Below are 57,671 nucleotides of genomic sequence, written 5' to 3' on the forward strand. Positions count from 1 at the left end.
ACGCTTATGTTCCCCGCAGTAACGTCCTTTGCTTATCTTGTTAGAGCAGCCATTGAAGTCACAGTACTTCATGATAGTAATGCAATGATGTCTTCTTTCTTTTTCCTAGCCGTTGGAATCCATACATTTCTCTTTTCTATTTTGTACTCACATTCTTTTCCTGCTGCAGTTTGTCTTGTTTCTATCATCATTTCCCCATCCCCTACAACATACGCACCCATTATAGATGCTGTTTCATTTTATATTTGTATTGGTATTAAAAACCAAATCATACTAACCACAGATGAACAGTGTACTCGTACCCCCCTAACAAACTTCATCTTTATAACGATACGGTCACTCTTCATCCTTGATTATTTACCTGTATGAAATAGCATCTTTCCCATTATCATGTGACGCTCCTCATGTTATGATGAAAACCAGTCAACATAATCCTTCCCCCTTAGAAGGGTATTATGTTTTTCACGATCTATTCACTCTCTACACAGCCAGGTTATGTATCCTACAATAATTCGGCTGTTCTTTTTCATGCAAATAAGAAAAACGTTCTATCACTTCTCATCCTTTGCACGTTTCTGGACCCACTCCGCTATTCCTCCTAACGACTTCATCTTTCCCCTCCATATCCATATACCCATCTTTCTTTTTAACCGGTTAAAAAAAGACGGACTACATTGTATGCACTTTTCTTTATCCCTTTTTAACAACTCTTCCATAGTTGAACGCATGACATATTCTTTTGAATAGGGCACAAAACATTGTCCATACATTTTATAATACGTAAAACGCTTTGTATAAAGCCCTAATTCCTCGTATGCCTTCAAATGCTCCTGATAAACACAATCATCCACAGGACATAGCTGTAACCTATCAATTTTCATTTGTAAATCTGTATTTGTGGTATCCATCTTTTCACGCCCTTTTCACTGTTTTCCACTAAAAGAACATCCTAGTAGATGTTTACCACATGTATATGCTCTCATTTGGTATATAAAACCATTTGTAATCATGTTGATAAAAAAGAAGAGAGCAACCAAAAGGAATGGCTGCTCTTACATCATTTATATAGAGAGGTAGGTCTTTGGAAAAAGCACCATCAATAGGTGTTGTCCCATGCTTCATTATATGCTTATCTCACCAAAAAAGTTCTAGACAATACATTATTTTGGTTTTAAAAACCATTTTTCCGCATATACTACAAATGGTTGGAAAACAAACCATCTAAACTGTTTTCCTCCAGCATTTCTTTCAGAAGGTTGAAGAATGCTCAGGATACCTTACACCTACTACGGCCTACCCACACTTATATATGCTGGCATTCTTCATTCCTTCCCCCTAAAAACATACGCCTCCATTATGTGTATAGCGCCTCTTTCAAACGCCAAGTATATATGTAACTTGCCCACATTACACATACCTATCTATCTCCATCTTGGCGCCTGAAAGAAGAGCAACCGCTCTCCCGTTACTACCATAATCATTCCATTAACAACTATGGTTGCTGGTTACGGCTCTTCCTGTTACAATGGTTGCCCGTGAAAGCCTGTAGACATATATAGTAAGAAACAGTTTCCGCTATTTCTTACTATTTCTTACCTTTTCTAAATTATCATATAGTCCCCTCATTAACCTACATTTTTTATCCTTTGACAAATATCATTTTTTGCATCCACTAAGATACCTAACATGTTATAATGCATGGATCCTAATTAAATTTCTGCGAAGGCATCACTTCCTTGTCTTCCAAACCATTCTTACAGCCATATGACTTTACATAAGTCATGTGGCTCTTTTTTATAGAACTTTTATGCACGATAGTCGCTCTTCAAAATCTTATCTTATTACTATAACTCATTTTTTCAATGGTTTCGATTCACTTTAAGAGTGAACCTAAATGATACCTTCTTGTTCTATGAATTTGATAAGCCGAACGATTTCTGCATGTTTCTTTTTTATATGACTTAGACTATACCTACTAGCTTCGGCTATTTCTTCCAATGTCATACCGTCCACATACTTCATTTTGAGTATTTGATTATCCAATCCTCTAAACTTATTCATTAACTTTATTAAGGTATACATTTCATTCATTTTATGAGCCAGTTCATATGTAATTACTTCCATACGTTCCTCTACCTTTGCACCTTCCGATGCTGCAGATAAGCGTATACTTTGTAAATCACCATAGATCCAACGTTTTAATTCTGCTTTGGTTTTATCTAGATTATATTCTAAATATACAATCTCCTCTTCTAATCTTTGATATTCTTTCAGCCAATTGAACAATGACGATACACCTACTCGTTACTGTTATTTTTACCTTACCACGTCTACACTGTTATAATTTTATGATGCTATAAACCACACCGGTTCCATGTTTACTTTAGCCCTCTTTTTTTAAGGTGATGAGACAAACTGTTCCGACTACACCCTAATTGCTGACAGATTGCTTGATAAGTAAGTCCTTTTTCACGTAACATGACAGCTTGTTTACATCGTTCATCCCATCTTTTATGAGCATTTTCTTGTATTTGTTTTCTGCTTGTTGACTGCCACAATCCCATTTTTTTGAGTTGCTTCTGCAACGTGTTCACTTCACAGTTTACTTCTATCGCAATTACATACATCGGTAGTTCTCTTTGTAACATTTCTAAAATTTTCGGCATCAATTCTTCCCAATTTTTCCGTTTCGGATTTTCTCTGACTTGTCCTACACAAGGAGCTAATTTTTTCCTAATCTATACAATTCTTCTCCGACCTTACAATTCTTCAAACAATACTTCGGAGACTGATTTGCCCGATATTCACACGTTGCGCAATGCTTGTCTTGCAAATCTAATATATACATTCTTATTTCTTTTGCATTCATGGTGTGGACTCCTCAAATTTCTCTATTTTTCATGATGGCAAGGTAGGTTACAGATAATCCCTTCAAAAACACACCTTGCATTCTCAAAACTCATTATACATACTTAACATCCATTTACAGATACTTTACCCTTCTAGATACCTATGGTATTCAGAAAGAATTCAACCCCCGATTTCCTAGGTTTCTGTCAGTCTTTTTTCTTCAAAACATACTTTTGTTTCACTTTATACTCGTATACATGATGTACCTAGCCTGCTATATTAAATTCCTCTTAACAACTGGGCAGTTAGCATTTGCTAGCTGCTTTGTTGTATATATTTTTATACTTTGGATATACTATTCATACGCCAATTTTTTGAATTTGCGATTCACCTAATTTCCTCTCAGGGCTCTTATATAAGAGTCCTCTTTTTTATCTCCTAAAAAGCCCCCAATTTAAAGTAATGTTTCGCTTGATAATAAAAATGATGATAAATCCAATTCCCACTGAATTTCTTATCCAAATACACGATTTCAAAACCGTATTTTGCTTTAAATGTATTTAGCCTTCCCAGTAACGCTAGTGGATTGTATTTGGAATGATACTTCCCTTGCAACATCTTCTCATATCCATGTAGGTCCTCCACAATTAAGGTGAAGGGAATCTCTTTTGATCGAATTAATTCATTCTCAAACGCTGTTTGCGTATTTTTTTGTAAATTCCCTGTGATTTCATCCATATGGGCTTTCCTTTCTACTCGGCTATCTAAATAGATATCACGCAATATGCCCAGCTCTTCATTTTTCGGAATCATACAACCGTAATCGCCAGTATCTAATTTTTGATTTTTTATCAATATTCCCTTTTGATGTAAATAATCTCGAATATGAGTATTATCTTTCTCTCTCGTATCCATCACGATGGTGAGTGTTTTAAGAATGTTATTTATTTCCGTATCGGTATAACGATAACTGATCATGCTCCTACTCCTTTCTTCGCATGTATAACTGCACGTTCATATATCTTCCTTGCCATCGCATTCGATTCATCATTTTCAAATGGTCGATAATCTTCATACACGTCTGCCCATCCATTCTTCGCAAGCGCAATCGTCCAGTCATAGAACATTTGTAATGAATCTGTATCAGCAAGCAACCAATCATGTAACTTTCGGTTATGTTTCCAACCAGAAAACTCATAAAAAATCTTCAAGATTGTAATCTTTTCGTTGTTTGCATCCTTCCAGGACTTAAACCAAGTATCAATACCATTGAAATTTTTCTCCGCAGCTTGCATTACTTCCACAGGAATTAAGTTCTGTCGTTTTATTCCGATTCGTCCATCACTTGGATCAAGATAGATATTTGCACCCGATTTCCAAATTAAACTTATAATTTCTAATACTTGCATGGAAGTAATCTCACTCCCCACCTAGCTGATTTACCTTTTGATTTATGCAATACTCCAATTCGATTTTTAGTAACTCTATAAGTAAATCCATTCCTACCAATAGGTTTCAATTTATAAACTCTGCAATATATTAAGTAACGCTTATATAAGTTTTCTAATAGCTCAAAACTCTTACTATCTCGTTCAATATTTTCCTCAATAAATTTTTCAAACATTTTCATTCATCCATTCTTGTTATCAAAAGTTATTTAAAAGTGTTACTGAAAAACACCTGAAATCAGTATATGTTACTAAAAAATAACACACTTCACCCTTAGAACCACAAGGGATTGAAGTACTTTTGTTACCAATGTTACCGCGTGAGACCTTTAGCGCTCCTAATAAAGAATATATATATTTATTTTTTGTTTATGGTTGTACTTAGTAACAAAAATAACAAAAAGAGTATAAAAAACAACTTTACCCCTTGATACATAAGGTTTTTTACGAGATTTTAAATTTGTTACTTTTAGTAACATTCTTACTATTTTCTTCGTTTTCCAGTAACTTTGATTGCTTATCAGTATTATTTTGGTCTACTAAAGTAACACCTTTGATGTAATACTTATTTCTGTTGCCACGCTCTCTTTTAAAACCCTGCGTTTCCAAAATCCGATAAAATGCCCTATTTTTTAATTGATGCTCACCATTTCTAAAACACCAATTCGCATACGTTTCATATAATTGTTTTGCTTCCATTTGAACGTCATCTCTTTTAAAACAACACTCAAACATAAATGGACCAAGTATATCCATTTCTTCTTTGTAATCACCTGTGGCTTTCCTAACAATCGCCGGATCATTTAAACCTGACTGCTGCCACTTCAGACAACCTTCAATCGCCCAGTTCAGAATACCCGGCATTTCCAAGCTAAGTTTCTCTGGCAATTTCTTATCTCGTTTTTCCTTTGGTAACTGTAGATTGAATGGAATCAAACGAATACGTCTCCAAATTCCTTCATCTACACCTTTTATGACCGGCTTATGATTTGTTGTAAAAAACACTTTAAATTCGGGTATGAACTCAAAAAACTCTTGCCGTAAGAACCTTGCTAATATAGGCTCACCACCTGTTATTTGCTTGACAAAGGTCTCTGAGAGTTGCTCCCCATCTTCACTTTCGATGGCGGATACAAACCGGGCCCCAGCCAACCTAGCAATATCATTATTCGCTCCTGTTTCTTTCTTCTTGATAAAAGTATCGGACTTCGCTTGTCTTCCATAATCACCCATAAGGTCCTTAATGATATTGATAAAAGTTGATTTTCCGTTAGAACCTCCACCGATTAAGAAGACCATGATTTGCTCGGCAATTTCTCCAGTAAGAGAATAGCCAATCAATCGTTGCATATATTCCATCAACTCTTGATTCCCCTGAAAAATTTGTTCTAAAAACTTCATCCACTCTGGACATTTCGCTTGCCCATCAAATGTAACATTGGTGATTTTCGATAGATATACCTCCCGATCATGCGGACGAAGCTGCCCTGTCTGTAAATCTACTATTCCATTTTCGACATTTAATAAATAGGTATGCCTATCAAAATCTTCACGAGCCCCTGGAACCAATGGCATCAGGTCCTTGATACTATTCATGCGAACGTTTCTACGCTCACACATACGTGCCCATTTTATTTCTGATTCATCTTCTGATTGAAAAAGACCTCGGAGAACTTTTGCGGTGATTCTCTCGATTTCTTTCTTCGTATCCACTCTCCATCGTTTTCCATCCCATATATACCAACCGATATCATGAATGAATTTAATTACATGGCCGTATTCGTAAGCAATACGTTCCGCATTTCCAAGTTCCGTTAGTTTAAATTTCCTTTTTGGTTTGTCTTCCACAACTTCAGCTACATCTTCACTTATAAAATCAAATGAAAATTCATCGAATTGTGGCTTATAATCTAGAATTGTGGAAGAAGTAGATGCAATAGCCGTTGCTATCGTTCTTTCCCCATATGTTTCATTTGTATCTCTGAAATGGATAACGTCCCATTTATCACGTATTAAGCTCGTTTCACGAAACATGGAATCCATTCGTGTTGCTGATTTCCCTGTCCAAAATGCTAAATGGTTACATAGAGAAAGGTCACTTGCCGAATGATCTTCATTAATTAGGCTTCCATTGTATAATGAGCGAATTTCATCGCCATTTTTACTACGGAACATTTTCTCCCATAAAGCATCATTTGAAATTTTGATTTCATCTTTTTCAAATTCTGCTAAATTTATGCGACCTTGTATGTCACTATCATCGAAATACTGTTCAAACACTTCTGCTAATTCATCCGTACGATCATACACATCATTAGAATTTTCTCGATTTCCAGTGAATGTGAAGAATCGTCCGTATGAGTAAATTTCTAAACCATGCTTGGTATTCTTCCTTCCAGTACCTAAAACAAATTGTGGAAGGTTCCCTTTGATAATGATGTGGATACCTTTTCCTGATGGTGAAAACTCTGTATAACTGTCTAATGTATCGATAATTTCTGTTGCAAAAGTATTTGTTTTTCCGGCCACAACACACTTATCAATGTCTATTCCTATATAGTTATCCTGCCTGCTGAACACGAACCCTATTCCGTCATAATCGCCTTCTAAATAAAACTTGACCGCTGTTGCAAATGTCGACCATGTACGCCTATTATTTGCTTGCGCCATTTCGCCGTTGGCTTGATACGGTATCTTCGTCGGTTTTCCATTTCTCTCTTCTTTGCGCCAAAGCACCCACTGCGGTAAGTTTTTCAGCTCTGTTGGTATCTCATTAAAATTGTATGGATTCTGTTTCATTACAACCTCCGGTTAGCCTTTTAAGATATAAAAAAGAGAAGTGGGTACAAACCAACCTCTCTATGTAGTTATTTAAAACGGTAACATATCATCACCGACTGTTACTGCTGGACCACTTGTTATCGGATTTACGTCCGACACATCATAATATTTTGCCTTGGCTACCGTACGTTTTTGTTTTTGACCATCCACAATCTTATCGTACTCTTCATGTTTTACTGTGATTTGTAGATTCTTATTGAGAAGTTGTTTCCCCATATCTTCAGCAGATGCGAAAGCATGATGATGTCCAAAGCTACATGCTTTTAATAAAGAATTGACGATTCTAACCGAAACCTCATGTTCGAACGTAAACATGTTATAAAGCACTTTTGCTCCTTGATGATGTTGTGGTACATCACTTCGAATTTCAAAATCTATCGATAATTTATCTTTACCAGCTTGTGTTTTGCCAGCTTCCGCATTTACAATTACCGCTTCATATTTACCTTCAGCAACTAATTCAAAACCTGTATTTACGTTTGTTTCATCAAATTTAAAGAAACTCATTATTTATTTCCCCCTATATTTTAGTTTATGGATGGCACTAATAATTCTTCTTGTATGCAACCGAGACGCGTATCTAAATGGTTTTTAGCGAATATGGATTCATTTCCTTCTAAAATAAACCCACGTGAACCGTCTGCTTTTCTTACCAACCTACCGATCACATGAACAATACCCATTATATGGTTAACTATTTTGTCTCTTATATCTGGAATCATCTGTGTATATTGCTGCCCATCATCATGAATGATATTTCTTGTTGTTTCCCAAGCTGTAAAAATAACATTTGCATCTAATGAGTTAAACGTTTCTACTACCTTTAAAAGATGGTTATCTAGTAAAGCGTAATCCTTTAATTCCGGCATACCACTTTTCGTATTTTCACCTTTTTTAAGTAACCATAACTTTTGGTAATGCGTTAAATTATCAACAAAGATGTTATCGTATTTAGCGATATTTGCTTTTGCTAATGCATAAAATTGTAGGATGCTATCATGTGGATTTTCACCATCAATTTTAGCTACATCTACATTTTCATATCCTTCTAAAACTTGGCTTGTCCCATCAATATCCAAGACTAATGTTTTACCTGGTAACAATCCAGCAACCGTTGTTTTACCGTTACCTGGCTTTGAATAAATAATGATTTTTGCTTTTTTACTTTTGGTAATGGCAGCACCGTTTGTGATTTCCAATTGATTCACTCCTTCGCCATGCTTTTCAAAACAAAAATAGAAGCTTCCAAATCAAAAATTTTACTTTCTGTGTTCCAAATATTTTGTTCCACAATCGGTTTCTTTTCTATTAGCCTTTCTAACTCTCTTTTGTGTTCACTTAACCTTCGTTGTTCCACACTTAATGACTTTTCTAGTTCTTCAATTCCACCATTCAAAACGGTAGCACCTCTTTTTGTTTACTCATTTCATTTACTTCTATCAACGCCTGCAATCCATATTCATAGGCAATCACCATACAAATGGATTCCGAATCATCACAACGCTTGTATCGATCAATTAGACGCCTTAAAATGGTTATCTCACTTTCAATCTTTTGTTGTAAGTTCATTTCATTCACCTGCTATCTTTTGGGTAGAATGTACAACAACGTATTCCTTAACGCATTCTGTTGAATTGTGTATACAATCACCTTCAAAATCCAAGTACTCTTCACCGCAGTAGATTTCCTTATTGCAACTCGCACAATGCCCCATAACATTCGTTATCGCTGAATCATTTGGATTTCCTATAATCATTGGGTTTTCAATTATGATCGTTCACTCCTTTACATGCATTCATTTCATGCTATAATGACGTTGAAAATTGATTTTATCTGGATCACCTGTTGGCGCAGGTGATTTTTCTTTTTATCCAACTCGAAAACATGCAACGTTTTGTTGCTCAATTAAGTATTCTGTTACATTTTCTTTCAGTACAACATCCTGCCCAAACATAAAGTACTTATCATCTTGCTGAATTTCACAACCATAGAAATCTTCAATTGGATGATTAGGTTCTTTAATCGATTCCTTTTCAACAATGTCCTCCACAAATATTGCATCGATATTACTCACCCCGATGTGGAATGGTACCTTTCCAGTAGCACCTTCATATTCAATTCCTGATAAAAAACCAAAACTATTTTTAAATGTTTTAAATTGCTCTACTGTAAAACTTGTTTTAACTCCTGATTTAAAAACTAGTGTTACCTCCTTCAATTAATTCACCTCCCTTCGATTTGAAACCTTACGGTTCATTTCCCTTAGCTGACACTTTGCTTCTAATTCAGTAATAAGTAATAACGCTGGACTCTTTCTCATTTCTGCACATCTTTTTACAACATCCGATGCTTTCATTAATTTACTTGCAGATAATACTCCGTTCATAATTGGTCACCTTCCTTTTTTATTTCCTTTGTAAGTTAATATGGTACGTAATTGACCATCTTTCAGAACAACTTTTCTGTCATAATTCGACAAAATTTCAACATCATTTGATGATTCTACTTCTCCGCCATATACCCAGTATCCGGCTCGAAGTAGAAACTCAGAAAGACCTTCCGGTATTGGTAGTTCATAACCTTCTAAAGTAACTTTGGTTACTTCAATGCCTTCTCTAACTATCATTTTTTTCACCTTCTACATTTCAAGAGTGACTCCATCCCTAACTCTACTTAAAGTAGAATTTACATTAAAAAAAATTTGATCATAACTAATTTCTAGTAAGTCGCAAATCTTCTTCGCATTTCCTACAGTCACATCATCAGAGTGATTTTCCATGTTTCTGTAAGTTTGAACATGGACATTTAGCTGTTGCGCCATTTCGCTTTGAGTAAGCCCTTTTAATAATCGCGCTTGTTTAATAGTGAGAATCATCGTATTCACCTCTTTTCTATTCGCTTGTAAATTCATGATAATCTACTAAAAGTAGAATGTCAACACTAAAAACCTAGGTTAATCTACCTTTATATTAAAACATCAAATTTAAAGTAGAATTTTTTCGACATTACATTGAATAAATTCTACTTTTAGTTTAATATTATATATATAAAGTCGACGGAGGTCACTACAATGAGCATAGGAAAAAATATAAAAAAATTAAGGGATAAGCATAATCTTTCACAAAAAGAATTTGGTGAAATAGCGGGCGTTTCAGATAAAGCAGTATCAACTTGGGAAAAAGGATTAAAAGAACCACGAATGGGAGCTATTCAAAAAATAGCTGATCATTTTGAAATTTTAAAAAGTGATATCATCGAAGATCAAGATTCTAAAGTTACTCATATCAGACCTAACCAACCAAAAATCGAAAATAACTGCAATGCTGTTCCTTTACTTGGAGCAATAGCTGCTGGAACTCCACTTGAAATGGTAACTGTGGAAGAATGGCTTAATGTTCCAGTTGAAATAACAGATAATCACCCACATGCATTTTTATTAAGAGTAGTTGGTGACAGTATGAACAAAGTCATACCACCGAATATGTTGGCATTAATCGATCCAAATATCGAAATTAAAAATGGGGATATTGCCGCAGTTGCAGTTAATGGCTTTGATGCAACTCTAAAAAGATTTTATAAGTTTCAAGATGGAATTACTTTAGAACCTGAGAGCTATAATCCAGAGCATAAAACACAATTTTATGATTCTAAGGCCCAAGAGTATACTCCTGTTGTAGTAATAGGGAAATTAGTTTGGTATATGGCACCTATTAATGCTAAATTTTAAAAATACAAGGTGATAATTTTGATTAGAGCAGCTATATATATTCGTGTTAGTACACAAGAGCAAGTTGAAAATTATAGTATAGAAGTTCAAAGAGAACGAATCCGAGCGTTTTGTACTGCTAAAAATTGGCATATCTATGATGAGTATATAGACGGTGGTTATTCAGGTTCTAATTTAGAACGACCTGGTATAAAAAAACTTTTAAATGATTTAAAAAATATAGATGTCGTCGTTGTTTATAAATTAGATAGATTATCTCGTTCTCAAAGAGATACATTAGAATTAATTGAAGAACACTTTTTGAAAAACAAAGTAGACTTTGTATCTATAACAGAAACATTAGATACTTCTACACCATTTGGTAAAGCAATGATTGGTATTCTATCTGTATTTGCTCAATTAGAACGTGAAACAATTGCAGAGCGTATGAGAATGGGGCATTTAAAAAGAGCTGAAAAAGGATTAAGAGGTAACGGTGGAGACTATGATCCAGCTGGTTATACTAGACAAGATGGACACTTAATAATAAAAAAGGACGAAGCTGATCATATCAAAAGGGCTTTTGACTTATACGAGCAATACTATTCAATCACTAGGATCCAAGAAACTTTAAAAGAAGAAGGTTATCCAATTTGGAGATTTCGACGATATAGAGACATTCTTTCTAACAGATTATATATAGGACGTGTAACCTTTTCAGGGAATGAATATGAAGGTCAACATGAACCTATCATTTCATTAGAGCAGTTTAAACGTGTGCAGACGCTTTTGAAACGTCACAAGGGACACAATGCTCATAAAGCTAAACAAAGCCTGTTGTCAGGTCTAATAACCTGTTCTTGTTGTGGGGAAAAATATGTATCATACAGTACTGGAAAATCCAAAGATGATGAATCCAAAAGATATTATTATTACATTTGTCGAGCCAAGAGATTCCCATCTGAATACGAAGAAAGATGTATGAATAAAACATGGTCTAGACAAAAACTTGAAGACGCTGTTATCGGTCAAATGAAAGATTTAACTGTATTTAAATATCATAATCAAAAAAAAGAGAAACAAATTAATTATACAAAACTTATCAAAGAAATAGATAAAAAAATGGAACGCCTTCTTGATCTGTTTACCACAAATACAAATATAAGTAGACAACTGTTAGAACAGCAAATGGAAAAGCTCAATTCAGATAAAGAAAAACTTATCCTGAAACAACAAAGTTCTGAACAAGAGATTTCACTCTCTAAGGAAATGATTACGAAAACTATGAAATCATTTGACACATTAGAATTCAAAGATAGACAAATATTAATTAATAAATTTATACAAGAAATACAAATCAAACATGAAAACGTCGAAATCCTTTGGCGTTTTTAAGTAATTATTTTTATGTATTCATTTTGGGCTATTCATACAGCCCAAATAAAAAATGATTCTTTTTGCTTAATAGCCTCTATAACTCCTTGCGCCGCCAAATTCTGGCCAGTAGACAACGTCCCGTTCCACTGTAACAAATTTGAATTCTTTTCTCTCTTTCTTTCAGCAATCCCGCGAACAAGTACAGTACATTCACTTACTCTCCCCATCGTTATACACTTCCGGCAATATGTGCACACTTTACTGCACCTTTTACATAAAAACGACGCAAATAGCCGCCGATCTACATTTCCACAGCGTTGGCACATATATTTAGAATTCTTCTTTTTTACACCTTGTACACATACGATCTCTCCCTTCTTTTTCAAATCGTTTAATTTCCTCTGTAAATCTGAAGAAAGTTCTTCTAATAGCAACTGTTTCCCCGCTACCATCAACAATCACCTCCAGCACTACTATAAACCTTTCTCATCATCTCGTAAAAACTCAAAAAAGCCGATAACCTACTTATAAAATAGTAAGCTATCGACTTTATACACTTGTTTTATTCTTTTATAAATCCTAGAATCGACCGTATCCTAAGAAATGTTTTTTGTTATACGAACTGTTAATATCACCGTACGCAATTCCTTTATCACTAGCATGGATCATTTGGCCATTACCAACGTAAATACCGATGTGAGATGGACCTGCTTTATAAGTACCTTGGAAGAATACTAAGTCTCCCGGTTGCGGGCTACTTACTTTTGAAACAGAATTCCAGTAACCATTAACGTCTTGACGACCTACACCAAAAATGTAAGAAATGAATCCACTACAGTCAAAACCACCGTTTGATGGAGATGCACTTCCCCAAACATATGGCATACCTAAGTATTGCTTTGCCTTACCAATTACGCCCGGAGTCGGATTTGAATCTGGTGTTGGAGCTGGCTTTTTCTCTTCTTGTTTAGGTGCTTCTTTCTTAGGCTCTTCTTTTTTTGGTTCCTCTTTTTTAGGTTCTTCTTTTTGAGCAGCAGCTTCTTGTGCAGCTTTTGCTTGTGCTTCTTCTTCTGCAATGCGTTGTAATTGCAGTGCTTGTTTCTCAAGCTCTTTCAATTGACCTTCCGTACTTGTCATTGAAGTTACAACTGTATCCATTTTACCGCTTAAATCGTTTACCGCTGTTGCTTTTTTCTCTTTTTCAGCGTCAAGTTCTTTCTTAGCAGTTTCAATTTGAGCTTGTGCTTCTTTTAATTCTTTTTGTTTCTCTTTTACCGTTGCAACATCTTTTTTCACACTAGCTTGGTCTTCTTGTTGTGTTTTCATGATATCTTCATCAGACTCAAGAATTTTAGAAACTGAAGTTAAACGATCAACTAAATCAGCAACGTTTTTAGAGTTTACAAGAACTTCTGTTACAACGTTCGTATTTGGTTGTTCTTGAAGTGCAACTAAACGCTTTCTTAATAGTTCTTCACGTTTTGCAATCTTTGTTTGTAATTCTGCAATATCTTTATTTTTCTTTTCAATTAATTGCTCAGTATCAGCAACTTTTTTCGTTGTTTCATCAAGCTTTGCAGCATTCTCTTGAACAGATTTATCTAAACCTTGAATTGTTTTGTTTAAGTCATTCATTTGTTTTTGTAATTCATCACGTTCTTGTTGTTGTTTATGTAAAGTGTCATTTTGTGTGTTAATTTGTGATTTCACGTCAGAAATTTTATCTTCTGCAAATACATTTGGTGTTAGCCCAGAAAACATTAATCCTGCAACTAATGCACAAGATGCCATTTTTAGCTTTTTCATTTTATTTTTTACACCGCTTTCTTTTTTCTTTTTCCGTATATAACCTATAAAATTTATACCATAATTCGGGATTTTTTTTGCTAATGTTACGTTTTTGTAAAACAAATGTAATATTATATGTAGCTCTAGCGCAAAATGCGTATATTTTTGTATGTATGTGTAGAAATTTATATACTTTTCTCACTTCTATAAACAAAGAAAAAACGTAACTACTCAGCCACCTTTCGGTGTCTTTTTTAAATTTTACTAGTTTCATATGCCTCCCATTTGTAAATACTGAGTATATCAAACAGGGGAGGTGAATCTTATGGTCGATCGAAAAATTATTTTAGATACATATAAAAAAGGACCTGAAGCTGTTATTTCTTTATTTGAAGAAACATTTTCTAAGTTAGAAAAACGTATACAAGAACTAGAAAATGCTTCAAAAAAAAACTCCAAAAATAGTCATAAGCCACCTTCTACAGATGGTTTGGGTAAGCCCGTTACAAAAAGTTTGCGCAAACCGTCTCATCGTCAAACGGGTGGCCAGTTGGGCCACAAGGGACATACTCTTGGTTTGACAGCGACTCCAGATCATACGATTACACATTCTCCTACATATTGTACTTGTTGTCATACTTCCTTGAACCACGAGCCTGTAAAAGGGTATCGCATTCGCCAAGTGTATGACTTACCACCTATTCAGATCGAAGTGACAGAACATAAAGTAGAACAGAAAGAATGCCCACATTGCCATTCTATCCAAGAAGCCCAATTTCCTTCGACAGTATCTCGTCCTGTTCAATATGGTCCAAATATAAAAAGACTGATTCCCTATTTAACGCATTATCAATGCATTTCTTTGAAGCGAACAAAAGAATTCTTTCAGGATTGTTTTGGACATTCTATAAGCGAAGGAACCCTGGTAAATCATACACAGGCTTTCGCTTCTCAATTGCAGCCATTCATAAAAGAAGTAAAGGAAAAGATTCTGCAGTCTCCTGTTGTCCATTTTGATGAAACTGGTATGCGTGTAGAAAACAAAACACAATGGTTACATACTGCCAGTACACCGGAGGTGACATTGCAACATATTCATCAAAAACGTGGAAAAGAAGCAATGGATGCTGGAGAAATCTTGCCATCTTTTTCTGGAATTGCGATGCATGATGGTTGGAAATCGTATGATGCGTATACAGATTGTCGTCACGTTTTATGTAATGCCCATCTCTTACGAGATTTACAAGGAATTATAGATAGTACTGGAGAACAATGGGCACAACAGATGCAGAAATTTCTAACGCAAGCGTTGACGATGAAAAAGCAATCCGAAGGTACCATGCCAAAAGCGACGCAAAAGAATCTGTTTATTATGTATCAATCCATATTGAAAGAACAACAGATTCTTTCCACGAAACAAAAGAAGAAAGGAAAGCAGACGCCTTCTCAAAATTTATGGAATCGCTTCGTCAAGTATTCTGACAGAATTCTAGCGTTTTTAGAACATCCAGCCATTCCATTTGATAACAATCAAGCAGAACGGGATATTCGGATGACGAAAGTAAAACAGAAAGTGTCTGGGACTTTCCGAAGTAAGAAAGGCGCAGAATCTTTTTGTCAGATACGAAGCTTTATGAGTACCATGAAAAAACAAAAACAATCGGTCTTACAAGCGATAAACCAAGTCATAGAAACTAGAACGGTTCCTTGGAATAACACGACTTCATAAGAGAATTTCTCTATTTGGCATAGATTCTTTCTCTGATTGGAGTATTTTCTTTTCATGTTTTCGAATCGGAAACATGTATTTGGCCTGTTTTTTTATTTGAAGAAGCTGAGTAGTTACGAAAAAACGTAAGGAATCCCTTACGTTTTATTAAATATACGAATACAAATGAAATACTACTTCATCCATTTCTCAGCCCAATTTTGGACCTCATCCATAACACTTTCTAACGCTTTTCCCTTGTCAGTTAAGCCATACTCGATTCGAACTGGTACTTCTGGATAGACATTACGAACTACAATGCCCTCGCTTTCCAATTCCTTTAAACGCTCTGACAACATACGATCGCTCATATTTGGGATAATATCTGCGATTTCTCTAAAACGTTTCGACTCTTCAAGCAAAGATTTAATAATTAAGCCAGTCCACTTCTTACTAAGCAGAGTAAAAGCTGACTCAAACTTTGGACATAAACAAGAATTATGCTCCATATGTTTCACCTCTCTTCTATTATAATATAGTTTCTTGTAAAAAGTAAGTTATAAAACTTTCCTCATTATTTTATTTTACGTACATTTTACCATTTCCAAATATTAACTTGTCAACTAAACGTAACATACCCGTAAAAAAACCCTCTTAAAAAGAGAGCTTTTTATATCTTTATTACTTCGTATACCATCCAAGACCTAATGCACCTTCACCTAAGTGCGTACCAATTACAGCTCCAAAATAACCTGTACGAATTGTGACGTGAGGATATTTTACTTCTAATTCTTTCTTCCATTCATTCGCTTCTTCTTCACGTTGTGCATGAATGATAACTGCTTCCATAGGTACACCTTTACTTGCTTGCTCATCAAAAATTTCAATGATACGTTTTAATGCTTTTTTACGTGTACGAATCTTTTCAAACGGAATAATGATTTTATCTCTAAAATATAAAACTGGCTTCACTTGTAACAGACTGCCGATGAAAGCTTGCGCGCTATTCAATCGACCACCACGTTGTAAATGATGTAAATCATCAACTACAAAATAGGCGTCCATCGTTTTCTTCATTTCATCAAAACGAGCGATAATCTCTTTTGGGTTCTTTCCTTCACTTGCTAACTTTGCACCTTCACGCACATAAAATCCTTGTACTTCACAACTAATTTCAGAGTCATACGTGTATACATCAATACCCTCTACCATTTGTCCAGCTGTCGTTGATGTTTGATATGTACCACTAATTCCACTTGATAGGTGAATACTAATAACTGCATCATAATCTTTAGCTAGTTCTTCATATAGCTCAACAAACTTTCCGATTGCTGGTTGAGAAGTTTTTGGAAGTTCCTCTTGTTCACGTACTTTCACATAAAAATCATCTGCTGAAATTTCAGCTTCTTCTTGATAAGATTCTGTTCCAAACACAACGTTTAATGGAATCATATATATATTGAGTTCATCACGAATTTGCTTCGGTATATATGCCGTACTATCAGTAACAATAGCTATTTTCATTTTCGTACCTGCCTTATAAAAAGTTTTATTTCCTAATTTTACACGAAAACTACAAATGGTGCATCCATACATGAAAATGCCGGTTGAAATTATACCTACCATCTCGACAAATTACAACAAAAAGATAAAATACTCACCAAAAACTTCAGCATATTTAGAAAAAATGTTTGAATATAAAAAGGCTCGCTTTTAAAATGGAAAGTACTAGTCATTTTGATAGATAGGGGCGTACACAAGTGCTATTACAATATTTAACAATCAAAGACTACGGCGAACACGAAATCGTCATTCAAAAATCAAGATTTATTTGTTATATTAGCCGAGCAACAACTGAGGAAGAGGCTCAAGAATTTATACAAAAAATAAAAAAACAACATTGGAATGCAACACATAATTGTTCCGCTTATTTAATTGGCGAACAAGATCATATTCAAAAAGCAAATGATGACGGTGAGCCTAGCGGTACAGCTGGCGTACCAATGCTGGAAGTACTTAAAAAACGTGGACTAAAAGATACCGTCGTCGTCGTAACACGCTATTTTGGTGGCATTAAACTTGGCGCAGGTGGATTAATTCGTGCATATGGAAAGTGTACAAGCGAAGGCGTTAATCATGTCGGTGTTGTCCAGCGAAAACTAATGCGTGTGATGCAAACCGAGATTGATTACACATTACTTGGCAAAGTGGAAAATGAATTACGCAATTCAAAATATGCCATTAAAGATATTCATTATCTAGAAAATGTCACATTTGATACGTATGTAGAAGAAGACGGCAAACAAGCATTTACAGATTGGATGATTGAATTAACAAACGGGAAATGTACAATTACAGAAGGAGATATGTTGTACTTAGAACAAGATGTTATCTAAGAATAACCCATTTATCACCTTCAAAGATTAATGTAGTGAATTACTTCCCTACAAATGAACTAACGAACTAAGGAGATTATATATGGAAGAACGTTATTATCATCTCCAAAATAGCAGAATAAAAAAGAAGCGAAGAAGGAAACTTTTCTTCTTCCTTATTTTCGCATTTTTATTTGGCAGCATAGGAGTTTATGTGTTAAATTCTTACTCTTCTCTTATGGGGATGTATAGTGGTTTTACTCGTGAAAAATCGGATTTAAGAAACCAAGATGTAGAAATTACAAAGGAACCTTTTACAATTCTCATTATGGGTATAGAAGATTATGCGACAGATGGTCAAAATGGTCGTACAGACTCATTAATGTTTGCAACAGTCAATCCAAAAACGCAAAAGATTTCACTTATGAGTATTCCTCGTGATTCTCGAGTTAAAATTGTTGGCAAAAATAAGGAAGACAAAATTAACGCTGCCCATGCTTACGGCGGAGAAGAAATGGCAATCAAAACTGTCGAAGGCTTTCTAAAAGTTCCTGTAGACCATTATCTGAAAATTGATTTCCAAGGCTTTAAAGGTATCGTTGATGCTGTTGGCGGCGTTACCGTTGACGTACCCTTCGATTTCTGGGAGCGCTCTGACGTGGATTACTACAAAAAAATTCAGTTTAAGCAAGGACAGCAAAACTTAAACGGTGAAGAAGCACTTGCTTACGTCCGTATGCGAAAGCAAGATCCAAATGGCGATTATGGTCGAGCTGCTAGACAAAGACAATTACTGGCCGCTGTTGCTCATAAACTAAACTCCACCTCTACTGTATTTAAAATTAAAGATTTAACAGCTGTCGTTGGAAAATATATAAAAACCGACATTCCTATTTCAGACGGACTTGCTCTTTACAATAAACTTTCTGGATTTGATCCTTCTACAATGCAAACGTTAAAGCTTGAAGGCGAAGACAAAAAGATAGGCGGTATTTATTACTTCCTTCCAGATCCAATCAGTGTAGAAACGGTGCGTAACGAAATTGAAAAAGAATTAGGAGAAAAAGCAAAAAATCCAACTACAAAAAACAACTCAAATCCTGATTTAAATTCAAGTTCTAACTCTAACGAACAAACAAAAAAAGAGACAAACCAAAATAAAACACCAACTGATCCGCCACCTTCTACAAATGCTCATGCAGAGTGGATTATGCGCAATCAGCCGTAAAAAAAAAGGCCCAATCTATCCGATTGGGCCCTTTTTTTTACTTATTAAAGTGTTGTAAAATCGCTTCTACAATACGCTCTGATGCACGACCATCACCATAAGGGTTAGATGCTTTCGCCATCTTATCATGGGCTTCTTTATCTGATAACAGCTCATCAGCAAGACCAAAGATTGTCTCTTCGTCTGTTCCTGCTAATTTCAGCGTACCTGCTTCAATACCTTCAGGACGCTCTGTTGTATCACGAAGAACAAGAACTGGTACCCCAAGTGATGGAGCTTCTTCTTGTACACCACCAGAATCCGTTAACATTAAGTATGAACGAGCTGCAACATTGTGGAAATCAATTACATCTAGCGGCTCAATTAAATGAATACGGTTATGTTCACCTAAAATTTCATTTGCTATTTCACGAACAACAGGGTTCATATGAACAGGGTACACAACTTGTACATCTTCATGCTTATCAACAAGACGCTTAATTGCACGGAACATATTGCGCATCGGTTCACCTAAGTTTTCACGGCGGTGAGCTGTCATAAGTACAAGACGATCATTTCCAAGTTTCTCTAGTACAGGATGACTATATGTTTCTTTTACAGTCGTTTGTAGCGCGTCAATTGCTGTATTTCCTGTAATGAAAATACGTGACTCATCTTTATTTTCCTTCTGTAAGTTCGTTGCTGATTTTGCTGTTGGTGAGAAATGAAGATCCGCCATTACACCTGTTAATTGACGATTCATCTCTTCTGGGTATGGAGAATACTTATCCCACGTACGAAGGCCCGCCTCAACATGACCTACTGGAATTTGATTATAAAAAGCAGCTAAGCTTGCAATAAATGTTGTTGTTGTATCACCATGTACAAGTACAATATCCGGCTTCGCTTCTTTCATTACTTTATCCAAACCTTCTAAACCACGCGTTGTAACATCAATTAAAGTTTGGCGGTCTTTCATGATATTTAAATCGAAATCTGGCGTAATTCCAAAGATACTTAATACTTGATCTAACATTTGGCGATGCTGTGCTGTTACAGTCACAATCGATTCAATTTTTTCTGGGTGTTTTTGCAACTCTAATACAAGAGGTGCCATTTTAATTGCTTCTGGACGTGTCCCGAAAATTGTCATTACTTTTAAACGTTCAGTCATGTGATTGCCTCTTTTCTTTCACTAATTACAGCTTCTATTATGACATATAAAAATATGCATGAGTACATCCCTTTTTAACGCATAACAGAAACTTTTCTATTACAAATACTTTTTCTTCCCACCGAGTAATAATCTATCTTTTGTTTCTTAACATCTTCATCAGTATAACAATTTCTCCCATCAAATAAAATAGGCTCCCTCATAAGTTGTACGTACTTTTCTAACGGATAAGTTTGAATATCTTCCCATTCTGTTACGATAAAAACCGCACTCGCATCTCTAATCGATTCATCTATACATCTACTATATTGTATAGCAGCTCCAAATATATTTTTTACATATTGAATTGCTTTTGGGTCGTAAAGAACAATTTCTGCACCTATATTAAGTAATGCTTCTATTATAATAAGAGATGATGCCTCTCTAATATCATCCGTATTCGGTTTAAAGGATGCGCCAAGAACTGCAATCCGCTTTTTACTCATGTTCATAACTTTTTTCGCTTTTTCAATCAATAGCAGCTGTTGCTTATTATTTACTTCAATAACCGCTTTTAACAAACGAAAATCATGAGCAACATTTCCCGCAATTTGCACCAGCGCTTTCGTATCTTTCGGAAAACACGACCCTCCGTAGCCAATGCCCGCATTTAAAAAAGATGCACCAATTCTCTTATCCATTCCCATCCCTTTGGCAACATCCAATACATTCGCGCCTACCTTCTCACATATATTTGAAATTTCATTAATGAAACTAATCTTTGTAGCTAAAAAGGCATTCGACGCGTATTTAATCATCTCTGCACTTTTAATATCTGTAACGTAACTACTCAGCTTCTTCAAATAAAAAAACAGGCCAAATACATGTTTCCGATTCGAAAACATGAAAAGAAAATACTCCAATCAGAGAAAGAATCTATGCCAAATAGAGAAATTCTCTTATGAAGTCGTGTTATTCCAAGGAACCGTTCTAGTTTCTATGACTTGGTTTATCGCTTGTAAGACCGATTGTTTTTGTTTTTTCATGGTACTCATAAAGCTTCGTATCTGACAAAAAGATTCTGCGCCTTTCTTACTTCGGAAAGTCCCAGACACTTTCTGTTTTACTTTCGTCATCCGAATATCCCGTTCTGCTTGATTGTTATCAAATGGAATGGCTGGATGTTCTAAAAACGCTAGAATTCTGTCAGAATACTTGACGAAGCGATTCCATAAATTTTGAGAAGGCGTCTGCTTTCCTTTCTTCTTTTGTTTCGTGGAAAGAATCTGTTGTTCTTTCAATATGGATTGATACATAATAAACAGATTCTTTTGCGTCGCTTTTGGCATGGTACCTTCGGATTGCTTTTTCATCGTCAACGCTTGCGTTAGAAATTTCTGCATCTGTTGTGCCCATTGTTCTCCAGTACTATCTATAATTCCTTGTAAATCTCGTAAGAGATGGGCATTACATAAAACGTGACGACAATCTGTATACGCATCATACGATTTCCAACCATCATGCATCGCAATTCCAGAAAAAGATGGCAAGATTTCTCCAGCATCCATTGCTTCTTTTCCACGTTTTTGATGAATATGTTGCAATGTCACCTCCGGTGTACTGGCAGTATGTAACCATTGTGTTTTGTTTTCTACACGCATACCAGTTTCATCAAAATGGACAACAGGAGACTGCAGAATCTTTTCCTTTACTTCTTTTATGAATGGCTGCAATTGAGAAGCGAAAGCCTGTGTATGATTTACCAGGGTTCCTTCGCTTATAGAATGTCCAAAACAATCCTGAAAGAATTCTTTTGTTCGCTTCAAAGAAATGCATTGATAATGCGTTAAATAGGGAATCAGTCTTTTTATATTTGGACCATATTGAACAGGACGAGATACTGTCGAAGGAAATTGGGCTTCTTGGATAGAATGGCAATGTGGGCATTCTTTCTGTTCTACTTTATGTTCTGTCACTTCGATCTGAATAGGTGGTAAGTCATACACTTGGCGAATGCGATACCCTTTTACAGGCTCGTGGTTCAAGGAAGTATGACAACAAGTACAATATGTAGGAGAATGTGTAATCGTATGATCTGGAGTCGCTGTCAAACCAAGAGTATGTCCCTTGTGGCCCAACTGGCCACCCGTTTGACGATGAGACGGTTTGCGCAAACTTTTTGTAACGGGCTTACCCAAACCATCTGTAGAAGGTGGCTTATGACTATTTTTGGAGTTTTTTTTTGAAGCATTTTCTAGTTCTTGTATACGTTTTTCTAACTTAGAAAATGTTTCTTCAAATAAAGAAATAACAGCTTCAGGTCCTTTTTTATATGTATCTAAAATAATTTTTCGATCGACCATAAGATTCACCTCCCCTGTTTGATATACTCAGTATTTACAAATGGGAGGCATATGAAACTAGTAAAATTTAAAAAAGACACCGAAAGGTGGCTGAGTAGTTACTCTGTAACATACGTTTCTAAACATAATTCACTATACAAACTCTCTACTCTTCTTGCTACTTCCTCGCTATCCGCTCCAATTACAATACGATCTCCATGAAAGAAATCATAAATACCTGAACCTTCACGCAAAAACTCTGGATTCGATACGATATGTACTGTATGCCTCCCTTTTAACTTCTCCTCAATCCATCCCTTCATTACATCATTTGTACCTACTGGAACTGTACTTTTCGTAACAACAATAATATCGTTCATCGCGTATAATCCAATATCGTTACAAGCACTCTGAATATACGTTAAATCTGCCGTCCCATCTAATAAAGGTGGTGTTCCAACTGCAATAAATATAAACTCTACATCATCAAATGCCTCTTCTTTATTTGATGTAAAAATTAAAGCATTATTCTCATATGCATAATTTATTAATTCATGTAATCTAACCTCATAAATAGGTAAATCCCCTTGTTTTATCCGTTCAATTTTTTCATCATCTATATCAAAACATGTAACTGAATGCCCTAATTTTGCCAATCCTACTCCTGTAATCAATCCAACATATCCAGTACCTACTATCGTAATTTTCATTTCTTTTTCGCACAGGAATTTACAATAGAAAAGATATGAAATATAGAACTCTCCCTGCGCTTCCCCCTCTCATATTAAAAATGAGAAAACCCTTTTCCTTTTTCATTATATGAATTACTTCTCTTATTTTTTTTAAAGTTTTTGTAAAATTAAATGCACTATAAAGTAAAACTTAATCAGTAAGAATGAGGCTGCCAGTTTACGCGTAATAAATTCCCACATTTTAACACGAGACTTACTCATTTCTACGTGCAACACTTATAATACTGAAATAAAAGTATTCACTATCGAAGAAAAAGAGAAAATGTCACATTCCGAAGTCCAGTACGATTAACCTTCTTATATGATTCAACATTCTATATACAATTGTCATATATTTTATTCGCTTCCATTAACCGTAAAAAGAAAAAAAGATTGAATTCTAATCTTTTTGTGATACCATATGTTATGAGCCTGTAAACAAACATCATAATTTTCAGATAAATATATTTTCAAAAAAAAAAAATTACGTTAGACTATAAAGGGTGGGGTATTAATGGACTCACAAGTGATTTATGCCATTTTGGCATCTTTCATCACTGTACTTGTCGTTACTCCTTTAGTTATTAAATTAGCTTTTAAAATAGGAGCGACAGATAAGCCAAACGCACGTAAAGTGCACCAAAAGATTATGCCACGTCTTGGCGGGTTAGCAATATTTATTGGTGTAGCTGTAGGATTTGTTGTCGGTGGCTTATATGAGCAAAGAATGTTATCGATAACGCTAGGTGCAATTATCATTGTAATCATCGGAATTTTAGATGATATGTACGAGTTATCTGCGAGAGTAAAATTCGGTGGACAACTGTTAGTTGCCATTATGATTGTAAAAAGTGGATTATTAGTGCAAGTATTATATATCCCATTCATTGGGGATACTGAACTTGGATGGCTTGCTTATCCAATTACAGTATTTTGGCTTGTAGGTATTACGAATGCAATCAACTTAATTGACGGCTTAGATGGATTATCTGCTGGGATTTCATCTATCGTACTTGCAACGCTAGCATATATGGCCTTCACTAGCCCATGGGGTACTGGAACAGCTATTATCTTGCCACTTGCATTAATTATATTAGCAAGTACAATTGGATTTTTATTCTACAACTTCCATCCAGCAAAAATTTTCATGGGAGATACAGGAGCACTATTTTTAGGATACTGTATTTCTGTTATATCGTTACTTGGATTATACAAAAGTGTAACGTTATTCAGTTTTATCGTTCCAATTATCATTTTAGGTGTACCTATATTTGATACGATATTTGCAATCATCCGTCGTATCGTAAATAAAAAACCTATTTCAGCACCAGATAAATCGCATTTACATCACCGCTTACTTGCAATGGGATTCTCTCATCGCAAAACGGTACTAATTATATACGCATTCGGTATTTTCTTTAGTGTAAATGCCATTATTTTTACTACTGCAACGTTATGGTTATCCATTATTCTTCTTTTCGCTTTGATTTTCTTCACAGAAATCATCGCTGAAATAATCGGGCTTGTACATGAACGCTACAAACCAATCATTTCCTTTTATAAAAAAGTGAAAAAACGCGAAGACTAATTGTAGTATAGCCTTTTCAATTATGAAATATTCAAATAGCATCCTCTTTCTTATAAGAGGATGCTATTTTTTATTCTCATTTTATATTTCCAAAATATAGATTGTTTGAGAGTTCCTCTATTGGAGAAAGATATACATAATAAGAAAAGTATCAAGTTTTCTTTTTTACATCTTGATTGTCAAACTGAGGGTGAATGTTATGATCAAGCGAGTATTTCAATGTATTATTTTATTTTTAACGATTACTATGTACGTATCATCTAATACTGAAGCAACAACTGTTATTCCTGCTGAATATCATCCAAATACTGAAACAACTTCTCCTACACAAAAAATTGCGTACTTAACATTTGATGACGGTCCAAACAAATATACTACACAAATTTTAAACATCTTAAAAGAAAAGAACGGAAAAGCAACTTTCTTTGTTATTGGTGGAAAAGTACCACATTATAAAAAGACAATGCAACGATTAATTAAAGACGGACATTATATCGGACTTCACAGTATGTCACACGATGTAAAACGCCTTTACACTGGTGACCCTTCCACTTTAATTGCAGAAATGGAGCAAACACAAAGCATTGTCCAGCAAGTTACGAAATTAAATACACATCTCGTTCGCGTTCCATATGGTAGTATGCCTTACTTAAAGAAGAATTACCGTGACGCACTTGTATCGGCCCAGTATAAAATGTGGGATTGGACGATCGATACATACGACTGGAAAAGCTATGACAATCCTTCTGCCATACTCGAAAGAGTACGTAATCAAAGTGATGAACAAGTCGAAGTCATTTTAATGCATGATTCGAGTGTAACCGTACAAATACTGCCAAAAGTAATTGATTATTTACAGTCACAAGGATACAAACTTCTTCCCTATAATCCTTCTTCTCATCTCAAGGTAAATTTTTGGAAAGACACAAGATTGTAACAGCTTTAGTGCCTATGTGCTAAAGCTGTTTTATTTTTCTCTTCCCACCCTTCCCATTTTTGTGTAAAATTTTAAATAGTGATGAAGTTTCGAGGTGAATAGAAATGAAACGAATAGATCTCATTTTTAACGCAATACAAAAAGGCAATTATACAGAAGGTGTAACCGCATCAGAACTCGCTACATTTCTGCAACTAGATCGCGCCAATGTAAGTAGCGATTTAAACAAACTTGTAAAAGATAAACGTTTATTAAAAACAAATACGCGACCTGTTCGTTTTTACATAGAAACGAACACTTCGTTGGAAACGCATTCAAAAGACATAACTTCATTGGATACATTTGCAATTGAAAATACGAGCCTTAAAATTGCAATTGAAAAAGCGAAAGCTTCTATTCTCTATCCTCCAAACGGTATGCATACTTTACTACTGGGAGAAACAGGGGTCGGAAAGTCTATGTTTGCTTCTTTAATGCACGAATATGCAATTGAAGTTGAACAGCTTCCCAAAGATGCACCATTTATCGTCTTTAACTGTGCTGATTATGCAAATAATCCCCAGTTACTACTCGGGCAATTATTTGGGATTAAAAAAGGAGCTTATACAGGAGCAAGTGATCAAAAAGGGTTAATTGAAAAAGCACATGAAGGAATTCTTTTCTTAGATGAAGTACATCGCCTGCCTCCAGAGGGACAAGAAATGCTTTTCACCTTTATTGACCGCGGAGTATACCGCCGCCTTGGAGAAACAGAGAACGAACGTAAAGCACAAGTATTAATCATTACTGCAACAACAGAAGAACCAAATTCATTTTTATTAAAAACATTTACAAGACGTATACCGATGACTGTTACGCTGCCACCACTTCGTGAGCGTACACATAAAGAGCGCTTTGCTTTACTACAGCTATTTTTCACAAATGAAGCAATTCGTCTGCGAAAAGACATTCACGTTAGCCCAAATGCAATGCGTGCTTTCGTCTTTTACAATTGTCCCAATAACATCGGTCAATTAAAAACAGATGTTCAAATTGCATGTGCGAAAGCCTATTCTGATTTGGTCACAAAGAAACGTGATTCTGTCTATGTTTCAAGTACAGATTTACCTTGGTATATGAAAGAAGGGTTGTTCATTGAAAGAAAGAGCCGTCACTTATACCAAATACCAAATGAAACATTTGTATTTACAGGTGAGGAAGGTTGGAGTAATCATAAAACAGAAGATGAAAAACGCTCTTCTATTTACGATTATATTGATTATAAATACGAAGAACTTCAAGCACGTGGTATTGAAGAGGAAGAATTAGAATTACTAATAGAAAATGATGTTCAAAGCTTTTTCGTACAATATTTTAACCAAATATCCAAAAAAACAAGCCATGAAAATGTTTTTAAAATTGTGGATCGTAATATCGTTTCCGTATGTGAAAAAATAGCGGAACTTGCTGAAAAGCATTTATCTAAGACGTTTGATGAAAAAGTATTTCTTGCTTTAAGTTTACATGTACAGACAACTCTACAACGTTTACAAAGCGGAAAACAAATACATCACCCACAATTAAATCAAATTCGTACGAAATATAAAGAAGCTTTTTCCGTAGCTATGCAATGCATTCAACTACTGGAGGAAGAATTACAAATAACAATGCCTATTGATGAAGCTGGCTTTTTAACAATGTTCTTCGTTGTTGATCCAATTCCTGCCTCACAAACAGAAGTAAAAGTATTAATATTAGCACACGGTAATGGTATCGCAACTGAAATGGCAAACGTTGCAAACGAACTTCTCGGCATTGAGGAAGTAACCGGTATTGATATGCCGTTACACGAATCACCGAAAGATTTCTTGGAACGTGTGAAAGTGTATATGAAAACACTACAAAATGTAAATGGGCTTCTCTTACTTGTCGATATGGGGTCACTTGCTTATATCGGTGACATATTAGAAACGGAGTTCAAAATCCCTGTACGTGTTCTCTCGATGACGAGCACACCACATGCACTAGAAGCAGCTCGAAAAGCTCAGCTCGGTTATTCATTAGATGCGCTGTATGAAACAGTAAAAAATTTAACACCGTTTTACTTAAACGTACAAGAAGAAAAGAAAAAACCTCTCTCTCCAATGAAATCTGTTATTTTAACAGCTTGTTTAACTGGTGAAGGAAGTGCTTTAGCTATTCAAAAAATGTTAGAGAACTATTTACGATTTGATAAAGACTTAATTGAAATTATTCCGATTAGTATCGTCCATGAAAAAGATTTAACGAAAATGATCGAGAACATAAAAAAAGAGCGTAATATCATTTGTATCGTCACGAATTTCGATGTGCAAGTGCCGTGCTTAACATATCATTTCCAAGACATCGTAAACTACACAGCGATTCAGCCCATTCAAGAATTAATTACGTATGAAGAAACATATGCAAAAATGGCGGATATTCTTGAACAACAAATGCAGCGTAACGATGGGGCATTACTTATTAAAACAATTCGTTACGCATTAAATACAATTCAAGAATTAATTTCCTTACAGCTAACTCCTGATAGCTTAATGGGGGTTATTCTGCATATGAGCTGTATGGTTGACCGTCTTCAAAAAGGAGAAAGCCTTCTTCCTCACCCTGATAAAGAGAAAAGAAGACAAGATGAATACTGGATGTATATGAAAGTAAAAAAAGCATTGCAACCGATTGAAAATACATTTGAAATACAAATACCTGATGACGAAGTATTTTACGTTATGGACTTCTTTATTAAAAATCAGCCTGTTAAAAATTAATTGAGGCCGTTTTTTAAAATATCGACCGTAACGTGAGTTATATCGGCGATTTTCAAAACATATCGATTTACCGACAATAATCGCTAAAACTAGCACCTTATATAATGAGAAAAGGCTGTTCCAACATATGGACAGCCTTTTCCTCTACCTCTTTACTTTTCTAACTCGCCCTCTTATTTCTCCTCTTTTTTGTGATTTCGTATGAACATTAACATATACATTTGCTTGAATAATTTCTTGAAGTAAATGTACAAATGATTTCCCTTGTAAAGGTCCCTCAAAATCCTCCACATTCACTACACCAGTAATACTTCCCTCGTTCAAGCTAATCCCTTGCTCCAGTGGGCCATACAAATATAAAACAACAGGACCAATTTGAGTAGACTTCCCTAAATGAATTTGACACGATGTAACCTTTTCTATATTTTTTAGTATTACTCTGTAATGCAATTTCGTTAAATCATCACTAAAAATAAACTCTGCTACCCCAAAAGCTTCTGTATTTACAGGAGGCACTTCCCTCTTACCTGTTAACCTGGCAAAGAAATGTGTTGTCATAAGGCATTCTCCTTATATAAATTTCCCAGCACTACTTCTACTACTTTATGGTTTAGACATAATCATTTATGACTTTTTCAATTTTTAATTACAAAGAAAAGATTCACAAAATCTTTACATTAGATTTGTTCCTTTTGCTTTACCACTTCTTGTATAATGCACATAGCAAAAACATTCTAGGAGGTTATTTTGAAAAAAAACAAACACACCTTTCACACATTATTAGAGATTTTTCTCGTCTCATTTAAATTAGGACTTACTTCATTCGGCGGTCCTGTCGCTCATCTTGGTTATTTCCACCACGAATACGTGCAAAAAAGAAAATGGATGGATGAAAAAAGTTATGTAGACTTAGTAGCGCTATGTCAATTCCTTCCTGGTCCTGCCAGCAGTCAAGTCGGTATGGGGGTTGGATTATTAAGAGGCGGACTATTAGGAGCTATTATTTCATGGATTGGATTCACTTTACCGTCTGTACTTGTTTTGGTTTTCTTCGCCTCATTCCTTAATCAGTTCGATCTTGGAAGTTCTGGCTGGATTCATGGACTAAAACTTGTAGCAGTAGCTATTGTCGCTCATGCCATATGGGGAATGGCGCGAAAGTTAACTCCAGATCGCAACCGTGCGACGATTGCGATTGTAACTGCCGCAATTGCCTTATTATGGCCAAGTAGTTGGACACAAGTCATCCTTATTATAATATGTGGCTTTATCGGCTGGTTTTTATATCGAAACCAACCAATTAGCCAATCACAAAATATAAAAGTACCTATTTCAAAAAAGATAGCAGTTTCTTGTCTCGTCTTATTCTTTGGACTATTACTACTGCTACCGATATTAAGACCGTTTTCTTATTACATCGCTTTATTTGATAGTTTCTATCGCTCTGGCGCACTTGTATTTGGAGGAGGACACGTCGTGCTGCCCCTTCTTGAAGGTGAGTTCGTACAAAACGGAATGATGACGAAAGAACAGTTCCTAGCTGGATACGGATTAACACAAGCAGTACCAGGACCACTATTTACATTCGCCTCTTATATAGGAGCAGTATTAAACGGGACGCTTGGGGCAACACTCGCAACAATTGCGATTTTCCTCCCTGCTTTCTTACTCGTTATTGGTGTTTTACCATTTTGGAACAGTGTGAGAAAAATATCATTCATACAAGGCGCACTACTTGGTGTTAACGCCGCAGTTGTTGGTATTTTAATTGCCGCTTTTTACGATCCTATTTGGACGAGTACAGTTATAAATGCTTCAGATTTCGTTTTCGCTTCGCTTCTTTTTTGCTTACTAGCTTTTTGGAAAACACCACCTTGGGTTATCGTTATACTGGGAGCCTTTGGCGGATATATTCTGTCCATTTTATAAATAAAAAACGACGGCATGATGTAGCCGTCGTTTTTTCTATTAAAACTTCACAAGCTCTATGCCTTCTGGCAACTCACTCTCTGTTAAAATACGCAATTCCTTCACACGATCCATTACGTAAGAAGAACGCTTCACAAGCTCTGGATCAATATAAGCTGGATGAACCATAATTTCTACCGTTTGTTCACCTTGTACTCTTTCTTTTAACTTCACAAAGTAATCTTCCGTCACACCATCCGCATAAAAGTCACTGTAAAACACATCAGAAAATGGATGCACCGCTCTATCTTCCTCACAACGACGAATCGGAACATTATATTTAGCCGCTAATCTCTTAAGAACATCATGTAAAATCGGTAAACCATGCACATGATGATGACTATCTAAATGAGTTGGTGTTAATCCGTAAGATAAAAACTTCTCAATTTGAGCAGTCCATTCTCTCTCAACTTCTTCTGGATTTATATTCCCTTCCCTTACAACACTTTGTTTATGAAACGATCCGTTTTCCCCTACGAGTGACGGTACATCCTTTAACAGTGGTTCTCCTGCCGTTAATACGAGATGTACGCCTACTCCGAGTAGGTTGTACTCTTTCGCTAAGCGTACCGCATGCTCTGTTCCTGGCATATTCATCATCATCGTCGTTGAATTTACAAGTCCATTTATATGCCCATCAATAATGCCGTAATTTGTACCTTCTGTAAGACCGAAATCATCTGCATTTACAATTAACTTAATCATCATAATACCTCCTAATAGAATAAAAAAAGCGGGCTAAATAGCGCCGCTTTTACTTCTCTACCTTTTTAAAGAACTGCGGAAGATACTCTTTATGTGCTTCCAACATTTCATCTAAAATTTGTTTTGCAACTTTATCTGATGGTACAAGTGGATTGATTGTCATAGCAAGCAACGCCTTATGATAATCCCCTGTAACAGCAGCTTCAATTGTTGTGCGCTCGAATGATTTAATTTGTTGTACTAAACCGCGAACTGGTACTGGAAGATCTCCCACTGCAATTGGTTTTGGACCTTCTTTCGTAATAATACAGTTCACTTCAACAGCAGAATCATGTGGTAAGCTTGCAATTGTTCCGTTGTTTCGTGTATTAACAGGCTGGATATCACCTTTATTATTGTAAATAGACGTAATTAAGCTACATGCTGCATCACTATAATAAGCTCCGCCACGTTTTTCTAATTGTGGTGGTTTAATATCTAAGTTCGGGTCTTTATATAACTCAAACAAATCATTTTCTAATTGTTTTACTACTTCTGCACGTGTACCTTTTTCAACAGAAGCTTCTTTCTCTTCTTCTAACATTTCACGTGTTTTGTAGTAGTAACGATGGTATGGACATGGAATTGCACGAAGTCCGCGAATAAAGTCTGGTTCCCAGTTAAGCGCTGCGATATTTTCCATCGTAATTTGCTTTTCTGGATCTGTTACAAGCTCTAACACGCGGTCCATTACACTCACGCCATCTAAATATACGTCTAGTCCGTATACCATATGATTTAAACCTGCGAAATCAACGTGTACACGACTCGCATCTACTTCAAGTAATTTTGCAAGACCCATACGAATTCCAATTGGAACGTTACATAGACCAACTACTCTTTGAATATTTGTATAACGAAGGACAGCTTCTGTTACCATACCAGCTGGATTTGCAAAGTTAATTAACCATGCATTCGGACAAAGCTCCTCCATATCCTTACAAATATCTAAAATAACAGGAATCGTTCTCAACGCTTTGAATAAACCACCAGGACCATTCGTTTCCTGACCGATTACATCATATTTTAACGGAATTGCTTCATCTTTTGCACGTGCTTCTAATAAACCAACGCGAAGTTGTGTTGTTACGAAGTCAGCATCTTTTAATGCCTCACGGCGATCAAGTGTTAAATGTACCTCGATTGGTAAACCTGATTTTTTCACCATACGTTTCGCTAAGTTACCAACGATTTCTAACTTTTCTTTTCCTGCCTCGATATCTACTAACCAAATTTCACGAACAGGCAGTTCATCATAACGCTTAATAAATCCTTCAATTAACTCTGGTGTATAACTAGATCCACCGCCGATTGTAGCAATTTTAATTCCAGTCATGCTTTATTCCCCTTTCGCTTCAAGCTTTTTATAAAGATCGATAAACTCTGCTGCTAATTCTTTCACTGTAATCGCATTCATTAAATGATCTTGTGCGTGAATTAAAAGAACACTAACCTCTGTTTTTTCTCCTCTTGCTTCTGATTGTATGAGCTCTGTTTGAAAATGATGCGCTTCATTAATCGCTTCTTTCGCCTTTACCATCGCTTCATCTGCTTCTGCCATTTTCCCCTGTTTGGCAAATTGAAGTGCCTCCATCGCAAAGCTTCGTGCGTTACCACTATTTAAAATCAATTGGAATGGAATTTGTTCTGCTGTAGTCATCATAATTACCGCCCTCTCTATAAGGTTCAACCGATTTAAATACCCCTTCAGTTTGAACATGTCTATTAAAGTATGAATTTATTAATGATAGTTTAGTGTTCATATAGATGTTTTTCATCTTTTTGAACATGATATAAAGGTAATTGTTCTCACAGATTATGTTGTCTGTGAGAACAATTACTATGTTACATAGGTACAGAATTATTATTTCCTTGTGCTGCTGCTTTTTCAGTACGAACAACAGAACGATCGCACAATACAACAAATGGATAGTAGATTACCATCGCAATTACAAAGTTGAATAACTGTAGAATTGCACCTGAAAGATGTCCACCTGTTACAAGATAACCACTAATAATTGGTGGTGTTGCCCATGGAATCATCACAACTGTTTTTGGTACCCAGCCAATCGATATAGCTGTATAAGAAGTAATTACTAATACAATTGGTGTTAGGATAAACGGTAAGAATAAAATTGGATTTAAAATAATTGGTGTACCAAAGATTACTGGTTCGTTAATGTTGAACGCACCTGGACCAATTGATAAACGAGATACACCGCGTAATTGTGCACTTTTTGCTACAAGTAATACCACTACTAAGAACGCTAATGTCGCACCAGAACCACCAAGATATACGAAAGTATCAAAGAACGGTTTTGTAACAATGTTTGGAACATCAAATGCAGATGTGCCACCTTTGAATAACTGCATATTTTTCTCTAATGCTGGTAAGTATAACGGCTCAATAATACCACCAACGATATTTGGACCATGTAAACCGAAGAACCAAAGAAGATGAACAAGGAGTACAATAACAATTGCACTTGGTAATGTCCCTGCTAAACTTTGCAGTGGTGATTGAATCGTATTAAAGATAAATTCATGAACACTTGTACCGGCTAATTTCACTGCTAATTGAATACCTGCAACTACTGTTAAGATAACAAATGCTGGAACTATAGCTGCGAAAGATCTTAAAACTGCTGGTGGTACTCCATCAGGCATTTTAAAAGTAATGTTTCTTTGTACGAAGAAACGGAATACTTCAGTAACAAGGAGTGCCACAATAATTGCTACGAATAACCCTTGTGCACCTGTCCAAGCTAAGTTCAATCCGCCTTCTTTCGGTGTTGTTGGCGTAAGAATAATTAACGCACCAAATGAAATAATACCTGCTGACAAACCATCAACGCCGTAAGATTTTGCTAAGTTATAACTTGTTGTAAATGCTATGATTAGTGCTAGAATCGCGAAAGAACCAGTCCACATTCCACCGCCAACTTGTTTCCACGTTTCACCAAACAAACCTTTCATGAAATCTTGGAAAGCCTCAGATGGAAAACCATTAATTAGTGATGCCAGTGCACCAACTAAAATAAGTGGCATAACTGCGATAAATCCGTCACGGATCGCAGCTAAATGACGTTGCGACCCGATTTTACCAGCGACAGGAACAATATATTTCTCCATGAATGCAATAAACTTTTGCATTTCGCTTCCCCCCTAATTATTTTTTAAGTGTTAATGCGTGATCTAAAACTGCTTCTCCATTCATCATGCCGTAGTGCATTGGATTGATAACGTCGATTCCAACGTTTCTCTCATCAGCAAGCGTTTTCATTGAAGAAAGCATGTAACGAACTTGTGGTCCTAGTAATAATACATCTGCTTGATCGATATTCGTTTTTACTGCATCCCCAGATACAGCCCAAATCTTTCCTTCTAAACCGCGAGCTTTTGCAGCCGCTTCCATTTTTGTAACTAGTAAACTTGTAGACATCCCTGCTGAGCAACATAATAAAATATTCATTTGAAAATCCCCCTTGTGTAGTATAAAAAATTGTAACTACTCAGCCACCTTTCGGTGTCTTTTTTAAATTTTACTAGTTTCATATGCCTCCCATTTGTAAATACTGAGTATATCAAACAGGGGAGGTGAATCTTATGGTCGATCGAAAAATTATTTTAGATACATATAAAAAAGGACCTGAAGCTGTTATTTCTTTATTTGAAGAAACATTTTCTAAGTTAGAAAAACGTATACAAGAACTAGAAAATGCTTCAAAAAAAAACTCCAAAAATAGTCATAAGCCACCTTCTACAGATGGTTTGGGTAAGCCCGTTACAAAAAGTTTGCGCAAACCGTCTCATCGTCAAACGGGTGGCCAGTTGGGCCACAAGGGACATACTCTTGGTTTGACAGCGACTCCAGATCATACGATTACACATTCTCCTACATATTGTACTTGTTGTCATACTTCCTTGAACCACGAGCCTGTAAAAGGGTATCGCATTCGCCAAGTGTATGACTTACCACCTATTCAGATCGAAGTGACAGAACATAAAGTAGAACAGAAAGAATGCCCACATTGCCATTCTATCCAAGAAGCCCAATTTCCTTCGACAGTATCTCGTCCTGTTCAATATGGTCCAAATATAAAAAGACTGATTCCCTATTTAACGCATTATCAATGCATTTCTTTGAAGCGAACAAAAGAATTCTTTCAGGATTGTTTTGGACATTCTATAAGCGAAGGAACCCTGGTAAATCATACACAGGCTTTCGCTTCTCAATTGCAGCCATTCATAAAAGAAGTAAAGGAAAAGATTCTGCAGTCTCCTGTTGTCCATTTTGATGAAACTGGTATGCGTGTAGAAAACAAAACACAATGGTTACATACTGCCAGTACACCGGAGGTGACATTGCAACATATTCATCAAAAACGTGGAAAAGAAGCAATGGATGCTGGAGAAATCTTGCCATCTTTTTCTGGAATTGCGATGCATGATGGTTGGAAATCGTATGATGCGTATACAGATTGTCGTCACGTTTTATGTAATGCCCATCTCTTACGAGATTTACAAGGAATTATAGATAGTACTGGAGAACAATGGGCACAACAGATGCAGAAATTTCTAACGCAAGCGTTGACGATGAAAAAGCAATCCGAAGGTACCATGCCAAAAGCGACGCAAAAGAATCTGTTTATTATGTATCAATCCATATTGAAAGAACAACAGATTCTTTCCACGAAACAAAAGAAGAAAGGAAAGCAGACGCCTTCTCAAAATTTATGGAATCGCTTCGTCAAGTATTCTGACAGAATTCTAGCGTTTTTAGAACATCCAGCCATTCCATTTGATAACAATCAAGCAGAACGGGATATTCGGATGACGAAAGTAAAACAGAAAGTGTCTGGGACTTTCCGAAGTAAGAAAGGCGCAGAATCTTTTTGTCAGATACGAAGCTTTATGAGTACCATGAAAAAACAAAAACAATCGGTCTTACAAGCGATAAACCAAGTCATAGAAACTAGAACGGTTCCTTGGAATAACACGACTTCATAAGAGAATTTCTCTATTTGGCATAGATTCTTTCTCTGATTGGAGTATTTTCTTTTCATGTTTTCGAATCGGAAACATGTATTTGGCCTGTTTTTTTATTTGAAGAAGCTGAGTAGTTACAAAAAATTTATGTTTTATTTATTTTTCTTTACGCTATTTATTAATGCAATTAGCGTGCCAACTTTTTAAAACCACTAAAATCAGTGCTTTTTCGAGCATTTTCTTTGTGTGTTAACGCTTTCAATTAGTGTGTCGTCTAAAAAACACACAGTGTGTTATAAAACAACACGCTTTTAACACATAACTGTATGAAAATAGATTAGTGTTTAGTTGTCTAGTTATGTTTAATATGAAAAAACACTAAAAAAATTTTTTATCGTAGAAATCTAGTAAAAAACAACATTTTCTTGAGCTCAGTCTTCTATCTATTCTATTGTCCAAGCACACTCTACTAAATTACATAAAATAAAATAGAATAGAATAAAATAACACAATTCGAAAGGGGATTCCTATGCCAAAACATAGAAAACAAAGCAAAATAAAGATTTATAGAATAACAAGCTATAAAAAGGACAAGCGTTCTGAATTAGACTCTGATAAATTTGAACTAGAACAGCAGGACAAGCATGATACACAAGACAAACAAGATAAACAGGACAAACAGAATAAGCAAGATAAGCAAGTACAATCAGAAAATGTAATTATAGTACCTACAGATTCACACAGCTTAGATGTGTGGGATGAAATTTCTCTAAAAGAAATACAAGCTGGTGAACATACGAACCTATTTGAAGAAAAAAGTAATTATCAAAATATTAATTTAGTCCAAGTAAACGATGTTCGCTTATACTTGGACAAGCAACTACAATTTAGTTCCGTTGATGAGCAAATCTATCATGAAGCACTTGTACATCCAATTATGTCAAAAGTAATCGATCCAAAACGTGTTCTCATATTAGGTGGTGGCGATGGTCTTGCCTTACAAGAAGTTTTGAAATATGAAACTGTGCTACATGTAGACCTTGTTGATTTAGACGAGGCGATGATTAATATGGCACGTAATGTTCCAGAAATAGTATCTTTAAACAAAAATGCTTTTTTTGATAATCGCGTGAACGTGCACGTATGCGATGCAAAAGAATTTCTAAATTCACATTCATCTTTATACGATGTAATCATTATTGATTTTCCAGACCCAGCGACAGAGTTGTTAAGTACTTTATATACAAGCGAACTATTTGCTCGTATAGCTACATTCTTAACAGAAGATGGTGCTTTCGTCTGTCAATCTAATTCACCTGCTGATGCACCTCTAGTATATTGGAGTATCGGTAATACAATTGAACACGCTGGATTAACTGTAAAAAGCTATCATACAATCGTTCCTTCTTTCGGAACTGACTGGGGATTTCATCTTGCTACTAATTCTGCACATGTACTCGATCAAATTGAACAATTATATGTAGTACCAACTCCTCGAACATTGCCTACTCTTCTTTTTCCTTTATTTCAATTTAAAGAAGAACATCTAGAACAACGTAACCTCGCTCTTTTAAATTCAGAATCAAATCTTATCTTACATCAATGCTACAAACAGGAAATGAAGTTTTGACGATATTATAGTAAGGAGTGCTGCCTTATGGAATATTCTACTTTTGGCAAGCATATAATAGTAGATTTGTGGGGAGTGGATTTTTCCCTATTAGATGATATTCACTTTTTAGAATACCATTTAGTTAACGCTGCAGATTACTCTGGTGCCCATGTTTTAAACGTAAGTAAAAAAGAGTTCCAGCCATATGGTGTTACTGTATTAGTGCTATTATCAGAAAGCCATCTTTCCATTCACACTTACCCGGAACAAAATTTTGCAGCTATTGACTGTTATACTTGCGGTACAACCATTGAACCACAAATAGCGATTGATTATATCGTAAATATATTAAAACCGGAACGGATGCATATAAAAAGATTAATTCGTGGTATAGGAGAAATTGTTACTGCCGATTAATTATAACTCTTACTCATCCGAAAAAAGGAGGATTGTAAATACCATCAGTGGGATGAACATTCCACTGATGGTACAGGCACATACATAAAATGAAATTTTAATTAGTGAGAGTTTTACTGCCCGTTAATTCGAGATAAAAAAACCTTGCATAAGCAAGGTTCATTCATCCACCGACATCTTCCTATATAACTCTACAAACTCACTCGCTAATTCTTTCACCGTAATTGCATTCATTAAATGGTCTTGTGCGTGTACCATTAAAAGAGTAACTTCGGTCTTTTCACCACCAGCTTCTTTCTGGATAAGCTCCGTTTGTACACGGTGCGCCTCTTTTAATTCCTCTAGTGCTTCTTGTAATTTAGCTTCAGCTTCTGTAAACTCCCCACGCTTCGCACAATCAATTGCTTCCATTGAACAACTTCTCGCGTTTCCCCCATGCAAGATTAAATGAAAAGCTTTCGTCTCTATCGTATCCATTTTAGTTCTTTACTCCCCCTTTTCTTCCGCCAGTTTTTGTTTATCCCATATTTTTAAGAACGGTAAATAAATGAAGAATGCTAGCGCAAAGTTAACAAGTTGCAAAATAACACCTGAAATTTTCCCGCCCGATCCTAAATATCCACTAAAAAGAATAGGTGTCGTCCAAGGTACAGCGGCCCCACTCGGACGTGCGACCCATCCCCATTCCATTGCAAAGTAAGAAACAATTGTTAACACAACTGGAACTAATATAAATGGAATTAGTAAAAGTGGGTTCATCACAATCGGCATACCAAAAGTTACCATCTCATTAATATTAAATATACCAGGTGCAATTGACAATCTCCCTAAACTTTTTAATTGTTGACTTCGTGCAAATAGTAACATTCCGACAACTAAAGCAAGCGTTGCACCAGAACCGCCCATATAAATCCATAAGTCAAAAAACTGTGCCGTAATTGTATTTGGTACATCTTGCCCAGCTTGAAAAGCAACTCGGTTTTGATCCATTAAAGACAACCAAACGGGGCTCATTACACCACCAACAATAGTAGCACCATGAATTCCACACGACCAAAGAACATGAACAAGAATAACTGCTATTATTGCGCCCCAAAGACTAGCACCAAGTACACTAAGTGGTTCCTGTAAAATTTGTCCTACGATATTATGGATACTGCCAAAAGAAGTATTTTCTATAATTAAGCGTAAAATCCAAATAACTGTTACAACAATAAATCCTGGAACAAGTGCGGCAAATGAACGCGTGACAGCTGGTGGAACTGTCTCTGGCATCTTTATAATTATCTTTTTTTGTACAATAAACCGATAAAGTTCAGTAGATATAAGTGCGATAATCATTGCTACAAATAACCCTTGGCTTCCCATTAATGCAGCTGGGATAGCGCCTTCTACAAGTACACTTTCTTTTGTACTTGGTATAATATATGCAACTTGAAATGGCGTCGCAAGTAAAAACGTCACAAGCGACAATGCTCCGGATGCTAAAGCATCCACTTTATAATACTCTCCAAGCCTGTAAGCGATTCCAAAAACAGCTATTAAAGCCATTATATTAAAAGTTGCACTAACTGGATACCCTAAAGCTCTCTGCCAATTCTCACCAAACAACCCTGCCATAAACTCGTTATATCCGGGTATTGGCAGTGCACTAATAATGAGGAAAAACGATCCAATAATTAAGAAAGGCATCGTTAAAATAATTCCATCTCGAATTGCTTGTAAATGCCTCTGCTCTGCAACCTTCCCTGCTACTGGCATCACATACTTCTCTAAAAACCGTATCATCTATCCCACTCTCCTCATGGTTTCATTGACAACGCTGCTTGCAAGATAGCTTCTCCATTACAAAGTCCGTAATGAACGGATTGAATGACATCAACAGGTATCCCTTTATCCTTACATAATTCTTTCATTTTCGGTAATAAATAACGTACTTGCGGTCCAAGTAAAAGGACATCAGCTTTATCAATATGACTATTCACTTCAGAACCTGATACTGCCCAGATTTTCACTTCTATCCCTCTTGCCTCTGCTGCTTTCTCCATCTTTGTAACAATCAAACTGGAAGACATTCCCGCTGCACAGCAAAGTAAAATATTCATCCCGCTTCCCTCCCCTTTTTTTTCTACCTAAATTATGGTGCACTCCTTGCCACCACTAGGTTACAAATATATATGTCTAGATTTCCTGCTGTATGCCGAGCTTAAAAACAAAAATTTCTTGGTTTTCGCGCTATTCTATCTATCCGTATTCTCCTAGTAAAGAGAACTCTAACTCGCTATAATGATTCAGTATGACTTTTTTTAATTGATAGGAGGATATATTTATGAAGGCATATCGCTTTCCACTTATTTTATTATCTTCTATCCTAATTGGTGGTTTCATTGGTTATTTCATGGGTGCCGATGCAGTTGCTTTAAAGCCGCTTGGTGACATTTTCTTAAACTTAATGTTTACGATTGTTGTACCTCTAGTGTTCTTTAGCATCGCATCGTCTATTGCTAATATGGATGGATTAAAACGTTTCGGTAAAATTATGTCTAGTATGGCTGGGACTTTCTTATTTACAAGTATTTTAGCTGCTATTTTTATGATTATTGTTGTGAAAATATTCCCGCCAGCACAAGGTGTTGTACTAGAATTAACACAACCTGACAAAGCCGGCAAAGCTGTTAGTGTTGCAGATCAAATCGTCGGTATTTTAACAGTATCTGACTTCTCGAAGTTACTATCTCGTGAAAATATGTTAGCTCTTATTTTCTTCTCTATCTTAATGGGGATTGCAACTTCAGCAGTTGGCGAAAAAGGAAAGCCATTCGCTACATTCCTACAGGCTGGTGCAGAGATTTCAATGAAGGTTGTATCTTTCATTATGTACTACGCCCCAATCGGACTTGCTGCTTACTTTGCAGCATTAGTTGGCGAATTCGGACCACAACTTCTTGGAACTTACTTCCGAGCAGCAATGGTATACTATCCTGCTTCTCTCATTTATTTCTTTGTATTCTTCACATTCTATGCATACCTTGCAGGTCGCAAACAAGGTGTACAAGTATTTTGGAAGAACATGGTCTCTCCTACAGTTACATCACTTGCAACTTGTAGTAGTGCCGCAAGTATTCCAGCGAACTTAGAAGCAACGAAGAAAATGGGTATTTCTTCAGACGTTCGTGAAACAGTTGTCCTTCTTGGTTCTACACTTCATAAAGACGGCTCTGTTTTAGGTGGCGTATTAAAAATTGCTTTCTTATTCGGTATTTTCAACATGGAATTCGAAGGACCGAAAACATTAGCAATCGCACTTGTTGTTTCTCTATTAGTAGGAACAGTAATGGGTGCTATTCCAGGCGGCGGTATGATCGGTGAAATGTTAATCGTATCTCTATACGGTTTCCCGCCAGAAGCACTGCCAATTATCGCAGCAATTAGTACAATCATTGATCCACCTGCAACGATGTTAAACGTAACAGCAGATAACGCTTGTGCGGTAATGACAGCTCGCCTTGTAGAAGGTAAGAATTGGATCAAAAACAAATTTGCTTAATAGAAAGAGGATGCTCGTTTAGAGCATCCTCTTTTTGTCTTTATTTATTGATTAGTCGATACCACTCATTCTCTCTCGCCACAAATTTGTTAAAATCTTCACAAATATTCCACATCCATTATCCATTCTCCGTACTATAATCATGTATGGAAAAGGAGATGGAAACGATGACACAAAGCGCACCTGAATTTAAAGTTTTGCAAAGCATTGCATTTCTCGCTGTCGTTTTGCAAAGTTCCTTATTATATACAATGAATCAAGGAAATGTCTTACTTGAGCAATCCCTCATTATGGGCATGCTATTTAATCTTGCAAAATTCTCAGCACCAGCATTCATATTTATCGTTGGATTTCACTTAATTCGTCACTATACGAAGCAATTAGTATATAAAGAATATATTTCTGAAAAAGCGACACACTTACTCATTCCTTATTTCTTTTGGTCTATTCTTTACTTATTAACAACAAATGATCTTATTACATTACAAGGCGGAATAAAAAGTTTATTACTCGGAACAGCCGCGCCCCATCTTTGGTACGTTATTATGATGTTCCAAATTCACTTATTGTTCCCTTTACTATGCACACTTTTTTATTGGTTTCAAAAACGAACAGAAAATAAAAAAGACATATATAAATATATGACCTTTTTCGCTTGCCTATATTTTCTATTAATGTGGTTCTCTTCTCACTATATTTTTAATGGAGAAAAATTAACAAGTTCAACAATTTTACATTATACAGATCGATCATTTCTATTCTACTCATTCTATTTCGTTATGGGCGGCATCGCCGCTGTAGCACTAAAAACTTGGCGGCTATTCGTCATGAAACATATCCCGCTTATAACAATATTATTTTTCATCTTATTTTTATTCATCAATTATGAGTTGTTTAGTTTTTACGGAGCAAACTCTATTCATTTAACTGTTTCTACCTATTTAAAACCATCTATGTTTTTATATATCGTATGCGAAATTATCATACTGTATGTGTTATCTATTATGATAGTACAGCGTCGTGGTTTCTTATATAAAACGTTACGTTTCATTGGAAATTACACGTATGGTGCTTATTTAGCTCATTTATTCTTCTTGCAACTATGTACAAAACTTCTTTCCTTATTCACGCTGCAAGAAAATACTATATTATATACCCTATTACTATTTGTGTTAACGGCCATTATCTCTATTTCAACAATGGTCATTTGTAGCACAATACCATTTCATATTTGGATTACAGGGCCTTCTCCTACAACAAAGGTGAAATGGACGAAGGTTGTATTCCGAAAAAATCATAAAAAACTATTCAAGCCATATATTTGATATAATAATACGCATATAAAAAGAAAGCGAGAGACACCTATGATTAATCAAGTTGGACAAATTATGCTATATGTAAATAACCAAGACGAAACAGTACAATTTTGGACAGAAAAAGTAGGGTTCCAAATCATTGCGGAAGAAAATAACGGAAACGGATTCCGCTGGATTGAAATTGCACCGGCGAAAGAAGCAGGAACAAGCATCGTCCTTCACGATAAAGCGTTAATCGCGAAGATGCAACCTGAACTAAACCTAAATACACCTTCACTTATGTTCTTCTCAAATGACTTAGACCGTCTATATAAAGATCTTTCTGAGAAAAATGTCACAGTTGGACAGGTTGTAGATTTACCTACTGGTAGAGCATTCAACTTTGCTGATAATGAAAATAATTACTTTGCAGTAATGGAACGTAAATAAAAAATAAGCTATCCGAAAAAATCGGATAGCTTATTTCATCTTAAGAAACTTGTTCTACATTCGTTTCTCTATGCTGTATATGACTCGTAATCCAAGCAATTCCACCGGCAACAACGAGATAACATAACAATATTAAAATTTGCATTTGTAATTGCGACCAATCTCCTAAAGAAATAACATCTTGTAATCCTCTAAGAGAATGAGACATTGGGAGAAATTTTCCAATTTTACTAAGAACAGCTATATTTAATTCTCCTGGGAAAGTACCTCCGCTCGTCGCTAATTGCAGGACAAGAAGGGTTACCGCTAAGAACTTTCCAACAAGACCAAATACTGTTACTAGCATAAGAATAAATGTCATGAACGTAAAGGAAATAACAATACTTGATAAAACAAAAAGTGGCACACTTGCGACTTCTAATTTCATAACACCTAGCACAACTACATCTACGAGTAGCGCTTGAATAAGTCCAATTAAATATACCAATCCTAGTTTATTAATAAAATGTACCGTTCCGCTTACCTTCATATTTTGTCTGCGACCAAGCGGTAAAATATTCGATGCCATAATTCCGCCAACATAAAATGCAAGCGATAAGAAATATGGTGCAATACCTGAACCGTAATTAGGCACGTCAGAAACTGTTGACTTCACTAACTGAACTGGCTCTGAGAACATCGTATTGCGTGCATCATCATTACGAATATCCGCTATCTTCTCTGCGCCCTCTCCTAATTTCCTAGAAAGTTCTTTCGCACCATCATCAAGTTTAACAAGTCCGTTCGTTAACTGATCAGCACCATGATTCAGCTCTGTTCCGCCACTCGCGAGTTGATTTACACCTTCTTGTAATGATGTAAATCCAGCTCCCCATTTCGTAAATCCACTAGCTAAATTTGTAGCACCATCTGCTATTTTTTTCGTTCCAGCAGTAGCTTCATTTAACTTAACTCCGAATGTATTCATACCTTCTTCAACCTTATGCTGACCATTTGCAAGCTTCTGCGCACCTTGTGTTAATTGTTGTTGGCTATTATTTAAAATACTTGTTGCTTTAGCTAGTCCATCAGACGTAGCAACAATTTTTTGAAAAGCGGGATCTTGCTGCACTTCTGGATGATTTTTCACGTACTCTTCTAATTGTTGTTTTACACTATTTGCCGCATTGTCCGCTTTCGCTTGCCCTTCAGCAAGTTTTTCATTTCCATTCACCCATTCATTTGTACCAGCACTTAATTCACTAATTCCTGATTGTAACGTTTTTTCACCTTGTGCTAGTAATTCCATACCACTATGAAGTGATGTCGCTCCTTGACTCAGCTCATTTGCTCCCCCGGTTAAAGCAGATTGACTGGATGCAAGCTTGTCACTTCCTTCTTTCAATTTCGATGTCCCATTACTTAAACGATCAATACCATCCGCAAGCTGATTCGCTCCATTTCTTGCATCGGTCGTTCCTTCATGTAACTTCTCAGCACCATTACTTGCATCACTCAATCCTTGTGCCAAATCTTGAAACTTTGAAAAGACACCTTCTGTATAAGATTTCGTAATACTATTCGAGATTTTTGTTTTCATATTTTCAACAGCTGTCGTTCCAATTTGAGCTGCTACAAAGTTTTTACCTGGATTTACTTTGTACTGCAACTTTGCCGGCTCTGGTTTCTCATCCATAAGTGTACTTACCTTTTTAGAGAAATTCTCTGGAATCGTAACAACCATATAATATTTATCTTCTTTTAACCCTTCATCTGCATTTTTTTCTGATACGAAATGAAAAGCTAGTTCCTTATTCTCTTTTAAATTTTTAACAAAATCGTCTCCTGCATGAATTGTTTTTTCATCCATCATAGCACCCTTATCTAAGTTCACAACTGCAACAGGTAATTTATCTAATCTTCCGTACGGATCCCAATATCCAGCTAAAAAGAATCCTGAATAAATTAACGGAACGATTAATAAAAAAATTAAAGCGATACGTCCATGTTTATGGTGCCACATCGCTTTCCAATCTTTAAATATAAGTTGAATTCCCTTCATGAAACATACTCCTTCTCCGAATTTAACACCATTAGAATGTTTTAACAGATTTACTATACACGTCACTTTCCATACTGTATAATACATCTTTAATTATCAATTCATTCCTTTTGGTCTATAGAAAGGAGATTCGAAATGGAACTGCTCCAGTTAAAATACTTTCAGACAGTTGCACGACTAGAACATATGACAAAGGCAGCTGAAGAATTGCATATCGCGCAACCTTCACTCAGCAAAACAATCGCTAGACTCGAAAAGGATTTAGGCGTCCCTTTATTTGATCGCCAAGGCCGACAGATTACTTTAAATTCTTTCGGAAAAGTATTTTTAAAACGAGTAGAGCGTATTTTTCATGAATTAAGTGAAGGGGAACGAGAAATTAAAGATTTAGCCGAATTACAACAAAGCTCTATTACACTGGCCGTTTCTATTCCGAGAATATTACCAGAACTACTTGGCTCTTTTTTAATAGAACATCCTAACGTTCGATTTCAACAATTTCTTGCATCTACTCCTTCTATGAAACGACAACTAGATAATATAGAAATTGACTTTTGTATCTCCTCTGTGCCAATTGAAGGTGAGGAGATTGTTTGGGAACCACTTATTACAGAAGAAATTTTCTTAGTCGTCCCTTCAGGCCACCGTTTATCCGGCCGAGAAAATATCCACCTGCATGAAGTAAAAGACGAACCGTTTATTAGTATGAACACTGGCTACGGATTTCGGCACTTAACGGATGAATTTTGTAAAGAAGCTGGTTTCACTCCGCATATTGCTTTTGAAGTCGATGAACCGACCGTGATTAGCGACCTCATTAAGCAAGGTCTCGGCATCGCTTTTGTTCCAAGTTTAACTTTATTAAAAAACTCCACTTTAGCATCAAGCAAGTTACGTATTATTGAACCCACTTGTCAGCGAACCATCGGATTAAGTTGGTCAAAAAAACGCTACTTATCAAAAACAGCTCGGCAATTCCGTGAATTCGTGATTGACTACTTCTCTAATATTAGGACGTAAAATTATATGAACAAATAAAAGGTGCCACCCTCATATGGTGGCACCTTTTATTGTTCACTCTTTTTTAATTCTATTTCAGCTAAAAGTGGTAGTACGTTATCAAAAATATGCGTATTATTATTTTCACCTGTTACATATCCACCGTAATATCTACTAAATACGTTGTCATTTCGGAATGTGGCCATATAATCATACAATTCCTTCGCAAACTTTGTATCACCTGTTTGTAGTACGTACAAAATCGTTAGTCCGTACGCGGCCGGCGATTCATAATTCACAGTTTGTTTTCCCGTTTCTAAATTGTAACGACCGTATAGCTTTCCATCCTCCTGGAACTTCTTCTTTATAAATTCCAAATAAGCAGCTGATGAAAGACCACCTAAACTTCGATGATATGCAACGTATGATTGGTCAATAAGATTCACTTCTTTATCGTACGTAAATGTACCATCTTCTTTATACTCTTTTGGGAATGCCCAGCCATGCCTTGGATAATCTGCTAAAAATTGAACGACTTCCTGATATTGCTGAGCAGAAACTTTGCCGTACTTCTTCATATAGGAGAATGCACGCGGATTTATGTATGATGTTGTTACAAAATTATTTTGTTTTCCTGCATCTGCATCATAATAATCAACATAATAATTATCTTTTTTATTATAACGAAGTACAGCATCACTTAATTGATCGGCAAGGTTTTTATAACGCTCTTCCTTATACATTTCATAAGCACGATATAATTGTTCTATAATACGAAGATCATCTATAAGTGCATTTGTAGCTGACTGCCTCTCTCCCTTTTCAGAGAGTTTCCATAAAACGATATGATTCTTATATATGAAATTATCTTGAATAACCTTTACTTGCTCATCAAATAACGCCTGATCATCTTTATCAAGTGTATACTGTAACCATAATCCCGCCGATTCTGATAAAGCTTCACGTCCCTTAGCTTCACCCGTACCTGCCTTAGTATCTACTAAACGATACGTGGCAAGTGTTCCATTGTCATTCACCATATGTCTTAAAATAAAATTTTCTGTACGGTTTCCTTGTAAAGCTGACCAAAATACAATTCCACCTAAAGCGATTAAGAAGATAACTCCAATCCCTATATATAAACGTTTCCGCAATCTTTTCACCTCCCTAGTAAGGCTAACCTTAATTTTATCAGAACATACATAAATTTAAAAAAGACAATCTATTAGATTGTCTCCCGCATTTCTATCCCCCGCAAACCTCTTTAGAAGGTTTATATAGCGATTGTACAAGTCGATCATATTCACGACGTGTAATTTCTTTATTATATAGCTTCAATAATAAATCTCTATGCTCTTTTGAAAATGCCATCTTTTTAATGACTTCAGGATACATAAAACACCCTCTCCATTTCACATAAACTTCTTGATTCCGAAAAACAGAACTTATGTTCGCATAAAAGATTATAAAAGATTCCTGAGCAAAAAACAAACAAAACATGACCAACTATTTATTTCTTTCTATTCAAAATATTACAACATTATATTATCATATTCACTTTTTAAATACATATATATTTTTGGTAGTTTTTTTGAATAAATCTTCCAATTCAATCAGAAAATAATGGCAAAAAAGAAGAGGAGTTTACATATGGATACGGTAACATTAGCAAGAGCATTTTTTGGTTCTTCATTAGCATTCCACATTATCTTTGCAACACTTGGGGTCGGTCTTTCATTGATGATTTTTATAAGCGAAATACTCTATCACTGGAAGAAAGACTCCGACTATGCCATTATGGCGAAAAGATGGACAAAGGCGTTTGCTATTCTTCTCGGTGTAGCAATTCCAACTGGAACAATTGTTGGTGTGCAAATCTCACTTCTTTGGCCTGGTTTCGCCAAAATTGTTGGGCAAGTTATTTCTGTTCCCTTCCAAATTGAGATTTTTGCCTTCTTTTTGGAGGCTTTATTCATGTCGATTTACGTATATGCAGCTGATAAACTTCCTCCATTTATGAGATTAATCTCGCTATTTTTCGTCATGCTTGGTGCCACGGCATCCGCCGTGCTCATTACATCAGCAAATACATGGATGAATACACCAGCAGGCTTTTCAATGAATCCAGATGGATCTGTTTTTAACGTTGATCCTTGGAAAGCTTTCTTTAATCCGAGTTTTGGCACAAGTGCATTCCATGTCGTTATTACGGCTTATGCAACTGGTGCGGCTGTCATTGCTTCTATCGCTGGATTTAAATTATTGAAGAAAAATTTAAGTACACGTGAAATTGCTTATCATAAAAAGGGGCTACTATTAGGGCTTGTCGTGACATTTATTACAGGCGCTACGATGTGGCTTTCAGGGCACGAATCGGCAATCGCCCTACATAAACACTCACCTGAAAAACTTGCATCTGCTGAAGCTTTATTTGAAACGACATCACACGCACCGCTATCCATTGGCGGGGTTGTGGATCCTAATACACTTGAACTAAACTATGCACTTGAAATCCCAAACATGCTTAGCTTATTAGTGGGACTAGACCCTAGCACTGTCGTAAAAGGTCTAAATGAATTCCCACAAGAAACATGGCCACCATTTTATACACATACACTATTCAACTTAATGGTCGGCACCGCTGCGTTTACCTTTGCAGTTGCAGCAATTGCACTCTTATATTGGTACTTCGTTTACCGAAAAAAGGGAACAGAACTACCGAAGTGGCTACTTTGGGGGGCTGCCGCATGCGGACCAATTATGATGCTCGGTATTGAATTCGGATGGATTTTCAGTTGTAGCGGTCGTCAACCATGGACAATTTATGGTATGCAACGTACCGTCGATGCATCTACACGCGCCGATTTCGTCGGTCCTTTATTTGTTTTGTTCATCATTTTATATATTGGACTCGCTATTTTAACAGTCATTGTTCTACGGACATTCTTTAGAAGACATCCATTAAAGAATGATTTACAACACCAAGGAGGCGATTCTCATGCATGAGGAAAGTATTGCAATCATCATCTTATGGGCCCTTATTTTCGTATACAGTATATTAGGGTCCATCGATTTTGGAGCTGGTTTTTGGGGCATGGTATACGCCAAACATCCAACTCTCGCTGCCAAACTTGCGAATCGGTACTTATCACCCACTTGGGAAGTAACAAATACGTTTCTTGTTTTCGTCGTTGTCGCATTTCTCGGCTTCTTTCCGAAAGCGGCCTTTACTCTTGCGACAGTAATGTTCGTACCAGTTATGTTAATTTTAGTGCTCGTTGCAGTACGTAGTACGTTTATGGTATTTGCTTACTCCTTACCAAAATATCAGTACCTTCTTCGGGTTATTTCAGGTATTACTGGTCTCTTAATTCCAGCACTATTAATTACCGTTTTACCCGTTACAGAGGGAGCCTATATTACAATGTCTGAAGGAAAAGAAGTACTCCTGTATGGAAAACTTCTTTCTAGCCCGGTTATCTACTGTTATATGCTCTTCGGACTAACGTCTGAACTATTTCTCTCCTCTCTCTTTCTTGCTGATTTTGCGAGAGAACAAAGTTCAGAAGATACGTATAGAATTTATAGAAGAAATGCTATCATTCTTGGTCCTGCAACGCTCGTTACAGCAATCATCGCCCTCGTTGTAATGGACCCAGAAACACATTGGCTTATGCAAGGATTAATAAAGCAATTCCCGTGGTTTACAGTTTCTATTGTTTTATTCGTTATCGGATACTCGTCCCTTTGGTGGACAAACAAAAAATACAATACACTAGGATACCCTCGCATTGCCGTTTTAGCTGTCGTCGCTCAATATGCATTTGCCAGCTACGCTTACGGCGTCGCGCATTTACCTTATATTATTTATCCTGACGTAACTGTATTTACAAGCTTTACAACGAAAGAAACGTTCTATGCACTGCTCATTCTATACGCAATTGGGATTGCAATTTTATTACCAGGATTTATTTTCTTCTGGAATTTATTCTTGAAGGATCGTACTTTTTTGAAGGAAAAATAATATAGTCTTGGAGTCTGTCCCAAAAGGCATTTTGGAATAGACTCCTTTTGTCATGTTTTGTTGATAAGTCGATATATTTTAAAAATCGCCAATATATCTCCATAATTGCCCATATAAATTTCATTTACTATTTTACTGCCCCAATAATTTATAGACTCCTCTCATAATAGTTATTTCACTATTCGTGACACTTGTCCTTTAGCATGAAAAACACATATTCGGTTCATCTCGTTATACGTCTAGTTCTTCTTATTTTTTGCTGAATATACTACCAATATAAACTTGAGACAAGCTACATCTGTTCAAGGGAAAATAGAAAGGTAGGCAAAATATGAGCATTGAAATATGGATTACTATTATTGTATTCTTCTTAACGATGATTGTTATCTTTTGGCGGCCTCGCGGTTTAAATGAGGCGTGGCCAGCAGCAATCGGAGCTGGTATCATCATAATTACTGGACTTGTATCAAAACCAGACGTCATGGATATTATAAGTAAAATTGGCGGTGCTTCCATAACAATATTAGCGACCATCGTCATGGCAGTTATATTAGAAAGCTTCGGCTTCTTCCATTGGTCCGCAGCGAAACTAGCAAATCTAGCAAAGGGTTCTGGACGCCGTCTATACTGGTATATTCAATTATTATGTTTTCTTATGACTCTTTTATTTAATAACGACGGTAGTATTCTAATTACAACTCCCATTTTAATTCTTCTTCTAAAAAACCTTCAATTAAAACCACATCAACAAATTCCTTATTTATTAAGTGGCGCTTTAATCGCTACTGCATCTAGTGCACCAATTGGTGTAAGTAATATCGTAAACTTAATTGCATTAAATATCGTTAATATGACTCTTTATATGCATACTGCTATGATGTTTGTACCTGCAACATTAGGCTTATTATTTATGTCATGGCTCATGTATACAGTTTTGAAGAAAAAACTTCCGAAAAAATTACCTGTTTCTTCATATAATATTGAAGAAATTTTCTTCACGAAAAACTTCCATCCACTAAAAGGAAATAATTCTGTTGATACGAAACAAAAACGTACAAGATTCATGTTAAAAGTATTAGGTTTCGTCTTCCTGATGCGCTGTCTTCTATTCGTTGCATCCTTCTTATCCATCCCAATTGAAATCGTTGCAGTACTTGGTTCACTCGTTCTTCTCATTTGGAGATGGTACTACTTACGAACAAACCCTGTCGACATTTTGAAAAAGACACCGTGGCACATTTTAATTTTTGCCTTCTCTATGTACGTCATTATTTACGGACTCCACAACGCAGGATTAACAGCTGCACTTGTACAATGGCTCGAGCCAATTGTGAATCAGCATCTACTCTATGCTAGCTTTGCAATGGGCGGACTTGTATCCATCCTCTCTAACGTCTTCAATAACCATCCTGCCCTTATGATTGGTACAATCACATTAACAGAAATGGGACTAGATCCAGTCACATTAAAAACAATCTATCTTGCAAACATCATTGGTAGTGACATCGGTTCACTATTACTACCAATTGGTACACTAGCTTCACTCATTTGGATGTATATTCTGAAACAAAACAAAATTAAAGTAAAATGGAAAGACTATTTAAGTGTATCCCTTATCGTTATCCCGCTCACAACAGTCGTCACACTATTCCTCTTATTCTACTGGGTACATCTCTTCTTTGCCTTATAATCAACAGAAGCCCCATTTGCTACCGTCTTAGCAAATGGGGCTTCTTCTATAATAAAGTTAGGTACTACAGTGTGATCAATCAAGTAAAGAGGTGTAACATATTATTGATATAAATGACTACCAGCTTCTTTAAATTCTTCTGCTTTCTCTTTCATTCCTTTTTCAATTGCTTCTGTCGTTTCTAAATCATTTTCTTTTGCATACTCACGAATATCATGCGAAATTCTCATACTACAAAACTTCGGTCCACACATTGAACAGAAGTGAGCTGTCTTTGCCCCTTCTGCAGGCAACGTTTCATCATGATATTCCATCGCACGTTCAGGATCTAAAGATAAATTAAATTGATCGCGCCAACGGAATTCGAAGCGTGCTTTTGAAAGTGCATCATCACGCTGATGAGCCGTTTTATGTCCTTTCGCAAGATCAGCCGCATGCGCTGCAATTTTATACGTAATAACACCCGTGCGTACATCATCTTTGTTTGGCAAACCTAAATGTTCTTTCGGCGTTACATAACACAGCATCGCCGTTCCAAACCAACCGATCATCGCAGCTCCAATTGCCGATGTAATATGGTCATAACCTGGTGCAATATCTGTCGTTAGTGGCCCAAGTGTATAAAACGGCGCGCCCTGACAAATATCAAGCTCTTTCTCCATATTCTCTTTAATTAAATGCATCGGTACATGCCCAGGCCCTTCAATCATAACTTGCACATCATGTTTCCAAGCAATCTTCGTTAATTCACCAAGTGTTTCAAGCTCAGAAAACTGTGCTTCGTCATTTGCATCTGCAATCGAACCTGGACGTAATCCATCTCCAAGAGAGAACGAAACATCGTACTGCTTCATAATTTCACAAATCTCTTCAAAGTGAGTATATAGGAAATTTTCTTTATGATGGAATAGACACCACTGCGCCATAATCGAACCACCGCGCGAAACGATACCTGTCGTACGCTTTGCCGTGATTGGAATGTAACGAAGCAATACACCAGCGTGAATCGTAAAGTAATCAACGCCTTGCTCCGCCTGCTCAATTAACGTATCACGATATACTTCCCACGTTAAATCTTCTGCAATTCCGTTTACTTTTTCCAGCGCTTGATAGATCGGTACAGTTCCAACTGGTACAGGCGCGTTACGAATAATCCACTCACGCGTCGTATGAATATTTTTACCTGTAGATAAATCCATAATCGTATCTGCACCCCAGCGAGTAGCCCACGTCATCTTCTCTACTTCTTCTGCAATCGAAGAAGATACAGCTGAGTTTCCGATATTCGCGTTTACCTTCACATGGAAGTTACGCCCGATGATCATCGGTTCAGCTTCTGGATGATTAATATTCGCTGGTAAAATAGCGCGGCCTTCTGCGATTTCCTTACGAACAAACTCCGGCTCTACCCCTTCACGAATCGCAACATATTCCATCTCAGAAGTAATAATGCCATTACGTGCATAGTGCATTTGCGTAACGTTTGCACCTTGCTTTGCTCTAAGTGGCTTGCGATCCATCTGCGGGAAAACAGGTGTATGTTTCGAAGCCACTTTCACACCGTCATCCTCTGGTTTCACTTCACGCCCTTCATATGCCTCTACATCCCCGCGCTCCATAATCCAAGAATGGCGCGGCGTTGGAATCCCCTTTTCTAACTCCACTTTATACTCAGGATCCGTATAAGGGCCGCTCGTATCATACACACGAATTGGCGGATTTGGAACGCCATTCGTTCCGCTTTGTTCAATCTCACGCATCGGTACTTTCATGCCTTCTCGTGGCCCATCCACATATACTTTCTTACTCCCTGGTAAACTCGATTTCAATTCAATTTGCTCAGCTGAAACAGATTGTTTCATAATTTTTGTTGCCCCCCTGTACGTGACAAGGACGAGATATGGCCAGCGTATGCCAAAATAAAAAGAGCCAGGTCCATAAAAAAATAAGGACCTGGCTCATAAAAGACATCATTATGTAAAGCCGTTAACTTCCCTACGCTGGTACGAGCCAGATCAGGTCCAAAGGGTTAAGAAGTTCACGCGCTTCTCTCTCAGCCTACGCATACGTTAGGCACCCCTAGTTTATCACTGATTTAATTTTCAATACTTTCCCATCATACACCATAATCTGAAAAATTCAAAGCTTATTTCTTTTGCTCTTTACGGAATCATCCAAGTTAAATAATACGCCTGCACATACGTCATAATACCAACAATAATTACGAAGAATAAGCTATGCTTCACTGTAAAACGGAACAAATCCGATTCTTTTCCAGCAAGACCAACCGCTGCACAAGCGATCGCAATCGACTGCGGGGAAATCATTTTACCTGTTACACCGCCTGTTGTATTTGCTGCAACGAGAAGCACTTCAGATACGCCGACTTGCTGCGCTGTAATGGCTTGTAAATTTGAGAACAGTGCATTCGCAGACGTATCAGACCCTGTTAGGAATACGCCAATCCAGCCTAAGAATGGTGAGAAGAACGGGAATAGGCCGCCAGTTCCGGCTAATGCTAACGCTAACGTGGAAGATAGACCAGAATAGTTTGCGATAAATGCAAACCCTAGTACGAATCCGATAGATAGAATTGGCATTTTTAATTCGCTTAACGTTTCTTTAAATGTCACTACTGCATCTTTTACATTCATTTTCAAAATAAACATGGAAATGATACACGCAATTAAAATCGCTGTTCCGGTTGCCGATAATACATCAAACTTCAAAATTGCCTCGTAAGGCGTTGGTTTATTTACAATTGGCTCTGCTTTCATTACTAGATTATGCAGACCTGGAATTTCAAACTTAAATACAAGACTTTCTAAAGCCCCTCCTGGAGTGAATAATGCCTTAAAGAAACTTTGGCTCCAAATGACTACCATAACCGTTAATACGATAAATGGGGACCATGCCTTCACTACTTTTCCAAACGTTAATTTCGGCATCGATGCTACTGTCGTTGTTGCTGCTACTTCACTATTTGCTTGCCCGGATTGATAAGTTTCTTTCGGCTGCCAAACTTTTAAGAACAGCGCTAAACTAATTAAACTTACAAGTGCCGATGTAATATCCGGAAGTTCTGGTCCTAAAAATGTCGCTGTAATGAACTGCGTAATCGCAAATGAACTACCCGCTACAAATAACGCAGGCCACGTTTGTCGTATCCCCTTAAATCCATCCATTAAAAATACGATAAAGAATGGCACAAATAATGATAGGAACGGTAATTGATGCCCAGCCATTTGTCCAATTTTATGTGGATCAATACCTGTTACTTGTCCAGCAACTGTAATTGGAATTCCCATCGCTCCGAACGCCACTGGTGCAGTATTTGCAATCAAACAAAGACCTGCTGCGTATAAAGGATTTAACCCAAGCCCCGCAAGAAGTGCTGCTGTAATCGCTACTGGTGCCCCAAATCCTGCCGCTCCTTCTAAAAATGCTCCAAATGAAAATCCAATTAAAATAACGAGTAGACGATGATCGTTCGTAATCGATAATACCGATGCACGAATCACATCGAATTGACCTGTTTTCACAGAAATTTTATATAAAAATACCGACATAATGATAATCCAAGCAATTGGCCATAATCCGTATAAGAAACCATATCCGGTCGCTGCCATTGCCATCGTGAACGGCATTTTATAAGCGAATAACGCTACTAAAACTGTAAGTACAACTGTAATAAATCCTGCCACATACCCTTTCATGCGGAAAACTGCTAAAGCTAAGAAAAAAAAGATAATCGGAATAAGTGCTACCGCTGCCGAAATCCAAATGTTTCCGAATGGATCATAAACTTGTGTCCATGTGTTCATTGTTCTCTCCCCCTAAAGAATCCCCTTTTAAATAGAATAACCTCATCAATAGACTATCAGGTCATCATACCTTTAAGTCTAAAATAAAAAAACGTTTAAGAAAACGTTTTCAACAACTTTCATTTATACTGTACCATAACAATTTCCATTAAAAAAGATTTTTTTGAAAATTTTATCATTTAACGAAAAAATCTTACAAAATCGTCATGTTCCTGTAATGTTCATCGATAGAAAGCTTGCAAAATTTATTGCATAATAATAGTATAACAACGGACATTATTTATGAGGTGATATATATGAATGGAAACAAAATATTAGCTGCTTTATCGTACTTTAGTGTACTATTTGCCCCTATCTTATTCCCAATTATCGTTTGGATTGTGGGGGACGCTGAAACAAAGCCACATGCAAAACGTGCTCTATGGACACACATCATTCCAAGTATTGCTACATTTATCGGCGTAGCCATTTTAGGAATTATGGGCATGGGATCTGACCAAGCAGATGTAACACTTGGAATTGGATCAATGATTGTCTTAGCTATTTGCGGAATCATCAGCTTATACTACTTCATCTGGAACATTGTAAAAGGAATTAAAGTACTGAAAGCTTAATTTTAAACAAACGTTTGTTTAAAAAAGGACCCTTGCAAATTGCAAGGGTCCTTTTCCTAATTCGTTCACTTTATCTTCTGCGTTTCTTCTTTTTTCTCATCATTTTCTTTCGGCGCGTATTCACTTTATCCGCTATAATGTGAAGCGTACTTGCCACAACAATTCCCATTAAGAACGTTACAATTTCAACCTCATGTTTCTTCGCAATTTCTATTAAATTACCATCCAGTGCGATTACATTTAATAGAAATAAAAATGGAGAAAAGACGATTAACATGTACGCAATACGAATCACATCACCAAGTATAATCGTATGCGTAAAGAAAGATCGATGCGGCATTACTTTTTTATAAGGATACCAAAATATACGTAAGAAACCCCATTTGTTATAAGCATTACTGTACGTATCTAAATCTGGTGTTAAAAATGAAGTACCTACTAAAAAACCAATTGCAAAAGTTAATAAAAAATCAAAATTTGTTAATCCATACGAAAAGAGAAAAAACAAAACAACCGGAAGGGATATTAAGTTTATTTTCGTATGTGTTCTTCCTGATGGCATAATGCACTTCCTCGCTTACGTTCGTCCTGTCACCTTATGACAGGTTTCACCTATTGACCTAATT

The 57,671-nt window shown here is 36.3% G+C and carries 57 protein-coding genes, 4 pseudogenes and 1 riboswitch (1 of these 62 running past the window's edge); of the genes and pseudogenes, 20 read left to right on the forward strand and 41 right to left on the reverse strand.

The genetic code is table 11. From position 1 onward, the window contains the following. The 17 genes and pseudogenes from MHH55_RS26540 to MHH55_RS26620 all read right to left on the reverse strand — a co-directional run. A pseudogene (locus tag MHH55_RS26540) lies at positions 1 to 72 on the reverse strand (HNH endonuclease); the annotation flags it as partial. After that, positions 69 to 191: a hypothetical protein gene (locus MHH55_RS26545; protein WP_303047675.1), complete on the reverse strand. Its 123-nt coding sequence runs from the start codon at positions 189 to 191 to the stop codon at positions 69 to 71. The pseudogene MHH55_RS26540 and the gene MHH55_RS26545, both read right to left, overlap by 4 nt. 360 nt (positions 192 to 551) lie before the next feature. Beyond that, positions 552 to 908 (reverse strand): hypothetical protein, encoded by a 357-nt coding sequence (locus tag MHH55_RS26550; protein ID WP_078188067.1) that lies wholly within the window; start codon positions 906 to 908, stop codon positions 552 to 554. 982 nt (positions 909 to 1,890) lie between these two features. Further along, on the reverse strand, positions 1,891 to 2,286 hold the full coding sequence (locus tag MHH55_RS26555; protein WP_078188066.1) for a hypothetical protein: 396 nt from the start codon (positions 2,284 to 2,286) through the stop codon (positions 1,891 to 1,893). A gap of 92 nt (positions 2,287 to 2,378) precedes the next feature. Then, positions 2,379 to 2,666: a helix-turn-helix domain-containing protein gene (locus MHH55_RS26560; RefSeq protein ID WP_340881721.1), complete on the reverse strand. Its 288-nt coding sequence runs from the start codon at positions 2,664 to 2,666 to the stop codon at positions 2,379 to 2,381. A gap of 56 nt (positions 2,667 to 2,722) precedes the next feature. After that, positions 2,723 to 2,869 (reverse strand): zinc-finger domain-containing protein, encoded by a 147-nt coding sequence (locus MHH55_RS36500; RefSeq protein ID WP_078188248.1) that lies wholly within the window; start codon positions 2,867 to 2,869, stop codon positions 2,723 to 2,725. Positions 2,870 to 3,288: 419 nt separating this feature from the next. Continuing rightward, positions 3,289 to 3,828 (reverse strand): ERCC4 domain-containing protein, encoded by a 540-nt coding sequence (locus MHH55_RS26565; RefSeq protein ID WP_078188209.1) that lies wholly within the window; start codon positions 3,826 to 3,828, stop codon positions 3,289 to 3,291. Beyond that, complete coding sequence (locus MHH55_RS26570) at positions 3,825 to 4,259, reverse strand: hypothetical protein (protein WP_078188208.1); 435 nt, start codon at positions 4,257 to 4,259, stop codon at positions 3,825 to 3,827. Before MHH55_RS26570 ends, MHH55_RS26565 begins: the two co-directional genes overlap by 4 nt. A 483-nt stretch (positions 4,260 to 4,742) precedes the next feature. Next, a complete protein-coding gene (locus MHH55_RS26575) occupies positions 4,743 to 7,097 on the reverse strand; it encodes a phage/plasmid primase, P4 family (protein ID WP_340881723.1) in 2,355 nt (784 codons plus the stop codon). A 72-nt stretch (positions 7,098 to 7,169) separates the two neighbouring features. After that, a complete protein-coding gene (locus MHH55_RS26580; protein WP_208743002.1) occupies positions 7,170 to 7,646 on the reverse strand; it encodes a DUF669 domain-containing protein in 477 nt (158 codons plus the stop codon). Positions 7,647 to 7,666: 20 nt separating this feature from the next. Beyond that, complete coding sequence (locus tag MHH55_RS26585) at positions 7,667 to 8,338, reverse strand: AAA family ATPase (protein WP_088029284.1); 672 nt, start codon at positions 8,336 to 8,338, stop codon at positions 7,667 to 7,669. 5 nt (positions 8,339 to 8,343) lie between these two features. Continuing rightward, entirely contained in the window at positions 8,344 to 8,535 is a 192-nt protein-coding gene (locus tag MHH55_RS26590) for a hypothetical protein (protein WP_023521063.1), read from the reverse strand. Further along, positions 8,532 to 8,708, reverse strand: coding sequence for a hypothetical protein (locus MHH55_RS26595; RefSeq protein WP_164727807.1), 177 nt, complete (start codon positions 8,706 to 8,708; stop codon positions 8,532 to 8,534). The genes MHH55_RS26590 and MHH55_RS26595 overlap by 4 nt, the downstream gene beginning before the upstream one ends. Positions 8,709 to 9,006: 298 nt before the next feature. Further along, positions 9,007 to 9,357 carry a YqaI family protein gene (locus MHH55_RS26605; RefSeq protein ID WP_078187907.1) on the reverse strand — a complete coding sequence of 117 codons (351 nt, stop codon included), beginning with the start codon at positions 9,355 to 9,357 and terminating at the stop codon, positions 9,007 to 9,009. After that, a complete protein-coding gene (locus MHH55_RS26610; protein ID WP_167332618.1) occupies positions 9,358 to 9,525 on the reverse strand; it encodes a hypothetical protein in 168 nt (55 codons plus the stop codon). Between the two features lie 6 nt (positions 9,526 to 9,531). Then, positions 9,532 to 9,765, reverse strand: a complete 234-nt coding sequence (locus MHH55_RS26615) for a hypothetical protein (protein WP_065485855.1) — start codon at positions 9,763 to 9,765, stop codon at positions 9,532 to 9,534. 12 nt (positions 9,766 to 9,777) lie between these two features. Next, complete coding sequence (locus tag MHH55_RS26620) at positions 9,778 to 10,050, reverse strand: helix-turn-helix transcriptional regulator (protein ID WP_340881728.1); 273 nt, start codon at positions 10,048 to 10,050, stop codon at positions 9,778 to 9,780. Positions 10,051 to 10,209: 159 nt separating this feature from the next. On the opposite strand from MHH55_RS26620, the gene MHH55_RS26625 reads away from it, so the two are divergent. Both MHH55_RS26625 and MHH55_RS26630 read left to right on the forward strand, forming a co-directional pair. Beyond that, complete coding sequence (locus MHH55_RS26625) at positions 10,210 to 10,866, forward strand: LexA family protein (protein ID WP_078187903.1); 657 nt, start codon at positions 10,210 to 10,212, stop codon at positions 10,864 to 10,866. Positions 10,867 to 10,875: 9 nt separating this feature from the next. Continuing rightward, positions 10,876 to 12,240, forward strand: a complete 1,365-nt coding sequence (locus MHH55_RS26630) for a recombinase family protein (protein WP_340881732.1) — start codon at positions 10,876 to 10,878, stop codon at positions 12,238 to 12,240. 35 nt (positions 12,241 to 12,275) lie between these two features. On the opposite strand, the pseudogene MHH55_RS26635 reads toward MHH55_RS26630, so the two are convergent. Together MHH55_RS26635 and MHH55_RS26640 are read right to left on the reverse strand one after the other, a co-directional pair. Further along, positions 12,276 to 12,674: pseudogene (locus MHH55_RS26635) on the reverse strand (DNA/RNA helicase); the annotation flags it as partial. Between the two features lie 127 nt (positions 12,675 to 12,801). Further along, a complete protein-coding gene (locus MHH55_RS26640; protein ID WP_139362546.1) occupies positions 12,802 to 14,133 on the reverse strand; it encodes an NlpC/P60 family protein in 1,332 nt (443 codons plus the stop codon). Between the two features lie 202 nt (positions 14,134 to 14,335). Here MHH55_RS26640 and tnpC (MHH55_RS26645) point away from each other — a divergent pair, with 202 nt between their 5' ends. After that, entirely contained in the window at positions 14,336 to 15,739 is a 1,404-nt protein-coding gene (gene tnpC / locus MHH55_RS26645; protein WP_100910632.1) for an IS66 family transposase, read from the forward strand. Between the two features lie 173 nt (positions 15,740 to 15,912). On the opposite strand, the gene MHH55_RS26650 is transcribed toward tnpC (MHH55_RS26645), so the two are convergent. Further along, positions 15,913 to 16,227 carry a winged helix-turn-helix transcriptional regulator gene (locus MHH55_RS26650; protein WP_000400857.1) on the reverse strand — a complete coding sequence of 105 codons (315 nt, stop codon included), beginning with the start codon at positions 16,225 to 16,227 and terminating at the stop codon, positions 15,913 to 15,915. Between the two features lie 172 nt (positions 16,228 to 16,399). Then, positions 16,400 to 17,242, reverse strand: a complete 843-nt coding sequence (locus MHH55_RS26655) for a DegV family protein (protein ID WP_078187227.1) — start codon at positions 17,240 to 17,242, stop codon at positions 16,400 to 16,402. A 236-nt stretch (positions 17,243 to 17,478) separates the two neighbouring features. On the opposite strand from MHH55_RS26655, the gene MHH55_RS26660 reads away from it, so the two are divergent. After that, a complete protein-coding gene (locus tag MHH55_RS26660) occupies positions 17,479 to 18,114 on the forward strand; it encodes a YigZ family protein (protein WP_000926672.1) in 636 nt (211 codons plus the stop codon). Between the two features lie 82 nt (positions 18,115 to 18,196). Further along, the gene (locus MHH55_RS26665) at positions 18,197 to 19,321 is read left to right on the forward strand and encodes an LCP family protein (protein ID WP_000392807.1); all 1,125 of its coding nucleotides are present in this window, start codon (positions 18,197 to 18,199) and stop codon (positions 19,319 to 19,321) included. A 37-nt stretch (positions 19,322 to 19,358) separates the two neighbouring features. Here the strand turns inward: MHH55_RS26665 and wecB are convergent, their stop codons facing one another. The 4 genes and pseudogenes from wecB to MHH55_RS26685 form a co-directional block, all read right to left on the reverse strand. Next, entirely contained in the window at positions 19,359 to 20,474 is a 1,116-nt protein-coding gene (gene wecB / locus MHH55_RS26670; protein WP_000140145.1) for a non-hydrolyzing UDP-N-acetylglucosamine 2-epimerase, read from the reverse strand. Positions 20,475 to 20,548: 74 nt separating this feature from the next. Continuing rightward, positions 20,549 to 21,307 (reverse strand): annotated as a pseudogene (locus tag MHH55_RS26675) (UDP-glucose dehydrogenase family protein); the annotation flags it as partial. Between the two features lie 105 nt (positions 21,308 to 21,412). After that, positions 21,413 to 22,816: an IS66 family transposase gene (gene tnpC, locus MHH55_RS26680; protein ID WP_100910632.1), complete on the reverse strand. Its 1,404-nt coding sequence runs from the start codon at positions 22,814 to 22,816 to the stop codon at positions 21,413 to 21,415. 101 nt (positions 22,817 to 22,917) lie between these two features. After that, positions 22,918 to 23,505, reverse strand: a pseudogene (locus MHH55_RS26685) (nucleotide sugar dehydrogenase); the annotation flags it as partial. 535 nt (positions 23,506 to 24,040) lie between these two features. On the opposite strand from MHH55_RS26685, the gene MHH55_RS26690 reads away from it, so the two are divergent. The 3 genes from MHH55_RS26690 to MHH55_RS26700 all read left to right on the forward strand — a co-directional run bounded on the left by MHH55_RS26690 (position 24,041) and on the right by MHH55_RS26700 (position 28,831). Beyond that, positions 24,041 to 25,114: a glycosyltransferase family 4 protein gene (locus MHH55_RS26690; protein ID WP_000378318.1), complete on the forward strand. Its 1,074-nt coding sequence runs from the start codon at positions 24,041 to 24,043 to the stop codon at positions 25,112 to 25,114. A 199-nt stretch (positions 25,115 to 25,313) separates the two neighbouring features. Beyond that, positions 25,314 to 26,051, forward strand: a complete 738-nt coding sequence (locus tag MHH55_RS26695) for a polysaccharide deacetylase family protein (protein ID WP_000597149.1) — start codon at positions 25,314 to 25,316, stop codon at positions 26,049 to 26,051. Between the two features lie 104 nt (positions 26,052 to 26,155). Next, positions 26,156 to 28,831: a PRD domain-containing protein gene (locus MHH55_RS26700; protein ID WP_000820967.1), complete on the forward strand. Its 2,676-nt coding sequence runs from the start codon at positions 26,156 to 26,158 to the stop codon at positions 28,829 to 28,831. Positions 28,832 to 28,975: 144 nt separating this feature from the next. Here the strand turns inward: MHH55_RS26700 and exsM are convergent, their stop codons facing one another. After that, entirely contained in the window at positions 28,976 to 29,389 is a 414-nt protein-coding gene (gene exsM, locus MHH55_RS26705; protein WP_078187226.1) for an exosporium regulatory protein ExsM, read from the reverse strand. A 189-nt stretch (positions 29,390 to 29,578) separates the two neighbouring features. Between exsM and MHH55_RS26710 the strand changes: the two genes are divergently transcribed. After that, positions 29,579 to 30,760, forward strand: coding sequence for a chromate transporter (locus tag MHH55_RS26710; protein WP_048538372.1), 1,182 nt, complete (start codon positions 29,579 to 29,581; stop codon positions 30,758 to 30,760). A gap of 39 nt (positions 30,761 to 30,799) precedes the next feature. On the opposite strand, the gene chbG is transcribed toward MHH55_RS26710, so the two are convergent. From chbG to MHH55_RS26735, 5 genes are all read right to left on the reverse strand, one after another. Next, positions 30,800 to 31,504: a chitin disaccharide deacetylase gene (gene chbG / locus MHH55_RS26715; RefSeq protein WP_016123775.1), complete on the reverse strand. Its 705-nt coding sequence runs from the start codon at positions 31,502 to 31,504 to the stop codon at positions 30,800 to 30,802. Positions 31,505 to 31,553: 49 nt separating this feature from the next. After that, positions 31,554 to 32,879: a 6-phospho-beta-glucosidase gene (gene celF, locus MHH55_RS26720; protein WP_000145750.1), complete on the reverse strand. Its 1,326-nt coding sequence runs from the start codon at positions 32,877 to 32,879 to the stop codon at positions 31,554 to 31,556. A 3-nt stretch (positions 32,880 to 32,882) separates the two neighbouring features. Further along, entirely contained in the window at positions 32,883 to 33,206 is a 324-nt protein-coding gene (locus MHH55_RS26725) for a PTS lactose/cellobiose transporter subunit IIA (RefSeq protein WP_000989055.1), read from the reverse strand. A gap of 182 nt (positions 33,207 to 33,388) precedes the next feature. Beyond that, complete coding sequence (gene celB / locus MHH55_RS26730) at positions 33,389 to 34,696, reverse strand: PTS cellobiose transporter subunit IIC (RefSeq protein ID WP_001168825.1); 1,308 nt, start codon at positions 34,694 to 34,696, stop codon at positions 33,389 to 33,391. 16 nt (positions 34,697 to 34,712) lie between these two features. Then, positions 34,713 to 35,015: a PTS sugar transporter subunit IIB gene (locus MHH55_RS26735; RefSeq protein ID WP_001023569.1), complete on the reverse strand. Its 303-nt coding sequence runs from the start codon at positions 35,013 to 35,015 to the stop codon at positions 34,713 to 34,715. A 134-nt stretch (positions 35,016 to 35,149) separates the two neighbouring features. Here MHH55_RS26735 and tnpC (MHH55_RS26740) point away from each other — a divergent pair, with 134 nt between their 5' ends. The 3 genes from tnpC (MHH55_RS26740) to speD all read left to right on the forward strand — a co-directional run bounded on the left by tnpC (MHH55_RS26740) (position 35,150) and on the right by speD (position 38,561). Next, entirely contained in the window at positions 35,150 to 36,553 is a 1,404-nt protein-coding gene (gene tnpC, locus MHH55_RS26740) for an IS66 family transposase (protein WP_100910632.1), read from the forward strand. 508 nt (positions 36,554 to 37,061) lie between these two features. Then, positions 37,062 to 38,162 (forward strand): polyamine aminopropyltransferase, encoded by a 1,101-nt coding sequence (locus MHH55_RS26745; protein ID WP_078186988.1) that lies wholly within the window; start codon positions 37,062 to 37,064, stop codon positions 38,160 to 38,162. Between the two features lie 27 nt (positions 38,163 to 38,189). Continuing rightward, the gene (gene speD / locus MHH55_RS26750) at positions 38,190 to 38,561 is read left to right on the forward strand and encodes an adenosylmethionine decarboxylase (protein WP_078186987.1); all 372 of its coding nucleotides are present in this window, start codon (positions 38,190 to 38,192) and stop codon (positions 38,559 to 38,561) included. 159 nt (positions 38,562 to 38,720) lie between these two features. On the opposite strand, the gene MHH55_RS26755 is transcribed toward speD, so the two are convergent. The 3 genes from MHH55_RS26755 to MHH55_RS26765 are packed head-to-tail and all read right to left on the reverse strand — an operon-like array spanning position 38,721 to position 40,666. After that, complete coding sequence (locus tag MHH55_RS26755; protein WP_000379645.1) at positions 38,721 to 39,038, reverse strand: PTS lactose/cellobiose transporter subunit IIA; 318 nt, start codon at positions 39,036 to 39,038, stop codon at positions 38,721 to 38,723. A 9-nt stretch (positions 39,039 to 39,047) separates the two neighbouring features. Beyond that, positions 39,048 to 40,349, reverse strand: coding sequence for a PTS cellobiose transporter subunit IIC (gene celB / locus MHH55_RS26760; RefSeq protein ID WP_000617789.1), 1,302 nt, complete (start codon positions 40,347 to 40,349; stop codon positions 39,048 to 39,050). 14 nt (positions 40,350 to 40,363) lie between these two features. After that, on the reverse strand, positions 40,364 to 40,666 hold the full coding sequence (locus MHH55_RS26765) for a PTS sugar transporter subunit IIB (RefSeq protein WP_001023543.1): 303 nt from the start codon (positions 40,664 to 40,666) through the stop codon (positions 40,364 to 40,366). A 224-nt stretch (positions 40,667 to 40,890) separates the two neighbouring features. Between MHH55_RS26765 and MHH55_RS26770 the strand changes: the two genes are divergently transcribed. From MHH55_RS26770 to MHH55_RS26780, 3 genes are all read left to right on the forward strand, one after another. Continuing rightward, positions 40,891 to 42,108: a dicarboxylate/amino acid:cation symporter gene (locus MHH55_RS26770; protein ID WP_000649362.1), complete on the forward strand. Its 1,218-nt coding sequence runs from the start codon at positions 40,891 to 40,893 to the stop codon at positions 42,106 to 42,108. A gap of 167 nt (positions 42,109 to 42,275) precedes the next feature. Then, positions 42,276 to 43,433, forward strand: coding sequence for an acyltransferase (locus tag MHH55_RS26775; protein ID WP_078186986.1), 1,158 nt, complete (start codon positions 42,276 to 42,278; stop codon positions 43,431 to 43,433). 39 nt (positions 43,434 to 43,472) lie between these two features. Beyond that, positions 43,473 to 43,853 (forward strand): VOC family protein, encoded by a 381-nt coding sequence (locus MHH55_RS26780; RefSeq protein ID WP_000610162.1) that lies wholly within the window; start codon positions 43,473 to 43,475, stop codon positions 43,851 to 43,853. 40 nt (positions 43,854 to 43,893) lie between these two features. On the opposite strand, the gene MHH55_RS26785 is transcribed toward MHH55_RS26780, so the two are convergent. After that, a complete protein-coding gene (locus MHH55_RS26785; protein WP_078186985.1) occupies positions 43,894 to 45,894 on the reverse strand; it encodes a YhgE/Pip family protein in 2,001 nt (666 codons plus the stop codon). 135 nt (positions 45,895 to 46,029) lie between these two features. Between MHH55_RS26785 and MHH55_RS26790 the strand changes: the two genes are divergently transcribed. Then, positions 46,030 to 46,914 (forward strand): LysR family transcriptional regulator, encoded by an 885-nt coding sequence (locus MHH55_RS26790; RefSeq protein WP_016125703.1) that lies wholly within the window; start codon positions 46,030 to 46,032, stop codon positions 46,912 to 46,914. A gap of 47 nt (positions 46,915 to 46,961) precedes the next feature. Here MHH55_RS26790 and MHH55_RS26795 read toward each other — a convergent pair whose 3' ends face one another. Then, positions 46,962 to 48,047 (reverse strand): transcriptional regulator, encoded by a 1,086-nt coding sequence (locus tag MHH55_RS26795; protein ID WP_139362467.1) that lies wholly within the window; start codon positions 48,045 to 48,047, stop codon positions 46,962 to 46,964. Positions 48,048 to 48,138: 91 nt separating this feature from the next. Next, the gene (locus MHH55_RS26800; protein WP_000283180.1) at positions 48,139 to 48,288 is read right to left on the reverse strand and encodes a hypothetical protein; all 150 of its coding nucleotides are present in this window, start codon (positions 48,286 to 48,288) and stop codon (positions 48,139 to 48,141) included. A 255-nt stretch (positions 48,289 to 48,543) separates the two neighbouring features. On the opposite strand from MHH55_RS26800, the gene cydA reads away from it, so the two are divergent. The 3 genes from cydA (at position 48,544) to MHH55_RS26815 (ending at position 52,607) form a co-directional block, all read left to right on the forward strand. Then, positions 48,544 to 49,899 (forward strand): cytochrome ubiquinol oxidase subunit I, encoded by a 1,356-nt coding sequence (gene cydA, locus MHH55_RS26805; protein WP_000381985.1) that lies wholly within the window; start codon positions 48,544 to 48,546, stop codon positions 49,897 to 49,899. After that, positions 49,892 to 50,917 (forward strand): cytochrome d ubiquinol oxidase subunit II, encoded by a 1,026-nt coding sequence (locus tag MHH55_RS26810; RefSeq protein WP_000544186.1) that lies wholly within the window; start codon positions 49,892 to 49,894, stop codon positions 50,915 to 50,917. Before cydA ends, MHH55_RS26810 begins: the two co-directional genes overlap by 8 nt. Positions 50,918 to 51,248: 331 nt before the next feature. Then, positions 51,249 to 52,607 carry an arsenic transporter gene (locus MHH55_RS26815; RefSeq protein ID WP_078186983.1) on the forward strand — a complete coding sequence of 453 codons (1,359 nt, stop codon included), beginning with the start codon at positions 51,249 to 51,251 and terminating at the stop codon, positions 52,605 to 52,607. Between the two features lie 101 nt (positions 52,608 to 52,708). Here the strand turns inward: MHH55_RS26815 and thiC are convergent, their stop codons facing one another. Next, entirely contained in the window at positions 52,709 to 54,469 is a 1,761-nt protein-coding gene (gene thiC / locus MHH55_RS26820) for a phosphomethylpyrimidine synthase ThiC (protein ID WP_078186982.1), read from the reverse strand. A gap of 113 nt (positions 54,470 to 54,582) precedes the next feature. Beyond that, a riboswitch (TPP riboswitch) is annotated at positions 54,583 to 54,698 on the reverse strand. Positions 54,699 to 54,769: 71 nt separating this feature from the next. After that, positions 54,770 to 56,431 (reverse strand): L-lactate permease, encoded by a 1,662-nt coding sequence (gene lldP / locus MHH55_RS26825; RefSeq protein ID WP_078186981.1) that lies wholly within the window; start codon positions 56,429 to 56,431, stop codon positions 54,770 to 54,772. A 296-nt stretch (positions 56,432 to 56,727) separates the two neighbouring features. Here lldP and MHH55_RS26830 point away from each other — a divergent pair, with 296 nt between their 5' ends. After that, on the forward strand, positions 56,728 to 57,045 hold the full coding sequence (locus MHH55_RS26830; protein WP_001014096.1) for a DUF4870 domain-containing protein: 318 nt from the start codon (positions 56,728 to 56,730) through the stop codon (positions 57,043 to 57,045). Between the two features lie 70 nt (positions 57,046 to 57,115). Here the strand turns inward: MHH55_RS26830 and MHH55_RS26835 are convergent, their stop codons facing one another. Together MHH55_RS26835 and MHH55_RS26840 are read right to left on the reverse strand one after the other, a co-directional pair. Next, positions 57,116 to 57,607 (reverse strand): metal-binding protein, encoded by a 492-nt coding sequence (locus MHH55_RS26835; protein ID WP_001139056.1) that lies wholly within the window; start codon positions 57,605 to 57,607, stop codon positions 57,116 to 57,118. 50 nt (positions 57,608 to 57,657) lie between these two features. After that, a protein-coding gene (locus MHH55_RS26840; RefSeq protein WP_000810369.1) for a YkvA family protein crosses the window boundary here: on the reverse strand, positions 57,658 to 57,671 show its 3' portion. The gene runs 352 nt beyond the window's last position; 14 of the gene's 366 nt are visible here — the last part of the coding sequence; its start codon lies beyond the right edge, outside the window; it ends in the stop codon at positions 57,658 to 57,660.

It is taken from the genome of Bacillus sp. FSL K6-2944 (assembly GCF_038005385.1).
Lineage (GTDB): Bacteria > Bacillota > Bacilli > Bacillales > Bacillaceae_G > Bacillus_A > Bacillus_A cereus.

Coding starts and splice junctions, on each gene's coding strand:
- MHH55_RS26610 (WP_167332618.1), bottom strand. CDS start 9,525: ATGAACGGAGTATTATCTGCAAGTAAATTAATGAAAGCATCGGATGTT.
- cydA (WP_000381985.1), top strand. CDS start 48,544: ATGGATACGGTAACATTAGCAAGAGCATTTTTTGGTTCTTCATTAGCA.
- MHH55_RS26570 (WP_078188208.1), bottom strand. CDS start 4,259: ATGCAAGTATTAGAAATTATAAGTTTAATTTGGAAATCGGGTGCAAAT.
- celB (WP_001168825.1), bottom strand. CDS start 34,696: ATGCAAAAGTTTATTGCATTCATGGAGAAATATATTGTTCCTGTCGCT.
- celB (WP_000617789.1), bottom strand. CDS start 40,349: ATGATACGGTTTTTAGAGAAGTATGTGATGCCAGTAGCAGGGAAGGTT.
- tnpC (WP_100910632.1), top strand. CDS start 35,150: ATGGTCGATCGAAAAATTATTTTAGATACATATAAAAAAGGACCTGAA.
- lldP (WP_078186981.1), bottom strand. CDS start 56,431: ATGAACACATGGACACAAGTTTATGATCCATTCGGAAACATTTGGATT.
- MHH55_RS26650 (WP_000400857.1), bottom strand. CDS start 16,227: ATGGAGCATAATTCTTGTTTATGTCCAAAGTTTGAGTCAGCTTTTACT.
- MHH55_RS36500 (WP_078188248.1), bottom strand. CDS start 2,869: ATGAATGCAAAAGAAATAAGAATGTATATATTAGATTTGCAAGACAAG.
- MHH55_RS26785 (WP_078186985.1), bottom strand. CDS start 45,894: ATGAAGGGAATTCAACTTATATTTAAAGATTGGAAAGCGATGTGGCAC.
- MHH55_RS26790 (WP_016125703.1), top strand. CDS start 46,030: ATGGAACTGCTCCAGTTAAAATACTTTCAGACAGTTGCACGACTAGAA.
- MHH55_RS26835 (WP_001139056.1), bottom strand. CDS start 57,607: ATGCCATCAGGAAGAACACATACGAAAATAAACTTAATATCCCTTCCG.
- exsM (WP_078187226.1), bottom strand. CDS start 29,389: ATGACAACACATTTCTTTGCCAGGTTAACAGGTAAGAGGGAAGTGCCT.
- tnpC (WP_100910632.1), top strand. CDS start 14,336: ATGGTCGATCGAAAAATTATTTTAGATACATATAAAAAAGGACCTGAA.
- celF (WP_000145750.1), bottom strand. CDS start 32,879: ATGACTGGAATTAAAATTGCTACAATCGGCGGTGGATCTAGTTATACA.
- MHH55_RS26780 (WP_000610162.1), top strand. CDS start 43,473: ATGATTAATCAAGTTGGACAAATTATGCTATATGTAAATAACCAAGAC.
- MHH55_RS26775 (WP_078186986.1), top strand. CDS start 42,276: ATGACACAAAGCGCACCTGAATTTAAAGTTTTGCAAAGCATTGCATTT.
- MHH55_RS26665 (WP_000392807.1), top strand. CDS start 18,197: ATGGAAGAACGTTATTATCATCTCCAAAATAGCAGAATAAAAAAGAAG.
- MHH55_RS26625 (WP_078187903.1), top strand. CDS start 10,210: ATGAGCATAGGAAAAAATATAAAAAAATTAAGGGATAAGCATAATCTT.
- MHH55_RS26770 (WP_000649362.1), top strand. CDS start 40,891: ATGAAGGCATATCGCTTTCCACTTATTTTATTATCTTCTATCCTAATT.
- MHH55_RS26735 (WP_001023569.1), bottom strand. CDS start 35,015: ATGAATATTTTATTATGTTGCTCAGCAGGGATGTCTACAAGTTTACTA.
- MHH55_RS26815 (WP_078186983.1), top strand. CDS start 51,249: ATGAGCATTGAAATATGGATTACTATTATTGTATTCTTCTTAACGATG.
- MHH55_RS26615 (WP_065485855.1), bottom strand. CDS start 9,765: ATGATAGTTAGAGAAGGCATTGAAGTAACCAAAGTTACTTTAGAAGGT.
- wecB (WP_000140145.1), bottom strand. CDS start 20,474: ATGACTGAACGTTTAAAAGTAATGACAATTTTCGGGACACGTCCAGAA.
- speD (WP_078186987.1), top strand. CDS start 38,190: ATGGAATATTCTACTTTTGGCAAGCATATAATAGTAGATTTGTGGGGA.
- MHH55_RS26690 (WP_000378318.1), top strand. CDS start 24,041: ATGGACTCACAAGTGATTTATGCCATTTTGGCATCTTTCATCACTGTA.
- tnpC (WP_100910632.1), bottom strand. CDS start 22,816: ATGGTCGATCGAAAAATTATTTTAGATACATATAAAAAAGGACCTGAA.
- MHH55_RS26800 (WP_000283180.1), bottom strand. CDS start 48,288: ATGTATCCTGAAGTCATTAAAAAGATGGCATTTTCAAAAGAGCATAGA.
- MHH55_RS26560 (WP_340881721.1), bottom strand. CDS start 2,666: ATGCCGAAAATTTTAGAAATGTTACAAAGAGAACTACCGATGTATGTA.
- MHH55_RS26810 (WP_000544186.1), top strand. CDS start 49,892: ATGCATGAGGAAAGTATTGCAATCATCATCTTATGGGCCCTTATTTTC.
- MHH55_RS26620 (WP_340881728.1), bottom strand. CDS start 10,050: ATGAATTTACAAGCGAATAGAAAAGAGGTGAATACGATGATTCTCACT.
- chbG (WP_016123775.1), bottom strand. CDS start 31,504: ATGATTAAGTTAATTGTAAATGCAGATGATTTCGGTCTTACAGAAGGT.
- MHH55_RS26755 (WP_000379645.1), bottom strand. CDS start 39,038: ATGGATACGATAGAGACGAAAGCTTTTCATTTAATCTTGCATGGGGGA.
- MHH55_RS26695 (WP_000597149.1), top strand. CDS start 25,314: ATGATCAAGCGAGTATTTCAATGTATTATTTTATTTTTAACGATTACT.
- MHH55_RS26725 (WP_000989055.1), bottom strand. CDS start 33,206: ATGATGACTACAGCAGAACAAATTCCATTCCAATTGATTTTAAATAGT.
- MHH55_RS26745 (WP_078186988.1), top strand. CDS start 37,062: ATGCCAAAACATAGAAAACAAAGCAAAATAAAGATTTATAGAATAACA.
- MHH55_RS26550 (WP_078188067.1), bottom strand. CDS start 908: ATGGATACCACAAATACAGATTTACAAATGAAAATTGATAGGTTACAG.
- MHH55_RS26655 (WP_078187227.1), bottom strand. CDS start 17,242: ATGAAAATAGCTATTGTTACTGATAGTACGGCATATATACCGAAGCAA.
- MHH55_RS26830 (WP_001014096.1), top strand. CDS start 56,728: ATGAATGGAAACAAAATATTAGCTGCTTTATCGTACTTTAGTGTACTA.
- thiC (WP_078186982.1), bottom strand. CDS start 54,469: ATGAAACAATCTGTTTCAGCTGAGCAAATTGAATTGAAATCGAGTTTA.
- MHH55_RS26595 (WP_164727807.1), bottom strand. CDS start 8,708: ATGAACTTACAACAAAAGATTGAAAGTGAGATAACCATTTTAAGGCGT.
- MHH55_RS26575 (WP_340881723.1), bottom strand. CDS start 7,097: ATGAAACAGAATCCATACAATTTTAATGAGATACCAACAGAGCTGAAA.
- MHH55_RS26545 (WP_303047675.1), bottom strand. CDS start 191: ATGATGATAGAAACAAGACAAACTGCAGCAGGAAAAGAATGTGAGTAC.
- MHH55_RS26765 (WP_001023543.1), bottom strand. CDS start 40,666: ATGAATATTTTACTTTGCTGTGCAGCGGGAATGTCTTCCAGTTTGATT.
- MHH55_RS26700 (WP_000820967.1), top strand. CDS start 26,156: ATGAAACGAATAGATCTCATTTTTAACGCAATACAAAAAGGCAATTAT.
- MHH55_RS26580 (WP_208743002.1), bottom strand. CDS start 7,646: ATGAGTTTCTTTAAATTTGATGAAACAAACGTAAATACAGGTTTTGAA.
- MHH55_RS26565 (WP_078188209.1), bottom strand. CDS start 3,828: ATGATCAGTTATCGTTATACCGATACGGAAATAAATAACATTCTTAAA.